The organism is Primorskyibacter aestuariivivens (genome assembly GCF_028023675.1).
Classification (GTDB): domain Bacteria; phylum Pseudomonadota; class Alphaproteobacteria; order Rhodobacterales; family Rhodobacteraceae; genus Marinovum; species Marinovum aestuariivivens.
Map to the genome: position 1 here is coordinate 1 of NZ_JAQIOZ010000010.1, position 56,450 is coordinate 56,450.

54 protein-coding genes (1 of these 54 running past the window's edge) are annotated in these 56,450 nt (G+C 58.7%); 16 read left to right on the forward strand and 38 right to left on the reverse strand.

The genetic code is table 11. The features are described from left to right. Positions 1-633: 633 nt before the first annotated feature. The 4 genes from eno to PGB28_RS11410 are packed head-to-tail and all read right to left on the reverse strand — an operon-like array spanning position 634 to position 5,721. Positions 634-1,911 carry a phosphopyruvate hydratase gene (eno, locus tag PGB28_RS11395; RefSeq protein WP_242110408.1) on the reverse strand — a complete coding sequence of 426 codons (1,278 nt, stop codon included), beginning with the start codon at positions 1,909-1,911 and terminating at the stop codon, positions 634-636. A 25-nt stretch (positions 1,912-1,936) separates the two neighbouring features. Next, positions 1,937-3,349, reverse strand: coding sequence for a pyruvate kinase (gene pyk / locus PGB28_RS11400; protein ID WP_271421647.1), 1,413 nt, complete (start codon positions 3,347-3,349; stop codon positions 1,937-1,939). 31 nt (positions 3,350-3,380) lie between these two features. Continuing rightward, complete coding sequence (locus tag PGB28_RS11405; protein WP_271421648.1) at positions 3,381-4,637, reverse strand: glycerate kinase type-2 family protein; 1,257 nt, start codon at positions 4,635-4,637, stop codon at positions 3,381-3,383. A 10-nt stretch (positions 4,638-4,647) separates the two neighbouring features. Continuing rightward, a complete protein-coding gene (locus PGB28_RS11410) occupies positions 4,648-5,721 on the reverse strand; it encodes a tartrate dehydrogenase (protein WP_242110469.1) in 1,074 nt (357 codons plus the stop codon). Between the two features lie 198 nt (positions 5,722-5,919). On the opposite strand from PGB28_RS11410, the gene PGB28_RS11415 reads away from it, so the two are divergent. The 3 genes from PGB28_RS11415 to PGB28_RS11425 all read left to right on the forward strand — a co-directional run bounded on the left by PGB28_RS11415 (position 5,920) and on the right by PGB28_RS11425 (position 10,218). Further along, positions 5,920-6,834: a LysR family transcriptional regulator gene (locus PGB28_RS11415; RefSeq protein WP_271421649.1), complete on the forward strand. Its 915-nt coding sequence runs from the start codon at positions 5,920-5,922 to the stop codon at positions 6,832-6,834. Positions 6,835-6,960: 126 nt separating this feature from the next. Continuing rightward, positions 6,961-7,932: a TAXI family TRAP transporter solute-binding subunit gene (locus tag PGB28_RS11420; protein ID WP_271421650.1), complete on the forward strand. Its 972-nt coding sequence runs from the start codon at positions 6,961-6,963 to the stop codon at positions 7,930-7,932. An 84-nt stretch (positions 7,933-8,016) separates the two neighbouring features. Beyond that, on the forward strand, positions 8,017-10,218 hold the full coding sequence (locus tag PGB28_RS11425) for a TRAP transporter permease (protein WP_271421651.1): 2,202 nt from the start codon (positions 8,017-8,019) through the stop codon (positions 10,216-10,218). Positions 10,219-10,682: 464 nt separating this feature from the next. On the opposite strand, the gene PGB28_RS11430 is transcribed toward PGB28_RS11425, so the two are convergent. The 25 genes from PGB28_RS11430 to PGB28_RS11550 form a co-directional block, all read right to left on the reverse strand. Continuing rightward, the gene (locus PGB28_RS11430; RefSeq protein ID WP_271421652.1) at positions 10,683-11,282 is read right to left on the reverse strand and encodes a rhomboid family intramembrane serine protease; all 600 of its coding nucleotides are present in this window, start codon (positions 11,280-11,282) and stop codon (positions 10,683-10,685) included. Positions 11,283-11,412: 130 nt separating this feature from the next. After that, entirely contained in the window at positions 11,413-11,820 is a 408-nt protein-coding gene (locus tag PGB28_RS11435; protein WP_271421653.1) for a hypothetical protein, read from the reverse strand. A gap of 285 nt (positions 11,821-12,105) precedes the next feature. Further along, positions 12,106-12,834 carry a DUF736 family protein gene (locus tag PGB28_RS11440; RefSeq protein ID WP_271421654.1) on the reverse strand — a complete coding sequence of 243 codons (729 nt, stop codon included), beginning with the start codon at positions 12,832-12,834 and terminating at the stop codon, positions 12,106-12,108. 124 nt (positions 12,835-12,958) lie between these two features. Beyond that, complete coding sequence (locus PGB28_RS11445; protein WP_271421655.1) at positions 12,959-13,261, reverse strand: hypothetical protein; 303 nt, start codon at positions 13,259-13,261, stop codon at positions 12,959-12,961. Between the two features lie 100 nt (positions 13,262-13,361). Continuing rightward, complete coding sequence (locus PGB28_RS11450; protein WP_090270149.1) at positions 13,362-13,823, reverse strand: DUF6915 family protein; 462 nt, start codon at positions 13,821-13,823, stop codon at positions 13,362-13,364. Between the two features lies 1 nt (position 13,824). After that, positions 13,825-14,211 carry a DUF6878 family protein gene (locus PGB28_RS11455; RefSeq protein WP_271421656.1) on the reverse strand — a complete coding sequence of 129 codons (387 nt, stop codon included), beginning with the start codon at positions 14,209-14,211 and terminating at the stop codon, positions 13,825-13,827. A 122-nt stretch (positions 14,212-14,333) separates the two neighbouring features. Next, positions 14,334-18,596: a strawberry notch-like NTP hydrolase domain-containing protein gene (locus tag PGB28_RS11460; protein ID WP_271421657.1), complete on the reverse strand. Its 4,263-nt coding sequence runs from the start codon at positions 18,594-18,596 to the stop codon at positions 14,334-14,336. 135 nt (positions 18,597-18,731) lie between these two features. After that, on the reverse strand, positions 18,732-19,133 hold the full coding sequence (locus PGB28_RS11465; RefSeq protein WP_271421658.1) for a type II toxin-antitoxin system death-on-curing family toxin: 402 nt from the start codon (positions 19,131-19,133) through the stop codon (positions 18,732-18,734). Next, complete coding sequence (locus tag PGB28_RS11470) at positions 19,130-19,354, reverse strand: AbrB/MazE/SpoVT family DNA-binding domain-containing protein (RefSeq protein ID WP_271421659.1); 225 nt, start codon at positions 19,352-19,354, stop codon at positions 19,130-19,132. The genes PGB28_RS11465 and PGB28_RS11470 overlap by 4 nt, the downstream gene beginning before the upstream one ends. A gap of 51 nt (positions 19,355-19,405) precedes the next feature. After that, positions 19,406-19,552, reverse strand: a complete 147-nt coding sequence (locus tag PGB28_RS11475; RefSeq protein WP_271421660.1) for an antitoxin PaaA2 family protein — start codon at positions 19,550-19,552, stop codon at positions 19,406-19,408. Between the two features lie 745 nt (positions 19,553-20,297). Further along, on the reverse strand, positions 20,298-22,073 hold the full coding sequence (gene phaC, locus PGB28_RS11480) for a class I poly(R)-hydroxyalkanoic acid synthase (RefSeq protein WP_271421661.1): 1,776 nt from the start codon (positions 22,071-22,073) through the stop codon (positions 20,298-20,300). Positions 22,074-22,184: 111 nt separating this feature from the next. Next, complete coding sequence (locus PGB28_RS11485) at positions 22,185-22,619, reverse strand: phasin family protein (protein WP_271421662.1); 435 nt, start codon at positions 22,617-22,619, stop codon at positions 22,185-22,187. Between the two features lie 61 nt (positions 22,620-22,680). Next, on the reverse strand, positions 22,681-23,865 hold the full coding sequence (locus PGB28_RS11490) for an acetyl-CoA C-acyltransferase family protein (RefSeq protein ID WP_271421663.1): 1,185 nt from the start codon (positions 23,863-23,865) through the stop codon (positions 22,681-22,683). A gap of 64 nt (positions 23,866-23,929) precedes the next feature. After that, positions 23,930-24,502, reverse strand: a complete 573-nt coding sequence (locus PGB28_RS11495) for a peroxidase-related enzyme (protein WP_271421664.1) — start codon at positions 24,500-24,502, stop codon at positions 23,930-23,932. Between the two features lie 51 nt (positions 24,503-24,553). Then, on the reverse strand, positions 24,554-25,003 hold the full coding sequence (locus tag PGB28_RS11500) for a MaoC family dehydratase (protein WP_271421665.1): 450 nt from the start codon (positions 25,001-25,003) through the stop codon (positions 24,554-24,556). Between the two features lie 31 nt (positions 25,004-25,034). After that, positions 25,035-26,660 (reverse strand): electron transfer flavoprotein-ubiquinone oxidoreductase, encoded by a 1,626-nt coding sequence (locus tag PGB28_RS11505; protein ID WP_271421666.1) that lies wholly within the window; start codon positions 26,658-26,660, stop codon positions 25,035-25,037. Between the two features lie 7 nt (positions 26,661-26,667). Then, positions 26,668-28,467 carry an acyl-CoA dehydrogenase gene (locus tag PGB28_RS11510; protein ID WP_271421667.1) on the reverse strand — a complete coding sequence of 600 codons (1,800 nt, stop codon included), beginning with the start codon at positions 28,465-28,467 and terminating at the stop codon, positions 26,668-26,670. A gap of 15 nt (positions 28,468-28,482) precedes the next feature. Further along, entirely contained in the window at positions 28,483-29,409 is a 927-nt protein-coding gene (locus PGB28_RS11515; RefSeq protein ID WP_271421668.1) for an electron transfer flavoprotein subunit alpha/FixB family protein, read from the reverse strand. Beyond that, a complete protein-coding gene (locus PGB28_RS11520) occupies positions 29,409-30,167 on the reverse strand; it encodes an electron transfer flavoprotein subunit beta/FixA family protein (protein WP_271421669.1) in 759 nt (252 codons plus the stop codon). Before PGB28_RS11520 ends, PGB28_RS11515 begins: the two co-directional genes overlap by 1 nt. Positions 30,168-30,218: 51 nt before the next feature. Then, positions 30,219-31,142 (reverse strand): branched-chain amino acid ABC transporter permease, encoded by a 924-nt coding sequence (locus PGB28_RS11525; RefSeq protein ID WP_271421670.1) that lies wholly within the window; start codon positions 31,140-31,142, stop codon positions 30,219-30,221. A gap of 10 nt (positions 31,143-31,152) precedes the next feature. Next, positions 31,153-32,043, reverse strand: a complete 891-nt coding sequence (locus tag PGB28_RS11530; RefSeq protein ID WP_271421671.1) for a branched-chain amino acid ABC transporter permease — start codon at positions 32,041-32,043, stop codon at positions 31,153-31,155. A 70-nt stretch (positions 32,044-32,113) separates the two neighbouring features. Continuing rightward, positions 32,114-33,274 carry an ABC transporter substrate-binding protein gene (locus PGB28_RS11535; RefSeq protein ID WP_271421672.1) on the reverse strand — a complete coding sequence of 387 codons (1,161 nt, stop codon included), beginning with the start codon at positions 33,272-33,274 and terminating at the stop codon, positions 32,114-32,116. A 69-nt stretch (positions 33,275-33,343) separates the two neighbouring features. Further along, on the reverse strand, positions 33,344-34,042 hold the full coding sequence (locus tag PGB28_RS11540; RefSeq protein WP_456300298.1) for an ABC transporter ATP-binding protein: 699 nt from the start codon (positions 34,040-34,042) through the stop codon (positions 33,344-33,346). Positions 34,043-34,092: 50 nt separating this feature from the next. Further along, positions 34,093-34,851, reverse strand: a complete 759-nt coding sequence (locus tag PGB28_RS11545; protein WP_271421674.1) for an ABC transporter ATP-binding protein — start codon at positions 34,849-34,851, stop codon at positions 34,093-34,095. A gap of 73 nt (positions 34,852-34,924) precedes the next feature. Further along, entirely contained in the window at positions 34,925-36,553 is a 1,629-nt protein-coding gene (locus PGB28_RS11550; RefSeq protein ID WP_271421675.1) for an acyl-CoA synthetase, read from the reverse strand. 171 nt (positions 36,554-36,724) lie between these two features. Here PGB28_RS11550 and PGB28_RS11555 point away from each other — a divergent pair, with 171 nt between their 5' ends. From PGB28_RS11555 to PGB28_RS11570, 4 genes are all read left to right on the forward strand, one after another. After that, positions 36,725-38,701, forward strand: a complete 1,977-nt coding sequence (locus PGB28_RS11555; RefSeq protein WP_271421676.1) for a PAS-domain containing protein — start codon at positions 36,725-36,727, stop codon at positions 38,699-38,701. Next, on the forward strand, positions 38,698-39,420 hold the full coding sequence (locus PGB28_RS11560) for a response regulator transcription factor (RefSeq protein ID WP_271421677.1): 723 nt from the start codon (positions 38,698-38,700) through the stop codon (positions 39,418-39,420). Before PGB28_RS11555 ends, PGB28_RS11560 begins: the two co-directional genes overlap by 4 nt. Before the next feature lie 148 nt (positions 39,421-39,568). Further along, a complete protein-coding gene (locus PGB28_RS11565; protein WP_271421678.1) occupies positions 39,569-40,555 on the forward strand; it encodes a 2-hydroxyacid dehydrogenase in 987 nt (328 codons plus the stop codon). 470 nt (positions 40,556-41,025) lie between these two features. After that, complete coding sequence (locus tag PGB28_RS11570) at positions 41,026-41,364, forward strand: hypothetical protein (RefSeq protein WP_271421679.1); 339 nt, start codon at positions 41,026-41,028, stop codon at positions 41,362-41,364. A gap of 113 nt (positions 41,365-41,477) precedes the next feature. Here the strand turns inward: PGB28_RS11570 and PGB28_RS11575 are convergent, their stop codons facing one another. Further along, complete coding sequence (locus PGB28_RS11575) at positions 41,478-42,023, reverse strand: YdeI/OmpD-associated family protein (protein ID WP_271421680.1); 546 nt, start codon at positions 42,021-42,023, stop codon at positions 41,478-41,480. Positions 42,024-42,233: 210 nt separating this feature from the next. Here PGB28_RS11575 and PGB28_RS11580 point away from each other — a divergent pair, with 210 nt between their 5' ends. The 8 genes from PGB28_RS11580 (at position 42,234) to PGB28_RS11610 (ending at position 48,542) form a co-directional block, all read left to right on the forward strand. Beyond that, positions 42,234-43,178, forward strand: a complete 945-nt coding sequence (locus tag PGB28_RS11580; RefSeq protein ID WP_271421681.1) for an aminotransferase class IV — start codon at positions 42,234-42,236, stop codon at positions 43,176-43,178. Between the two features lie 114 nt (positions 43,179-43,292). Next, entirely contained in the window at positions 43,293-43,712 is a 420-nt protein-coding gene (locus tag PGB28_RS21320; RefSeq protein WP_456300295.1) for a GFA family protein, read from the forward strand. Positions 43,713-44,003: 291 nt separating this feature from the next. Then, positions 44,004-44,357, forward strand: a complete 354-nt coding sequence (locus PGB28_RS11585; protein WP_271421682.1) for a hypothetical protein — start codon at positions 44,004-44,006, stop codon at positions 44,355-44,357. A gap of 87 nt (positions 44,358-44,444) precedes the next feature. Beyond that, positions 44,445-45,131, forward strand: a complete 687-nt coding sequence (locus tag PGB28_RS11590) for a HupE/UreJ family protein (RefSeq protein ID WP_271421794.1) — start codon at positions 44,445-44,447, stop codon at positions 45,129-45,131. Positions 45,132-45,142: 11 nt separating this feature from the next. Then, positions 45,143-45,757, forward strand: a complete 615-nt coding sequence (locus tag PGB28_RS11595; protein WP_271421683.1) for a transmembrane anchor protein — start codon at positions 45,143-45,145, stop codon at positions 45,755-45,757. 287 nt (positions 45,758-46,044) lie between these two features. Further along, positions 46,045-46,452 carry a GFA family protein gene (locus PGB28_RS11600; protein WP_271421684.1) on the forward strand — a complete coding sequence of 136 codons (408 nt, stop codon included), beginning with the start codon at positions 46,045-46,047 and terminating at the stop codon, positions 46,450-46,452. 344 nt (positions 46,453-46,796) lie between these two features. After that, positions 46,797-47,597: a MurR/RpiR family transcriptional regulator gene (locus PGB28_RS11605; RefSeq protein ID WP_271421685.1), complete on the forward strand. Its 801-nt coding sequence runs from the start codon at positions 46,797-46,799 to the stop codon at positions 47,595-47,597. Positions 47,598-47,717: 120 nt separating this feature from the next. Continuing rightward, positions 47,718-48,542, forward strand: a complete 825-nt coding sequence (locus PGB28_RS11610; protein WP_271421686.1) for a carbohydrate ABC transporter permease — start codon at positions 47,718-47,720, stop codon at positions 48,540-48,542. A gap of 247 nt (positions 48,543-48,789) precedes the next feature. On the opposite strand, the gene PGB28_RS11615 is transcribed toward PGB28_RS11610, so the two are convergent. The 7 genes from PGB28_RS11615 to PGB28_RS11645 form a co-directional block, all read right to left on the reverse strand. Continuing rightward, positions 48,790-49,308, reverse strand: coding sequence for a type II toxin-antitoxin system YhaV family toxin (locus PGB28_RS11615; protein WP_271421687.1), 519 nt, complete (start codon positions 49,306-49,308; stop codon positions 48,790-48,792). After that, positions 49,305-49,631 carry a type II toxin-antitoxin system PrlF family antitoxin gene (locus tag PGB28_RS11620; RefSeq protein ID WP_271421688.1) on the reverse strand — a complete coding sequence of 109 codons (327 nt, stop codon included), beginning with the start codon at positions 49,629-49,631 and terminating at the stop codon, positions 49,305-49,307. The genes PGB28_RS11615 and PGB28_RS11620 overlap by 4 nt, the downstream gene beginning before the upstream one ends. Positions 49,632-49,758: 127 nt before the next feature. Further along, entirely contained in the window at positions 49,759-50,412 is a 654-nt protein-coding gene (locus tag PGB28_RS11625; protein ID WP_271421689.1) for a DUF6927 domain-containing protein, read from the reverse strand. 103 nt (positions 50,413-50,515) lie between these two features. Next, positions 50,516-51,109, reverse strand: coding sequence for a regulator (locus PGB28_RS11630; protein WP_090525080.1), 594 nt, complete (start codon positions 51,107-51,109; stop codon positions 50,516-50,518). 76 nt (positions 51,110-51,185) lie between these two features. Continuing rightward, positions 51,186-53,168 carry a ParB/RepB/Spo0J family partition protein gene (locus PGB28_RS11635; protein WP_271421690.1) on the reverse strand — a complete coding sequence of 661 codons (1,983 nt, stop codon included), beginning with the start codon at positions 53,166-53,168 and terminating at the stop codon, positions 51,186-51,188. 155 nt (positions 53,169-53,323) lie between these two features. After that, positions 53,324-53,713: a DUF3768 domain-containing protein gene (locus PGB28_RS11640; RefSeq protein WP_271421691.1), complete on the reverse strand. Its 390-nt coding sequence runs from the start codon at positions 53,711-53,713 to the stop codon at positions 53,324-53,326. A 303-nt stretch (positions 53,714-54,016) separates the two neighbouring features. Continuing rightward, positions 54,017-54,892, reverse strand: coding sequence for a LysR substrate-binding domain-containing protein (locus PGB28_RS11645; protein WP_271421795.1), 876 nt, complete (start codon positions 54,890-54,892; stop codon positions 54,017-54,019). Positions 54,893-54,984: 92 nt separating this feature from the next. Here PGB28_RS11645 and PGB28_RS11650 point away from each other — a divergent pair, with 92 nt between their 5' ends. Next, entirely contained in the window at positions 54,985-55,392 is a 408-nt protein-coding gene (locus PGB28_RS11650; protein WP_271421692.1) for a tautomerase family protein, read from the forward strand. A gap of 220 nt (positions 55,393-55,612) precedes the next feature. Here PGB28_RS11650 and PGB28_RS11655 read toward each other — a convergent pair whose 3' ends face one another. Further along, positions 55,613-56,450, reverse strand: the 3' portion of a protein-coding gene (locus tag PGB28_RS11655) for an ArdC family protein (protein WP_271421693.1). Its footprint extends 101 nt past the window's final position; 838 of the gene's 939 nt are visible here — the last part of the coding sequence; its start codon lies beyond the right edge, outside the window — the gene reads right to left on this strand; the stop codon is at positions 55,613-55,615.

Here is a 56,450-nt window from a genome sequence, read left to right on the forward strand (position 1 = left end):
CACCGGCTCCGCCCTCGCCGAAAAGTTTTGCGATCCTTGACGCGGGCTGATTTGGGGGCCATCCGGAGGATATGCTTCCGCACTCATGTGTGTGTGTTTTGACGGTAGGTTTGCCCGACCCGAGCAGGCAAACGGCCCGACCGGACGCGGGAGACGGATGAAGCGGCGGGATCGTTTTGCCCCGCAAAACAGACCAGAGCGCAATCCGGCGGAGCGGCCGGGGAGGGACGTGCTCGCGAGGCGGGCAAACCGGGGGCCTAGGTGCGACGCCGCGGTGAGGCCGCATGGCCGAATGCGCGACGGACCGAAGGGCCGTTCTCCCTTGCGACACGCAAAGCCGAGCTGGGGAGCCCGCAAGGCTTAGCCCAAGGTCAATGTGCAGGTGACTCCGCTGCCGACTATAAGGATTACTTGTCTAAGCATTCGACGTGATGGGCGGGAAGCAGACTTTCGCTGCTATCGAATTTTGAGAAGTACCTATTTGAGATATGAAGAGTTCGTCCCAAACACCGGGACAAGCATCGACAACCTTGGCTTTCTATTTGGAGCCTGTACGTCCTTTGAGTCAGGTTACCCCGACGACGGACACTCACGACACAGGTTTGTCAAATATACAATCGCCTTAAGTTGGCCTTAGCTCACCAGGATGCTCTTACCTCCGTACTCGGCCACCGCGCCCAGCATCTCTTCGATACGGATCAACTGGTTGTACTTCGCCAACCGGTCCGAGCGTGCAAGAGAGCCGGTCTTGATCTGACCACAGTTGGTCGCAACAGCGAGATCAGCTATGATAGAGTCTTCGGTCTCACCCGACCGATGCGACATGACATTGGTCATGCGGGCGCGGTGCGCCATACCGACGGCCTCGAGCGTCTCGGTCAGAGTGCCGATCTGATTCACCTTGACCAGCATCGAGTTTGCGCATCCCCGCTCGATGCCCATCGCAAGACGCGCCGGGTTGGTCACAAACAGGTCATCCCCTACGAGCTGAATCTTGTCACCCAGCCGGTCGGTCAACAACTTCCAGCCGTCCCAATCATCTTCCGAACAGCCATCCTCGATCGAGACGATAGGATAGTCGTCGCAGAGCCGCGCGAGGTAGTCGACATTCTCCTCGGATGTCAGCAACAAGCCTTCGCCATTCATGTTGTATTTGTCGTCGCGGTAGTACTCAGTCGCAGCACAATCCATGGCCAGGTAGAAGTCCTCGCCAGGCTTGTAGCCTGCATTCTCAATCGATTTGAGGATAAAATCCAGCGCATCGCGGGTCGAGCCGATCTCTGGAGCGAAGCCGCCTTCGTCGCCGAGGCCGGTCGACATGCCGGCCATCGAAAGCTCTTTTTTCAGCGTGTGGAACACTTCCGAGCCCATGCGCACGGCTTCGCGTATGTTCGCCGCCGCAACCGGCACAATCATGAATTCCTGGATGTCGATCGGATTGTCGGCATGCTCTCCCCCATTGATGATGTTCATCATGGGCACAGGCAAGACGCGTGCCGAAGTTCCGCCGACATAGCGAAAGAGCGGTTGACCGGTGGACTTGGCCGCTGCTTTGGCAACGGCCAGCGACACTCCGAGTATGGCGTTTGCGCCAAGGCGACCTTTGTTTTCGGTGCCGTCGAGTTCGCACATGGCCATGTCAATGGCCACCTGTTCGGTAGCGTCAAAGCCGACGATGGTCTCGGCGATCTCTGTGTTGACCGCCGCCACTGCCTCTAGAACTCCCTTGCCCATGTAGCGCGCCATATCACAATCGCGGCGCTCAACCGCTTCGTGCAAGCCGGTGGAGGCCCCTGATGGCACGGCAGCACGGCCAAGCGTGCCGTCGTCGAGGGTGACATCGACTTCGACAGTAGGGTTTCCCCGGCTGTCAAGGATTTCGCGTGCGTGGATGTCGATGATGGAGCTCATGGTGTTTCAGCCTTGTTCATTTTGATCAGCGGAAGGTCGCGACACGGATGTTGTTGGTGCTTCCCACTTGCCCGAAAGGGACACCTGACAAGACCACCATCTTGTCCCCGACATTCGGTGCCAGAAGGCGCTGGCATTCCGACCTGGCTGTTTCGACCATGCTGTCATAGTCCTCCGCTGTCGCCTCCAGAACCGAGCGGGCGCCCCAGACCAAAGCCATTCGGCGCGATACGGATTGGTCGCGAGTCATCACGATCAAAGGCAGTTTTGGACGTCGTGCCGCAATGCGCAGGCCTGTCAACCCTGACATGGAATAGGCCATGATGCACTTTGCGTGCAGTGCGCATGCGAGCGTTGCACCAGTATCGGCAATGGCATCGGCATCCGTCTGTGATGGCTCGCGCGAGGCTGTCATCGCCTTGGTGTAAAACGCATGACTTTCGGTTGATCGGATGATCCGGTCCATCACCTCGACGGCCTCAGACGGATAGGCTCCGGTCGCGCTCTCCGCCGACAACATCACGGCATCGGCACCATCATAGATTGCGGTGGCGACGTCTGACGCTTCGGCGCGGGTGGGCGCGGGGGAGGCTGTCATGGATTCCAGCATTTGCGTGGCCACGATCACCGGGCGGCAGGCGCGGCGGCACAGCGCGATGATTTCCTTTTGCCGCGCGGGCACGTCTTCGGGCGGGATTTCCACGCCGAGGTCGCCACGGGCAATCATGATGGCATCGGACCGGTTGATGATCGCGTCGATGCCGTCGAGCGCGGATGGCTTCTCGATCTTCGAGATCAGACCAGCCCGGCCGTCGATGATCCGGGCGATTTCATCGAGATCGGAGGATTTCTGCACGAAAGACAGCGCCACCCAGTCGACGCCGTGGGCAAGGCCGAACTCAAGATCTGCTCGGTCCTTTTCGGTTAGCACCGGCAAGTCGAGCACGCAGTCGGGCAGGTTGACCCCTTTGCGGTCGCTGACCTTGCCGCCTTCGATGACTTCGGCCTCAAGTTTGCCCGCCTGCTTGTCGGTAATTCTAAGTCGCACGCGCCCATCGTCGATGAACACCCGATGGCCCAGCTCAATAGCCGCGAATATCTCAGGGTGAGGCAAAGGCAGACATGTATCGTCTTTGGCCGTTTCAACGGGTAGAAAGCATACCTTCTCATGTCGGTCGAGAATACGAGCGCCACCGGCAATTCGCCCAAGTCTGATCTTCGGTCCCTGCAAATCCTGGAGGATCCCAATCGGCACGCCGACCTCGCTTTCCAAAGCACGGATTGCTGCGATGGTGGTCGCATGAATGTCATGTTCGCCATGGCTGAAATTCAGCCGGAAGGTATCAACCCCCTTGTTGAACAGGCTGCGTAACATGAACGGCGAGGCGCTGGCTGGCCCAACGGTTGCAACGATCTTGGCGCGTCTTTCGCGGATCATGGGATGTCCTTCGGTTAGGCCTGAGCAGGCGTCAAAGCACCACGACGGCGCGGAAATCATTCACATTGGTTAGGGTCGGCCCGGTGCGAATCAGGTCACCAGTGGCCTCGAACAGCGAATAGCTGTCGTGGTTCCTCAGATTGACAGTGCCATCCAGGCCTTTTGTTTGCGCGCGCTCCAGAAAGTCTGGGCCGATCACAGCACCAGCGGCATCTTCGGTGCCGTCGATTCCGTCGGTGTCCACCGCCAGGGCGTGAATGCCGGGATGGCCGTTCAGGGCAATCGCGAGGCTCAGCAGGAACTCGGTGTTCCGTCCGCCGCGCCCCGAGGAAGTATCGCCAATGGACACGGTTGTCTCACCCCCTGACAGCAAGACCACCGGGGCACGCGCTGGCGCAGCGTGACGGGCAACAGATTTCGCGATGCCCGCCATGGCAATGCCCAACTCGCGCGCCTCGCCTTCCAAGGCGTCCCCCAGCAGAACCGGCGTCACTCCAGCCTCTCGCGCCACCGTCGCTGCGGCCTCCAGCGACATCTGCGGTGTCGCGATCATCCTGAAATCGACCTCGAAATCAGTGGTTTTCTCGGCTTTAGCTAAAAGGATTTCACGCGCAGTCAACGGCAGGTCCGGGCCAAGCCGGTCGACCAGCTGCGAGAGGTCGTCGCCCGAAGAGGGGTCAGGCACAGTCGGTCCAGACGCAACAGCCGCAGGATCGTCGCCAGGGACATCGGAGATCGCAAGAGTCACCAATCTCGCTGGACTTGCAGCCTGAGCCAACCCGCCACCCTTGATCTTCGACAGCCTGCGCCGAACGCGGTTCATATCGTCGATGGTCAGGCCGGATTTCAGCAGCAGCTTGTTGACCGTGATCTTCTCTTCCAAGGTCAGCGGCGGTGTCGGCATCGGCATCAGCGCCGATCCGCCGCCCGAGATTAGCGCAATCACCAGATCGCCCTTTCTGGCGGCTTTTGCCGTTTGCAGAATGTCGCGTGCCGCTTCCAAGCCTGCCGCATCGGGTACGGGATGGGAGGCTTCTCGCACCGAAATGCGATCGGTGGGGACCGCGTGGCCAAAGCGGGTTACGACGATGCCCGAAAGCTCGACATCGGGCCAGGCTTTCTCCAGGGCACGCGCCATAGCCGCGGCTGACTTGCCCGCGCCGATGACGATGCAGCGACTCGTGGGCTTTTCAGGCAGGTGCCGTGCCAGAACCATCGCCGGGTCAGCTGCCGCGATGGCAGCCGTCATCATGCGGCGCAGCAGCGCCTTTACATCGTCCTCGGTCATTTGGCTGTCCTCAGATATTCTCGCCGCGGATCGCGTCGCAGACCGCATCAGTGACGTCCTGAGTGGTCGCTGTGCCGCCCACATCCGGGGTCATGATGCCTTCGGCGCACACCTTTTCCACGGCGCGCATCAGACGTTCCGCCGCAGCGGTCTCGCCCAGATGCTCCAGCATCTGGCTTGCGGTCCAGAAGGTGGCAACTGGATTGGCGATCCCCTTGCCGGTTATGTCGAAGGCCGAACCGTGGATTGGTTCGAACATTGACGGATAGCGGCGCTCGGGGTCAATGTTGCCGGTGGGCGCAACGCCGAGAGACCCCGCCAACGCGCCGGCAAGATCAGACAGAATATCTGCGTGCAGGTTGGTGGCCACAATCGTGTCGAGCGATTTCGGGTTCTTAACCATGCGAACGGTCATGGCGTCGACCAGCATTTTGTCCCAAGTCACATCCGGGAAATCCTTGGATACTTCCAGCGCAATTTCGTCCCACATCACCATGCCGTGGCGCTGTGCGTTGGACTTGGTCACGACAGTCAGGAATTTGCGAGAGCGCGACTGTGCCAGTTTGAAGGCATAGCGCATGATCCGCTCTACGCCGACGCGGGTGAAGATCGACACTTCAGTCGCCACTTCCTCCGGCATTCCCCGATGGGCGCGACCGCCTACGCCGGAATATTCGCCTTCTGAGTTTTCGCGCACGATCACCCAGTCAAGATCGCCCGGGCCAACTCCGGCCAGCGGCGAGGAAATTCCCGGCAGGATCTTAGTTGGGCGCACGTTGGCGTATTGGTCAAAGCCCTGGCAGATCGGCAGGCGCAGACCCCAGAGCGTCACGTGATCGGGCACGTCCGGCGCGCCAACCGCACCGAAAAAGATTGCGTCGAAATTTTTCAGCTGTTCGGTACCGTCCTCCGGCATCAATGCCCCGGTCTTCTTGTAGCGCTCTGAACTCCAATCGAACTCGGTAACATCGAACGCAAAACCGCCGTCACGGCGTGCCAACGCTTCCAGCGCCTGGTGCCCGGCGGCGATGACTTCGGGGCCGATACCATCGGCGGGAATGGAGGCGATCTTGTAGGTTTTCATTTCCTGGGTCCGTTCGTTGAGTTCCTGCGACTGCACTGATGCGCCATTTGCAGGGGCTGTTTGCTGGATCGTCATCTTATCTCCTCCTGTGTGACGTCAGTCCGACACTTGACATGACGCTACAGCTCTGGACTTGCCGCCCTCAATCTGCGTATGATTATATACAGATGTGAAATAGTGGCTATTGGAGCCGCGAGATTGGATACCGACCAGATCAGATGCTTCCTTGCGGTCGCGGAAACCTTGCATTTCGGGCGGGCCGCGCAATCGCTCGATATGTTGCCTGCCTCTCTGGGACGGCAAATTCGCTTACTTGAGGACAAGCTTGAAACGCGACTGTTCCTCCGGACCACGCGCAGCGTATCCCTTACCGAAGCGGGCACCAGCATTCTCGAAGAGGCTCGCGCTCTGGTCGCGCAGGCTGAGCAATTTGAAGAAAAGGTGCGCAACGTGCGCAAGTCAGAGACGCCGGTCCTGAAAGTTGGCGCCATCGATAGCGCGGCCGCAGGATTGATCCCGCAACTCTTGAAGCTGGTGCGTGAGGAGCAACCTGATCTCGAAATCCAGCTCTTCGAACAGAAGACCATCCACCTCTTGCCGAAACTGCTGAGCGGCTCGCTCGATATCGCTTTCTGTCGACCTCCGGATGTGCGCGATCAACGGCTCAACTTCCGGACGCTGTTTTTCGAAACCGCCGTAGTCGCCTTGCCAGAGAACCATCGGTTGGCTGATCAAAGCAGTATTGCGATCTCTGATCTGGCAGACGAACCTCTGATCGTGCCGGATCGCCGGTCCCGTCCACATTCGCACGATCTGACAATCAAGCTCTTTGTCGATGTCGGACTGACCGCGCGCATTGCCCAGGTGGCCGAAGAAAAGCAAACCATCGTCAACCTGGTCGCGGCGGGGACAGGCCTTGCCATCGTCCCGCGCTGGACGTCGCGGCTTCAGGTTCCCGGCGTCTCTTTCGTTCCCCTGTCCATTCCCGATGGAACGACGCGGTCAAAACTGATCCTCGCGGCGGCATGGACGCGCGGTACAAGAGATTCGGCACGCGACGCATTTCTTGCCGTGCTTGAAAGCCGTCTGCCAGAGTTGGAAGCTACGGCCTGATTATTTCATAATTGAATATAAAATTTGGCGCATAGCCCAAGGCCGCCCATCCCCGCATGATCTGTTTATTGTTGCGGCCCCCAAAATACGGGGCGCATCGGAGGACTCATCGGAGGAGGAAGTTCCATGAAATTCAAGACCATTTCCGCAGTCGCGGCACTGTGCGCCACGATCGCAATGCCCGTCGCCGCACAGGATCGCGACGGCTGGCCGAACAGCATCACCATCGGCACCGGCAGCCAGGGCGGCACCTATTTCACCTATGGCAGCGGCTTTGGCGCCATGCTCAGTGAAGTTCTGGGCCTGAACGCGGGTGTGGAAATCACCGGTGGCCCGGTTCAGAACGTGACGCTGGTGGAAACCGGCGAGCATCAGCTTGGCTTTGTCACCCTGGGCCCGGCAGACGAAGCGCGCCGCGGCGAAAGCCCGTTGATGCCCGGCGTCCCGCACGAGAATGTGCGCGCCCTGTTCCCGATGTACCAGACACCGCTTCAGGCCGCAGTGCTGGCCAGTTCTGACATCCAGAACTTCCAGGACCTCGTTGGTAAACGGATCGGGGTCGGCCCGGCGGGCGGCACCTCGGCGACCTACTGGACGCGCTATTTCAACGCCACCGACGACACCGCCAACATCTCAAACGCTGGTGGATCGGACACCGCAGGCCAGCTCAAGGATGGGCTGATCGACGCCTTTGTCTATGCCGCAGGTCTGCCCACGGGTGCCTATGCACAACTCGCCGTGGAAAACGACGTCCGCTTCCTGTCGATGGGCGACGAGACGTTGGCGACGATCAAGGAACTCGCGCCGGCGATGCAGGATTTCACGATCCCGGCCAACACCTACGAAGATCAGCCCGAGGACCTGCGCACGGTGTCGCTCTGGAACTTTGCCATCGCGCATCAGGACATGCCGGAAAGCCTGGCCTACGAGATCACCGCGATTGCGATGGAAAACCACGACCGCATGGTTCAGAACCACGCCGCCGCCAAGGAAACGCTGGCGGAAAACGTTCTGAAGAATGCCGTCATTCCGTTCCACCCCGGTGCCGTGCGCTGGTTCGAAGAGAACGGCTACGCGATCCCGGCGGACCTCAAGTAAACGTCCTCGCGTTTGCATGACACGGGCGGTCGAGTACGCTCCTGCCCGTGTCCCTTTTCAATCCCATTTCCCGGATGGCACATCATGTCCAATGCTCAACACCAAGAAGGCCCGTCCAGCGCGGATCCGGATCTTTCGCTGATCGAACAGGAAACCGCAAAGGCAAGCGTCGATGAAGATCCGCTTGCCGGTAACCAGCGGGAATTCACCGGCACGCGTAACCTGGTGGTTGCCGCCATGTGCGTCGCCTACTCTGTCTTTCATCTCATGGTCATGAACGTCTATCCGCTCGAGACCTGGGCCTACCGCCTGAGCCATGTCGGCGGGGGGCTCTTTCTCGGCTTTCTGCTGTTCGGCGCAAGCGCGTTGTCCGAAAACACCCGGGACGAAAACCGCAACCCGGCATCGCTGGCTCTGCTGGGATTTGCCGCTGCGGGAATTGGCTATGCGCTTGTCGCTGTTGCCGCGATCTGGATCAATGGCACTCTCACGGGCGTGGCGCTGCCCCCTGCCTGGGCCATGTCCACCTTCGGAATTCCGCTGGCCGCGGGTTCGGCGCTGGCCATCCTGCATGGCTGGCTTTTCCCGCAACGGGACCGTCACGCATTTTCCGCCGGAGACATCCTGCTAGCCGTCGCCGCGCTGGTCGCGACCGCCTACCTGATCTTTTTCGCGCGCCAGTTGCAGCTGCGCGCTGGCATGCCCATGGCGCTGCCCGGAGATATGTGGGCGGCGATCACCGGCGTGATCCTTATCATCGAACTGACCCGCCGCCTTGCAGGTATGGCGCTGGTGATCATCGCGTCGATCTTTGTTGCCTATTCCTTCCTCGGCCCGTGGCTGCCGGGAATCTTCGAACACCGCGGATATGACGCTAAGCGCTTCTTCTCCTACATCTTCACCGACAACGGCATCCTTGGCGCACCCATCGCGATTTCGTCGACCTACATCATCCTCTTCGTGATCTTCGCCGCCTTCCTGCAAACCACGCGGGTCGGCGAATACTTCGTCAACCTCGCCTTTGCCGCTGCCGGTCACAAGCGCGGTGGCCCGGCAAAGGTGGCGATCTTCGCTTCAGGCCTCATGGGCATGATCAACGGCACTTCGGCCGGCAACGTGGTGGCCACCGGATCGCTGACGATCCCGATGATGAAAAAGGTGGGCTACAAGCCGCAGACCGCCGCATCGGTCGAAGCCGCAGCATCGACTGGTGGGCAGATCATGCCCCCGATAATGGGCGCAGGTGCCTTCATCATGGCCGAAATCACCGGCATTCCCTACATGGAAATCGTCTCTGCCGCGATCATTCCGGCGGCGCTTTATTTCATCTCCGTTTACTTCATGATCGATCTGGCGGCCCAGAAAGCGAACCTCAAAGGTCTCCCGCGCGATCAACTGCCCAAGCTTGGCGCGTTGATCCGCCAGATCTATCTTCTGACCCCCATCATCGTGCTGATATATGCCCTCTTCGCTGGATACTCGGTGATCCGTTGCGGAACCCTGGCGATGATTACGGCCGCCGTGGTTTCCTGGCTCACGCCGCACCGGATGGGGCCGAAGCAGCTGTTTAACGCGCTCGACAATGGCGCGCGCATGGTTCTGCAACTGGTGGCGGTCTGCGCGACCGCGGGCATCATCGTGGGTGTCATCGCCCTGACTGGTATCGGCTCCCGCTTCTCGACAGTTCTGCTGGCGCTTGCGGACCAGAGCCAGATCTTGGCGCTGTTCTTCGCCATGGTCGTTTCCATCGTGCTAGGGATGGGAATGCCCACAACCGCAGCTTATGCTGTCGCAGCAAGTGTCATCGCACCGGGCGTCGTCAATCTTGGCGTAGAGCCGTTGATTGCTCACCTGTTCATTTTCTACTTCGCTGTGATGTCGGCGATCACCCCGCCTGTCGCCCTGGCGGCTTACGCCGGATCTGCGTTGGCAGGGTCCGACCCGGTAAAAACCAGCGTCGAGAGTTTCAAGATCGGCTTAGCGGCCTTTGTGGTCCCTTATATGTTCTTCTACTCCCCTGCGATGCTGCTTGAAGGCACTTGGTTCGAGATCGGCCACATCGCTATCACTGCGATTGTAGGCGTCTATCTTCTCTCCTGTGCCGTTCAGGGGTGGTTCATCGGACACGCAGGTGCTGTCGTTCGGGTTGCCCTTCTGGCAGCGGGTTTGTCAATGATCGCAGGTGGCTGGCTGACGGACGCCTTTGGCCTTGGCCTTGTTGTGCTTATTGCGGTCCTGCAGAAGCGCATTCTGACAGCGAAAGACCTCGCGCACGGCGCAGATTAGTAAAACCGAGGCGGTCGAAATGTTGACCGCCTCGACCACACAAGTTCCAGAGAAGTTAATGGGTCCAGATGATCGCGAACGTCTCTCCAGTCACCAGTAACTTACGTCACAGCTTTTTTGGGTGATGGTGGTATTGGTTAGGTTTATATATGGCGATTTCCGCATTGTTGGGTCACTGCCAAGACGCTTGAACCTAGATTCAGCTTTCCTGAAGTTTTGCTGACCTCCTTGCAGTCGCAAGACTTCAGAATTTTCGTGCAGCGCTCGATAAGACCATGTCCGCTTAGGATCGTAAACGCTCATTTCTTGCGAGGGAGTGAACTGGTGCTATGTCCGCTGACCTGGTCATTGCCCTGTTGAAAATTCTGCGCAGTTCACGAACGGCTGGTTTGGAGAAGCTGCGTTGCAGCGCTCGTCGATTATGTGAACGGCAAGTCTGGGCCGGCAACGACAGGTGGCCCGCTTCAGTCCAGATCGACGCCGCCGAGGCGCGGCGCATGGACATGCGTTTGCACAAGCAATGCAGCGGCCGCGCCGGCCAAAGCGCCGAACAGATGAGCCTCCCACGAGACGCCAGGTTGACCCGGAAGAACGCCCCAGAGAATGGAACCGTAGAGCAAACCGACCACCAGTGTCGCGCCCAGCGTGATCAGTGAGCGATCCACGAGGCCGCGCGCGACGAGGAAGCCAAACCAGCCGAAGACGAGCCCTGACGCGCCGATATGGATGGCCGAGCTTCCGAACAGCCAGACAAAACCGCCGCCGAGGCCGATCACCACGGCGTTCACCGGCAGCAAGGCTCGCGTGGTCGTTGCCACCAACAGCCCACCCATCACCAATAGCGGCGGCGTATTTGCCATAAGGTGCGCGAAACTTCCATGCAGGAGGGGCATGGCGATGACACCATCCAATCCGCTTACGTGCCGGGGGATCAGGCCGAAGGCCGGGTTCAAGCCGTAACCGATAGTCCAATTGAGGAGGTGAACCGCCCAGAGCAGTGCGACAAAGGAGACAAGCGCCGCGGTGCGCCGAAAGAAGGCGCGCATGTGATCCCGGTTCATCATGTTGGCGACAGTAGACGTCCCCACAGCGCCTTCAACGGCTTTCGCGCGCTGCACAGGGTGCCACCTTTGGGAAAGGGGGTTTGAGGCGGCCAACCTCGGTACGGCTCAAGCCAAGAGAATGGCTCGGATCTTACACGGTGTTCCCCGGACGAAAGGGCTGCGGTTCACGCTCGGGGCGCTTCAAGGCTTCGGCGTATTTACGGGCATTGTCATCGATCGTGCCGTGCCAAAGCTTCGAGACGAAGGCGCGAGCGTCTTGGACAGTCATGTCCTTCAGCGAAGAGGACAGCGCCATGAAAAGCTCATCCTCGCTGATCGCAGCGGCACGGTGCATGGCTTCCGCGTAAAATGACGGGTCGTTGAGAACCTGCTCGTTCAGCGGCATCCGCGCGAGGTTCTCTTCCGGGATCGCCATGAAGATCGTGTCCTGCAGGTCGGTCAGATAAGCCCTGTGCGATGTGGACACCGGTTTTCCCGCCGCCTTGGCCTCCAGATATGCCTGCCTTGTCCTGTCGAGCTTCGCCCTTGCATGGGTCATGATGACTTCACGCTTTCGGGCGGGTAGCGCGAATCCGGTGCAGCGCTCGATATGGGCGAGGAGATCTGCAACCTCTGCCTCAACATTAAAGCTCTCGAACCATGGAACCGTCCCTGATCTAGCCGCCACGCGCCCGCCCTCGATGTTACGATAATATATTTATGCATCACATTTACACCTGATCGCAAGCGGGTGGCGTCCTTCACGCCAACGGACACGGAAAGAGGGGAACCGTGATCCCACGGTTCCCCTTTGGGTTCAGATCGTCTCCCCCTCGCGCGCCGATTAGGCGACCAAGGAGAGCCCCGCGCCTGCATCCTGCGGCTGCTCACCGCTGTCGATGAACGGGATGATCGAGAAGGTCTGGCCGCCGCGCTGTTCTTCGTTCTGCACGGCGTTCACGCGCAGGTCGCCATCGGGCGTGTTGATCAGCAGCGACAGGTAGTCATTGCCCGTGCGACTGCTTTTGGCCATCCAGGCCGAGCCGATGCGGATCGGTGTGCCCCGGGGCGAGCTGACCTCGATGCGGTAATCGGGGTGGGTCTCCTCGGATTTGTAGCTGTTCTCGATCAGTATGAACTCCAGATCGAACATCATGTTGGCGATGTAGCCGGTGAAGGCGTTGTCAGCGTCCATGGCGGTGAGCTCGCCCGAGATCGAGCCGGATTTCATCAGGCCGTTCGAGACCAGCGGGATGATCTCGAACGCGCCGCTTTGGGCCGCGCGCGCCTCTTTCGTCTGCACCGCGTTGACCCGGCACGGGCCGAGGCCGACATCGATCTGCATCGAGATGTAGGGGTTGCCGCTGGTATTGCCGGTCTCGTTCCAGGCCGTGCCGATACGCACCTTGCGGCCTGATTTGTTGACTGCCGTCACGTCGTAATCCGGGCTGCGTTCAGACATCTTGGCCCGTGCCTCCAACTGGATGGCGATGTCAAAGCGCGTCGAGTGGATCATGCCGGTGTACTGAACGGCTGCGGTCTCGACATTGCGGGTGAGGGTTCCTGCGAACATGGGATGGTTCCTTTTGGATTGGCCGGTGCCTGACGTTCTTGCCAACGCATCGGGGATTGCTTTCTCGACCCCTCTTGGGATCACAAATCAGAAAGCTCGCTTTCCTTTCAGCCCCGCCCACGGGTCAGAGCTGCCGTCCGAGTGGGAATGCCCCCGCGCCTCCGGGTGCTACGCCCCTCCCCTGCCCGTCTGGTCTTGATTGGTTGCCCGGATTTTCTGCGGCGTCCTTCGATTGCGCGACGAAGAACACCGTTTCTTTTCCGTTCAACCGGTGCCCGCTCCGGTCGGTCAGGCCGATGCAGCTACCGTTCGGCTGATAGGTGATGAGGTACTGACCGAGCCGGTCCTTGTGGACAACGTAGCCGGTATTGGCCCAATGCACGGTCTGGCCGGCATCGACGGCCGCCTTGATGTCTTCGAGTGTCATGCGATCCTCCTCAAGAAGAATGGTGGGGAAACGACGCAAGAAGCCCGATCGTCCAACCGGGCTTCCATGCAGTATTCGTTTGGCAAACGGCCAAGAGCTGTCAGGCGCTTTGCGTGGCTTGCGTCGCGCGCGACGCCATCCAATCCTTCAGGCCAAGAACCGTTCTTCCGGCGGCGACCTCGGAGGCCCAGGCAACCCTTGGGTCGCCGCAGGGCTCATTGCCGACATGCCGGTCGATGTGGCCATTTGCCATCCATGGCTCAGGCTGGATCCGTCGAAGCCAGTCCGCCATGCTCGGAATGCGGCCCTGACAGTCTTCGCGGACATGCTGCTCGCCGATCCAGCGCACGGGGATCTCTCGACCTGCGCTATTGGTCAGGGTCAGGCCGAAGACACGTTCGGCCTCGAACAGGCCTTGAGCGTGGTGGCGCATGGCTCGGTGCGTGAAGAGCGCGAGATGCTCTTTCGAGGCGTCAAACCAATCGTGCACAGCCTGATAGTCAGACGGCACCCCGCCGAATTTCCGGGCAGAGCTTTCAGCATGATGAAGCGGATGGGCCATCTCACAGCCCCTCGTCATAGCTGTGCGAGCATTCGACATAGCGGTCGGCATGATCGAGGGTGATGCTGTCTAGTGCTATGTCCCAGGTCAGCGTGCCGTAGCCGCCCTCGTTGTTTTCAAACCCCGGGTGATGATGATAGGCGAGCGACCAGGCGAAATCGCCAACCTCTGTGGCAAGCGCCTCCGGCAGTTGGACCTCTGCAGGCTGCACCGTCACATCCTCGACATTGCCGGAGTCGCCATAGCCTTCGTATTCGGCAGTGACCCCGCTGATGCCAAGCGCACGTAGTTGCGCGAGCAGCTCCGCTCGGGTCGCCTTCAAGGTGGTTTCGCGCTCCGCGCGCAACTGAGCCGCCATCGCGGCATAGTCGATCTGGGGATTGGTCATGGGTCTGTCCTCTCGTCTGAATTTGGGGGGGGCCGGGCGTGGCATTGGTCAGCGCGCGCCCGGTAAGCGCAGACCGGCAAACCCCGATCCGCGACGCCCGACCGGAAGCCCGCTTTGACTTTTCAGGCGGCTTGTTCTGCTGCTATGGCGGCTCGCTGCCCCACGATCCGGGCCAGAATGCTTCCCGCGTCGATCCCGTCCCCGTGCGGCAGGAACACCCGCAGCTGGAAGGCGATGATCTCGGTGAAACACCCCATGGCCTTGAGACGTTCAATCATGCCCCGATCCGCACCGCCCAGCTCGAGACGCATCTCGCCTGCGACCCGGCGACGGGTCAGGGTGAGACCCCGGCCCAGATCGACAGGTGCGGTGGTGCCGAGGGCGGCGGTCAACATCTCCTGTGGCGTTTGCGGATTGGAGACGAGGAAGCGGGCGCGCAGCGCGGCCGCACCTTCCTCGCTCAGCGTGCGCCCGATCATGGCGGCCGCCCCGTCCGGCGTGACCCGGTAGATGCGCTCATTGGTGGTCGGAATATCCTTCCAGATCGGCAGCAGAAGCCCGGTCAGCAGGTAGAGCTTGGTCGTGGTGGTTTTTGGAAGGGACGCAGCCTCGGCATCCCAAAGCCGCGCAAACTCGAGCCTGTCGATCTCTTCCCAAGCCGAGGACTCAAACCGTGCCTCTTCGAGATAGCTCGACCCGTTTGGCCGCGCCGCCTTGCGCATCAGCGTGACGATGTCCTCGTCATACATCTGCATGGGCCGCGCCGAGATGAGTGCCGCGCGGCCGGAGGCGCGATTGACCATCGGCAGCTTGTCGAAATTGCGCGAGAGGGCATCATCTGCCGAAAGCACATGGACCGGGTCGGTGACTTCAAGTCCAATGATCCGCGTCACGGCGCCGGATTTCGGGCAGGTCCAGAGATCTTCCGTGGAGACCTGTTCTATCTTGTCGCCGCGTAGGGTTTCCACGCCGAGATCGAGCGTGCCCGCCGCGCGCGCCCGTTCCGTCTGATCGGCAATCCGGCGCATGAACTCGGCAAAGAGTGCGTTCTGCATGTGGATGGGAAGGGCAAGCACCCGGTTGAGAAACCGCTGGATCGGGGGAAGCTCCTCAAGGAGCACCCCGTCCTTGTCGATCAGCCGCAGGGCTGTCCAGTCGGTGAAGCTCTCGTAGATCATCGCCTCAGCGCGCCCGGCGGCAAGATCGGCGAAATACCCACGTAGTGCGGCCCGCGCGATCGGGCTTTCGAGATTGTCCTCTTCCCGGAACATGCCCTGCGAGCCGGTTTCGCGCTGGCCCTTGGTCAAGGCCCCCAGCTGATCGAGGCGCTTGGCTATAGTCGAGGTGAAACGTTTCTCGCCATGCACATCCGAGGTGCAGACCCGGAAGAAGGGCGCGCTGACCTGAGCCGAGCGATGCGTGCGCCCGAGCCCCTGGATGGCCGCATCCGCGCGCCAGCCGGGCTCCAGAAGATAGTGCCGCCGTCGCTTCTGGTTCTTCGCCGTTTGCGCCGCGTGATAGGACCGGCCCGTCCCGCCCGCATCGGAAAAGATAAGGATATCCTTCTCGCCGTCCATGAAGGCTTGGGTTTCGGAGGAATTGCTGCTGGCGGCGCGCTTCTCGATGAAGAGATGACCATCCTCGGCCTTCAAAGGGCGGATGGACCGACCCGTGACCTCTGCGACGGCCTCGTCGCCAAATGCCCAGAGGATCTGGTCGAGCGCCGAGGGGATCGGCGCCAGTGTCATCAACTCCATCATGGCCGCATCGCGCAGGGCCAGCGCCTCGCGCGAAACGACCAGCGCGCCGGTCTCATCCCGCAAGGGTTCCGCCACCATGTTGCCGTCGATCTCGACCAGCTTTTGCGCATGGATCGGGAAGGCCTGTTCGAGATAGCCCAACACGTAGTCGCGGGGCGTCAGCGCGCCCTCGACCAGCTCGTCCTCCGGGTCCATCGTCTCAAGCCGACGTTTCAGCAGGCTTTCGCCTGTAGAGACCACCTGAATGACGCAAGCCTTGCCCGCCGCCAGATCGTCCGCGATGGCGCGGATGATGGTCGGGGCCTTCATGCCCATCAGCAGATGATTGAAGAAGCGCTGTTTCGTGCTCTCGAAGCGGGACTTGGCCGAGGCGCGAGCAGCCGAGGCATTGGTCTCGCCCGAGGCATCGTTGACACCGGTCGCCGTCAGCGCCGCCTCGAGATTATGGTGGATGGTGCGAAACGCACCCGCATAGGCGTCGTAGATCTCGATCTGGGCAGGGGTGAGCGCGTGTTCGAGAACGTCATACTCCACGCCATCAAAACTGAGTGCGCGGGCCGTATAGAGCCCGAGCGTCTTGAGATCGCGGGCGACCACCTCCATGGCAGCCACGCCGCCGGCTTCCATCGCCGAGACGAAACTCTCGCGGCTCGGGAAGGGGTATTCGGGGCCCTGCCCCCAGAGCCCCAGCCGCGCGGCATAGGCCAGGTTGTGCACGCTCGTGGCGCCCGTGGCCGAGATGTAGAAGACGCGAGCGCGGGGTGCTGCTAGTTGCAGCCGCAGGCCAGCAAGGCCCTGCTGGGAGGGTTTGACCCCCCTGCCCTGCTCGGACCCTGCCGCGTTCTGCATGGCATGGGCCTCATCGAAGGCAAGAACGCCGTCAAAGTCTTCACCCATCCAGGCGAGGATCTGGCTCAGTCGCGTGGTGCCGCATTTGCCCGCGGACCGCAGCGTGGCGTAGGTGACAAAGAGGATACCGTCGCCCATCGGGATCGGCTGGTCCGGTTTCCATTTGGAGAGCGGCTGGATGTCGGCAGGCGAGCCGCCGAGATCGGTCCAGTCGCGGATGGCATCCTCAATGAGCGTGGCGGATTTGGAGACCCAGATCGCCTTCCTGCGCCCGGAAAGCCAGTTCACGAGAATGAGCCCCGCGCATTCGCGGCCCTTGCCGCAACCGGTGCCGTCGCCGAGGAAATAGCCAAGGCGATAGGCACGTGCATCCGGGTCATTATCGGCGCGCGTCAGCTTGGTCTGGTCGTCATCGATGGTAAACCGACCGGGCAGATCACGCCCATGGGCATCATGCGCCATGATGATGGTTTCCAGCTGCGCCTCGGAGAGATCTCCCTCCTCGACCAACCGTGCGGGCAGGCGCAGGTCATCACGGCCCGTATTTGAGGGCATCGGCGGGGCAACCGAGGCCATGGCGATGCTTTCAACGAGCGGCGTGGGATGTTCCTGCGCACCCGCGATCTCGATCCGCTGTGGGCGGTAGCGCGCATAGATATCCGAGATGGGCGTGTTGTCGCGCGGAGTCTCAAGGCTCTTGAAAGTGAGCGGGCGGACGGCATTGGCCCGGGGTTTGGAGGCGGCATCAGGCGCAGCGCGGCGGTTGCGCGGGGCAGATGATGGAACGGTCGGCTGAGCATGAGGGATCGCCGCAGCCTGTTGTACGTGGCGCATCTCGGGCCGGGTTGCGGCCACGGCGTCTACATATGCCAAGGCTTCATCCAGATCCCGCACAGGAACGCGGATCATTTCGCCGTCCTCCTGCACCTTGTCGAAGACCATCAGCTGGGTTTCGACAGAGGTGCCGAGCTTGCGGTAGACCTGCCCCGGCATCGTCAACGCCAAGCGCGGCGTCAGGAGACCGCAGGCGCGTGACCAATGCGCGGCATCGCGTTCGGGCGTGAATCCCGGCGGCATGATCGCCACCAGCCGCCCACCGGGCGCGAGACGCTTGGCAGCCGCGACGAGATGTTTGGCGGCGATGTGTTTGTCTCGGGAGCGATCGACCGATGAGGCGAAGGGCGGGTTCATCACCACGACGTCGGGTAGAACCGGCGACTGCAGCAGATCGTCGATATGCTCGCCGTCATGGCCCGTCACCTCGCCGCCGAAAACCGCGCGCAGGAGGCGCTGGCGAAAGGGGTCGATCTCGTTGAGCAAAAGCGTGGCACCGGCCCGGGCGGCAAAAGCGGCCAGTGCACCGGTGCCAGCCGAGGGCTCCAGCGCAGTCTCGCCCTTGCGAATGGCTGCCGCCCGCACGACCATTGCCGCGAAAGGCAACGGCGTGGAAAACTGCTGCAGCCGGATCTGCTGCTCGGACCGGCGCGTTTCCGTCAGCAGCCGTGAGGCAAGCAGCTTTGCAGCGGCGATGTCACCTGCTGCACCGTCCCCACGCAGCAGCACCTGGATGGCCGCGGCTTGCATCAGGTCATAGGCCATGCGCCAGTCCCAGGCACCGCCGGCATCGCTGCCATGAAACGTCTTGCGCATGATGCGCGCAAGCGCCGAGCTGCGCAGGGGTTGGTGGTCGATCTCCGCGCCGATAAGCGCTAGCGCAGAGGCGAGATCGGCTTCGGAGATTGCGAGAGCCGGGTTTGCCAGTTTGGGCTTGGACATGGGGTTTTCCTTTGGATCAGGGTCTGAGTTCCAAAGGACAAAAAGCCCGCTTTCGCTTTTCGGGGTGGGGCACGGAAAACACGGATAAGGACAGGTCAGCGAGAGCGGTCTAGATCCTGCAGACCACCATAGTGGTCAGACCAGATCGGCCTGGGAGGCAAGGTCCCGTAGCCAATCGGCAAATGCATCTTCACTCACCTGGCCGGATGCAAGCTCTTCCATCATCCGGACGCCCATACCTGGGTCCGGCCTGAGAGGCACGCCGTTCAATCGCAAGAATGTAAAGGCTGCCACGAAAGCGGTGCGTTTGTTGCCATCGACAAAGGCATGCGCCTTGGCAATGCCATAGGCATAGGCGGTAGCGATCGCGAACACGTCCGCGTCCGCGTCCTCGTAGGCCGCGCGGTTCATCGCCCGGGTGCATCCCATTTCCAGAAGGGCCGAATCACGAGTCCCCGGCGCACCGCCGTGGCGCGCGATCTGGCGATCATGGACAACGTACAAAGCGGCCAGTGGGACCCAGACCCAATCGCTCATGCAAGCGCTTGGAGCAGATCGCGATTCTCATCCATGACGATCTCGGCCGCTGCAAGTGCGGCCTGCAGTTCAGGGTTTTCCGTCATCAGCTTGAGCCCGCCATCATCCGTGCGCACCGCGTAAAGGGTATCCCCTTCTTTCGCATCAAGCAGCGCAAGCAACTCGGTGCTGAGTGTCATCACGGCGGAGTTGCCGACTTTGCGGATTTTAGCTTCGATCATGGCCGGCCTCACAAGGTTATACAGATGTATATACGAAACCTCTACGCGAGGTCAAGATTTCTCCCGGCGCTTTTCATCAATTAACGTCTGCACCTGATGCATCACCTTGGAGTGAGGAGTCGTGTCGCGCGGATCTTTGAGCGCCTCCTCCACCTTGGACCGAAACCAGGCATCGTGGGGTTTCGCTTCAACGGTCACGGAAGCGGTCCTCGGGCTCCCTGTCCAGAAGCCCGCCTAGGTAACTCGGCATATCGGCAACGCTCAAAATGACCTGTGGCCGGTGGTCGGGGTATTGGAGTTCGGACCAGTCGACTTCGTCGTAGGCATGTTTGCGATCTGAAGGCTGTTTCAACTCGTGCTCCACTCAAGTTCGATGATCAAACATTACAGCAAAGTGTACCGAACGATACAAGCTTGCCACATCAAGACTGAGGGACATGAGCGACGAAAAAAACTGCGTACAGGCGCCATTGCCGACATTGGCGCTGCACGCGGCGAATGACTGTTGAGAGCCCAACCCGTGAATTTAATTTTTTTGCTGCGCGCGCTCGCAAAAGGAGAGTCTTCGCTATTGCGCGGGTTTCGGCGCTGCCATGCAGCGGTCTGACCGGTCATTCATGCGAGCTGCAGCAAGGATAGGCCGTCGATCGCACAGGTCGCGGTACAAGGAATAAACCGCCGTTTGCTCCGGCCAGTCCAATGACTGTATTACTATTCTTCCCTAGATCCGGTACCTTTTGCGTTCAGCTATGGCCTGTTGTTTCTTAAATTTCCGCGGATCGTCCACTTTGCTTCAGGAACATGGTGACAATGCGAGCCCACTATTGTTCTGCACAAAACACACTCTGCTCCAATGCTGAAAATGCTCACCGGATGCAGTTCAATTGGCAGCTTCTTGTGGCAGTTCTCTGATCAAGAGATATTGTGGCTTGATACCAGTGGATCAAACAGCCTTAACGTATGATCCAGGTGCGGCCTCGATACCCCTGTATTTGCCTTTGGTCGCGGGTTTGCGGGCGGCAATTTTCTTTGTTTCGCGGGCCGCCAGCCATTCGGCCCAATGTGGCCACCATGAACCTTCATGTTGCTCAGCCTGCGCAACAAAATCGTCTGGAGAGGCGGGATACGTCGCGCTCGTTAAGTAGCCATATTTGGCCCGCTCGACCGGGGGATTGATCACGCCAGCAATGTGACCGGAGCCGCCCAAGACGAACTCAACATCGCCACCCAGAAAATCGGTTGCGGGATAGACCGACTGCCAAGGCGCGATATGATCCAGTTGGGTCGCCAGAATGAAGCAGGGCGTTGTGATCTTGGTGATGTCAATCTTGACGCCCTTCAGTTCAAGCGCGCTGGGTTTGCGCAATCCGTTCCGAAGGTAAACCTTCTCAAGATACCAAAGCAGCATGGCAGATGGCAGGCGAGTGGAATCCGAATTCCACGACAGCAGATCAAAGGCGCGCGGTTTTTGTCCGCGAAGATAGTTCGATTCCACAAAGGACCAGATCAGATCCTTTTCGCGCAGCATCGAGAACATGTCCTGCAAGTGATGCGCGTCAAGATAGCCTTTGTCCGCCATGTGGTGGCGCATGCTTTCCAGCCGGTCATCATCGACAAAGACGCCAATCTCGCCGACGTTATCGAAATCAACCATCGTTGCAAGCGTGGTGGCCGAGGCAATGCGGTCATCCCCAAGGGCTGCCAGATAGGCCAGCATTGCTGTGACCAGAATACCTCCGATGCAGAAGCCGAGGATGTTGGCTTTATCCTCACCGGTGATGTCGCGGATGGCATCAAGGGCCGCCAGCGGACCTTCGGTCATGTAATCGGCAAAATCCTTGTCGGCGTGGTCGCGTGTGGGGTTGACCCACGAGATCACAAAGACGGAATGCCCTTGATCCAGCACATAGCGGATCAGGCTGTTTTCCGGCTTCATATCGAGGATGTAATACTTGTTGATCCAAGAGGGCACAAAGAGGATTGGCGTTGCGTGCTGCTCTTTGGTGGTCGGAGCGTATTGGATCAGCTGCATCAGGTCGTTCTGGAACACCACCTGCCCCTTGGTAGTTGCAAGGTCCACGCCAACCTCAAAGGCGGTATCGTCATTGGTGGCAATGTCGAGCCGCCCATCGCCGCGCTCCAGATCGGTCAGCAGGTTTTCAAGCCCCGCCAGCAGGCTCTCGCCCCGGCTCTCCATCAACTCCTTGCGGGCGACGGGATTGGTCATCAGGTAGTTGCTGGGCGACAGCGCGCTGATCATCTGGCGGGTGTAGAAACTGACCCGCATGTGGTCTTTGGAGCCGTCTGGCAAGCGGTCCAGTAACCCGTTGGCGGCGCGATCAAAGGCCAGAAACACATCACGGTAGCTGCGCGCAATCGGATCATCGGACCAGCTTTGGTCCTTAAAACGCTTGTCCTTGACCGGCACATCGGAAGATAGGCCGAACATGGACTGCCATGCGGCCATCATCTCGGTTCCAACGGTCTGCTGAATGTCCATCAATTTGCCTGGATCAGTCATCATGTCGGTCCAGAAGGTACCATAGGCCTTTGCCAGCGTTCCGGCGTCCATCAGGGCATATTCGGAACCGGACGCCTGTTTGACCGCGTGACCCTGCATTTGGGCGCTCGCGATCATGGCGCGATTGGTCAAACGGGCAAGCCGTTCTGTCTGTTCGGCAATGTCAGCTGATTGCGCAGATGCCTTTGTGTCATTCATGTCTGATCATTCCCATTCAAGTTTCCGTTGCATTGGCCAATTTGGTCAGTCGGCCGCAAAATTGCACCAGACCTCTGATCGCTGTGGTAGCCACTGTGGGTTGCCCTTGGCTTACGGCTTCAAGTTCTTCATCGCTTCTGCGACCTGAGCCTCAATTGTGTCATAGGCCTGTTTGTTGGCGTCACATGCGGCGTCCGACAACTCGGTCATTAATTCGAGAGCTCTGTCAACGGCCTGCTGATAGGCGGTTACATCCTGTTGTGAGCCAGCTTTTGCCTGCTCTGCGGCTTTAGCCGTCAGGTCTTGGAAAATCTTCATCTGTTTTTCCATAAGATCACGGTAAGATTGCGCAGCGGCTTCGTTTGCCCTCGCCAACGCTTCAAACTGGCTTTTCGATTTCTCGAGTGTGTCCTGCGCGTCTGGAATGCCCGGGATCGCGGCGAACTTTTCTATCATGGCTTTCGGATCGAATGCCTTGGTTAGATTGGCAGGATCGAACATTTTGAGAAAGTGGTGATATGGGTTCGAGCTGTCTGTCTTGGTCATTTTCATTCTCCTATTTCTTGTATCTACTTGGTTTTTCGAAAATCTCTTCAACCACAAAAAGTTAGGTCATAGCCTCAATTGCCAAAGCGATGCCTTGCCCGCCACCAATGCACATGGTTACCAAAGCGCGCTTTCCACCCGTGCGTTCCAATTCGTTCAAAGCTTTGATCGTGATGATGGCACCGGTCGCGCCAATTGGGTGGCCCAGAGCGATAGCACCGCCATTTGGGTTCACTTTGGCGGTGTCAAAAGCCAGTTCCTTGTTCACAGCACAGGCCTGCGCGGCAAACGCTTCGTTGGACTCGATCACATCAAAATCTCCGGTGCTCATGCCAAGCTTCTTAAGCAATGTGGTCACGGCAGGAACCGGACCAATGCCCATCACTTCGGGGCGAACACCGGCATGGGCGTATCCCAGTAGCCGTGCGCGCGGCTTCAGGCCTGCCTTTTCGGCGGCATCGGCCGACGCCAGAACCATTGCTGCCGCTCCGTCATTGAGGCCGGACGCGTTACCGGCGGTAACCGAGCCTTCCTTCCGGAAAGCCGGGCGCAACTTGCCGAGGCTTTCAGCCGAGGTCGAGGATTTGGGGTGTTCATCGGTATCAAATGGCACCATGTCACGACGCACTCTTACCTCGATTGGCAGAATCTGACTTTTGAACCTGCCCTCATTGATGGCCACTGATGCGCGACGCTGGCTTTCAGCGGCAAAAGTATCCTGAACGTCACGCGAAATTTGATACTCGTCGGCCACGTTTTCAGCCGTCACACCCATGTGCCCGCCGCCAAATGGGTCGCTTAGTGCCGCAACCATCATGTCAGTCATGCTCATGTCACCCATTTTCTGGCCAAATCGTGGCGATTGGCTGGAATATGGCGAGCGCGACATGCATTCGGCACCACCCGCAAGGGCGAAATCGACATCGCCCAGCATGATGTGCTGGGCAGAGGAAACGATGGCCTGCGCGCCCGATCCGCACAAGCGGTTCACGGTAAGGGCTGGAGCCTCGTTGGGAACTCCTGCTTCGACCGCCGCAACCCGCGCGAGATACATGTCGCGACCTTCTGTATTGATGACATGGCCGAAAATCGCGTGACCAATCTGCTTGGGATCAACCCCGCTACGAGCGATCGCCTCTTTGGCAACCGCAGCGGCCAGTGTGGTGGGGGCATGCCCGGCCAACGCGCCTCCAAAGGTCCCAATGGCGGTCCGTACTCCGTCGAGAATTACAACGTCCTGTGTCATCTTTTGGTTCCTTTTTCTGGTTTTCTTAGGGGGCCGGCTTGATTTCATTCCAACCCAAGGCCGCTCAAGAACGACCCATCAAATAGAACTCGGTGTTTGGGCGCATCGACGTGAAATTGGCCATCCGGTTGGAAAGCCCAAAGAAAGACGTCACAGCTGCGATGTCCCAAATGTCCTCGTCAGAGAAGCCATGTTCGCGCAAAGTTTCAAAATCGGCATCCTCGGTCGCCTCGGCGCTGTTTGATACCTTCAAAGCAAAGTCGAGCATCGCCTTTTGGCGCGGAGTGATGTCTGCTTTGCGATAGTTGGCCGCAACCTGATCCGCGATTGTCGGACTCTTGGCGCGGATTCGAAGAATAGCGCCATGGGCCACGACGCAATATTGGCAGCTGTTATCGCTGGACGTGACCACGATGATCATTTCGCGGTCGGCCTGCGTCAGCCCGCTTTCGCTTTCCATGACGGCGTCGTGATAGGCCATGAAGGCGCGGAATTCGTCGGGGCGATGGGCGAGTGTCAAAAACACATTCGGGATGAAACCAGCTTTTTCCTGCACTCCGAGCATCCGATCTTTGAGGTCCTCGGGAAGATCGTTGATGTCCGGGATCGGATAGCGGCTGATTGCGGGGACAGTCATCTGAATTCCTTGGCCTTTGTCACCAGCTTCTGATGACTGGATGTTTGACGGTCACGCTGCCTCGGCGGCGCGTTTGGCAGCAGACGTGGTTTTGACGGTGGCTTCGCCTTCAACAACGACGGCCCCGCCTACCCGGCACGTGGTCGCCAGAACAACACGGCTGCGCCCTGCAATCAGTTCCTTGACCACAACTTCGGCGTGGACGGTATCGCCTGGGCGTACCGGGCCAGTAAAACTCATCGCCTGAGAGATATAGATGGTGCCCGGCCCAGGCAGCTTGTTTGCGATGGCCGCGGAAATGGTGCTCGCGGTCAGGAAGCCATGCGCGATCCGCCCCTTGAAGGGCGTTGTCTGGGCAAATTCCTCATTGATGTGAATGGCATTGTTGTCCCCCGAAGCACCGGCAAACAGGACAATGTCGGCTTCGGTGATTGTCTTTGAGAACGTGGCTGACATGCCAATTTCCAGGTCCTCGAAATCGTATCCGTTCAATTCATTCATGGCGTGACGCTCCTTCTGAGAACTTCTTGGCTTACATATTCGGATAGTTCGGACCGTCCCCACCCTGGGGCGTGGTCCAGACGATGTTTTGACTGGGGTCCTTGATGTCGCAGGTTTTGCAGTGGACACAGTTTTGGAAGTTGATGACGAATTTTTCGTCGACAACTTCGTAGACGCCCGCCGGACAATAGCGTTGGGCGGGTTCCGCATAGTCAGGCAGGTTCACGGCTATTGGTACGTCTGGATTGATGAGTTTGAGGTGCGCAGGTTGGCTTTCCTCATGATTTGTCATCGAGAACGAGACGTTTGTCAGGCGGTCAAAGCTGAGCGTGCCATCGGGTTTCGGGTAATCGATGGGCTTGAAATCGGCCGCTTTTCCGGTTGCAGCGGCGTCAGATTTGCCGTGTTTCAGGTTCAGGGGCGAGGTCCCGAAAAGGGTGTTGCACCACATGTCAGCGCCCCCCACGACTAGTGACGTGACGAGACCCCATTTGGACCATAACGGTTTGACATTGCGCACGGGTTTGAGGTCCTGACCGATTGGGCCGGAGCGCACTTCGGTGTCATAATCCGCAAGCGTATCACCCGAGCGGCCAGCAGTGATGGCCTGGTGTGCGGCCTCGGCGGCGGCCTTGCCCGACAGCATGGCGTTGTGATTGCCCTTGATGCGCGGCACGTTGACCATTCCTGCCGAACACCCCAACAGCGCGCCACCCGGAAAGGCGGTTTTGGGCAAGGATTGCCATCCCCCCTCGGTGATCGCGCGCGCGCCATAGGCGACGCGCTTGCCGCCCTTCAACAGGTCGGCGACCATCGGGTGATGCTTGAACCGCTGGAACTCCATGTATGGGTAAAGGTGCGGATTCTTGTAGTTCAGGTGAACGACAAGCCCGACATAGACTTGATTGTTATCAAGATGATAGATGAACGATCCGCCGCCAGCGTTTTTGCCAAGCGGCCAGCCCATTGTATGCGTGACGGTGCCTTCACAATGTTTGGCTGGGTCAATCTCCCAGATTTCTTTCATACCAAGGCCGTATTTTTGAACCCCTGACTCGGCGGCAAGGTCGAATATTTCGATGGCCCTTTTTGACAGCGAACCGCGCACACCTTCGGACAGGAAAACGTATTTGCCGTGAAGCTCCATACCCGGCTCATAGGCTTCAGACGGGGTGCCATCGGCGTTCAGACCAAATTCGCCAGCGACGACACCTTTGACCTCACCCTCGTCACCGAAGACGAATTCGGAACAGGCCATGCTAGGGAAAATCTCGACACCTAGAGCTTCGGCCTGTTCGGCCATCCAGCGACAGACATTGCCCATCGAAACGATGTAGGCTCCGTGATTGCTCATTATCGGGGGCATGACGAAATTGGGGATGCGCACTTTTCCGGCCTCGCCCAGCATGTAGAAGTTGTCTTTCCTGACCGGCACCGTGATCGGTGCGCCCATCTCGCGCCAATTGGGCAGCAATGCGTCAAGCCCGCAAGGATCAAGCACCGCGCCCGAAAGGATATGCGCACCAACCTCAGACCCTTTTTCCAACACAACGACGCTGAGGTCTGCATCGAGCTGTTTCAGGCGGATGGCGGCGGACAGACCCGCAGGCCCTGCCCCCACAATCACCACATCATATTCCATGCTTTCTCGGGTCATGTTGGCCTCACGCCTCCTGCAGCAGGTCGTCAGCCGACAGTCCAAGGACCGCGCCGGCTCCATTCAGCACCGCGCTAAGGCGGGCCTGTGCATCCGGGAAAACCTGGCGTGCAAAGAACTCGGCCAAACGGATCTTGCTTTGCGCACTTGCCGGATTTTCACCACCGGCAATCTGTTTGGCGGCTGCCAGCGCGGCGTCACCCATCGCCCATGCGCCAAAGGCCGTGTTAAACAACTCCAGCACATTGGCCGCCGAGGCCAAAGGCGCGCTCCGGTCTTTTTGGACGCTTGCCAATATCCATGCCGTTGCCCGTTCCACGGCGTCCGCGCCTTGGGCCACGGTGCGGGACAACATCGCCCAATCGGCGGCATCACCGCTTGCGGCTTTGAGCGCCTTTGCACTGGCGCGCATGTCGGTCACGATCTCGGCCACGGCTGCGCCTTTGTCGCGCAGGATTTTGCGGCCGATCAGGTCAAGCGCCTGAATGCCGGTTGTGCCTTCGTAAATTGTGGTGATCCGGGCGTCACGCAAATGCTGTGCAACACCAGTTTCTTCGACGTAGCCCATGCCGCCGTGAACCTGCATGCCCAGCGACGCAACTTGGATCGACATTTCCGTTGAGCCGCCTTTGACCACCGGGATCAGCAGATCGACACGTCGCTGATGGAAGGCGCGGGTTTCCGGGTCTGTCGAGCGGTGGGCGAAATCCAGTGAGGCAGCAGCGCGGTAGGCAAGGATGCGCGCGGCCTCTGTCCGGCTTTTCATTATGCCGAGCATCCGGCGGATGTCAGGATGCAGGATGATCGGCGCACTGCCTTCTACGCCGGGTGCGCCGCCTTGCTTGCGATCGGCGGCATAACGTGCGGCGTCCTGCAACGCGTGTTCGGCAACGCCGATGCCCTGCAGGCCCACATTGAGGCGCGCGCTGTTCATCATGGCAAACATGTACTCAAGACCACGGTTGGGCTCGCCAATCAGATAGCCAATCGCTCCAGCATTATCACCAAAGGACAGCGAACAGGTCGGGCTCGCGTGAATGCCCAGCTTGTGTTCGATGGACACACAGCGCACATCGTTTGCTTCGCCTGGTGCGCCAGCAGCGTCGAGAAGGATCTTTGGCACCAAGAACAACGAGATGCCTTTGACACCGGCAGGCGCATCCGGCAACCGCGCCAACACCAAGTGGATGATGTTGGCGGTCAAGTCATGTTCACCATGGGTGATGTAAATCTTTTGACCTTTGATGCGATAGTGATCGCCGTCGGGCGTAGCCTTGGACCGGATCGCTGCCAGATCGGATCCAGCTTGCGGCTCCGTCAAGTTCATGGTGCCGGTCCATTCGCCAGTGACCAGCTTGGGCAGGTAGGTGTTTTGCAACTCTTCCGAGGCGTATCCTTCAAGCGCCTCAATCGCGCCTTGGGTCAGCATCGGACACAGTTGGAATGCCATGTTCGCGCCCTGGAACATTTCCTGAATGCAGGCATTCACCACATAAGGAAGGCCCATTCCACCATGCTTCGGGCTGGCGGAGGGGCTGTTCCAGCCCATTTCGACCAGCGTTTCATAGGCTCCAGCCCAACCTTCGGGCATTGTGACCTTGCCTTCATCAAATCCCAGACCAGCCAGGTCTCCGACCCGGTTCAGTGGCGAAAGCTCCTGACCGGCGTATTTTGCGGCTTCGTCGAGAATGGCGTCGATCATATCAGGCGTTGCGTCTTCAAGCTCCGGCAGTTGGGAGATTTCGTCGAGGTTGCACAGGTTGTGCAGCACGAAACGCATGTCTTGAACGGGGGCGGCATAGGTCATATCAGGAGCTCCTGCTTACAGTTTTTCAGTGAGTTCAGGCACGGCGTCGAATAGGTCAGCGACCAGTCCGTAGTCGGCAACTTGAAAAATTGGGGCTTCTTCATCCTTGTTGATGGCAACGATGATCTTGCTGTCCTTCATGCCTGCGAGGTGTTGAATGGCACCTGAAATGCCCACGGCAATATAGAGATCAGGTGCAACAACTTTGCCGGTCTGGCCGACCTGCCAGTCATTCGGAGCAAACCCGGAATCGACTGCGGCGCGCGAGGCCCCCACAGCCGCGCCAAGCTTGTCCGCCAGCGCTTCGATGATATTGAAATCGTCCTCGGAGCCAACGCCACGTCCGCCAGACACCACTATACCTGCAGATGTAAGCTCCGGACGGTCGCTTTCGGCAAGCTTGTCTTCGACCCATTCCGAAAGACCAGGATTGGCGGGAGTTCCTATGGTCTCGATGGAGGCGGCTGCCTGTTCGCTTGCGGCATCGAATGTCGATGTGCGGAACGAGACAACCTTGGTGGCATCAGATGATTTCACTGTTTGAATGGCGTTGCCTGCATAGATTGGGCGCTCGAAAGTCTCGCCGTCCACGACATCGGACACATCGGAAATCACCATCACATCCAACAAGGCAGCAACGCGGGGCAAAACGTTTTTTGCGTCTGTCGTCGCAGGTGCAACGATGTGGCTGTAGTCACTTGCCAGTGACACGATCAGTGCCGCCGTGCTTTCCGCCAGGCGGTGCCCAAGGGATGCATCCTCGGCGCATAGCACTTTGGTGACGCCCGCGATTTTCGCAGCTTCATCCGCCGCACCGCTGGCCGAACCACCAGCACAGAGTACCGTGACAGGACCTAACGAAGCCGAAGCCGTCACGGCCTTGGCGGTTGCGTCCCGCGCCAAGACGCCATCATTCACTTCTGCCAAAAGAAGAACAGCCATCACACAGCCCCCGCATCTTTGAGTTTCGCCACCAGTTCATCGACCGAGCCGACAATCATTCCCGCCGCGCGTACTGCAGGCTCTTCGGTTTTCAGGACTTCAAGCCGTGGGGAGACGTCTACGCCGTAATCAGCAGCGGTCTTTTCATCCAGAGGCTTGCGCTTTGCCTTCATGATGTTGGGCAGCGACGCATAGCGCGGCTCATTCAGGCGCAAATCCACCGTGATCACAGTTGGCATCTTGGCGCTGATGGTTTGAAGCCCGCCGTCCACTTCACGGGTGACCTTTGCACTATCGCCCTCGATCTCAACTTCCGAGGCGAATGTGGCCTGTGACCAGCCGAGCAATGCCGATAGCATCTGGCCCGTGGCGTTCATGTCGTTGTCGATGGCCTGTTTGCCACAAAGCACCAGGCCGGGGGTTTCTTCGGCAACAACGGCCGCTAGGATTTTGGCCACGGCAAGTGGTTCGAGATCGGTATGCACATCATCTGCCGCGATCACGAGAATGGCCCTGTCTGCCCCCATCGCCAATGCGGTGCGCAGGGTTTCCTGTGCTTGTTTGACACCAATGGAAACGGCCACGATCTCGTCAACCTGACCGGCCTCTTTCAGGCGGATCGCCTCTTCGACGGCAATCTCATCGAACGGGTTCATCGACATTTTGACATTGGCCAAATCGACGCCGCTGCCGTCTGCTTTGACGCGGACCTTTACGTTGTAATCAATCACGCGTTTGACTGGTACGAGGACCTTCATTTTTCTTCTCCGCTGTCTGGGGCCGCGCGCCGTGAGGCGCGCCGCAAGTCATCAGAAGGATTTTTTCAACATGGCGTGCAGTTCTCCGATGATCCCGCGCCGGAAGGCCAACACGCAGACCACAAAGATCGTGCCCAACACCACCGGCACCCAAGCGCCGAGCGGGCCAGAGGCCAGATAGTTTTGCAGCGTGACAATCACCCCGGCGCCCACTGCAGGACCGGCGATGGTGCCAAGACCGCCTAGCAGTGTCATCAGGACAACCTCGCCCGACGTGTGCCAATGCACATCCGTCAGCGACGCAAGTTGAAATACAACTGTCTTGGTGGACCCGGCCAATCCGGCCAAGGCGGCGGACAGAACGAAGGCCAGATGCTTGTAGCGATCAACATCATACCCAAGCGATGTGGCGCGATCTTCGTTGTCGCGGATCGCGCCAAGGATCTGACCAAAGGGCGAGTACACGGCACGCGCGATGATCAGGAAGCCGATCACGAACACTGCCAGAACGAAGTAGTACATGGTCAGGTTGTCCTGCAGATCGAAGATGCCCAGCGCATAGCCGCGCGGCACACCCTGCAGACCGTTTTCGCCGCCTGTGAAATCGGCACTGATGAAGATGAAATACACCATCTGGGCCAGCGCCAGGGTGATCATCGCGAAATAGATGCCCTGACGGCGGATCGCCAGCATACCGATCAGGTAGCCAAGAGCGGCGGCAGATCCGGCGCCTACCAGCAGGCCAAGTTCCGTGGGCAGACCCCAGACCTTGATCACATGTCCGGTGATATAGGCAGCCCCGCCAAAAAACGCGGCATGACCAAAGCTGAGCAGCCCGCCATATCCCAGGATCAGGTTGAACGCACAGGCAAACAAGGCAAAGCACAGCAGCTTCATCAGGAAGACCGGGTAGATCATGAACGGTGCAACCAGCAACAAGGCCAGAGCGATACCGTATCCAACTTTCGTATTCATCTCATGTACCTCACGCAGATTTGCCAAACAGGCCCGCAGGACGCAGAACCAGCACGATGGCCATTACAAGGAAGATCACGGTGGCAGAGGCTTCGGGCCAGAACACCTTGGTCAGCCCTTCGACAACGCCCATGGCAAGCCCGGTGACAACCGCACCGACGATCGACCCCATGCCGCCGATCACGACAACCGCGAACACCACGATGATCAGGTTCGACCCCATAAGCGGGCTGACCTGGGTAATGGGTGCGGCCAGCACGCCGGCAAAGGCCGCCAGTGCAACGCCATAGCCATAGGCAAGCGTGGTCAGGACCGGAACGTTCACGCCGAATGCCTGCAACAGTTGCGGATTTTCGGTGCCGGCGCGCAGATAGGAGCCGATCTTGGTGCGTTCGAACAGGACCCATGTGGCGATGCACACGATCAGCGACGCGACAACGACCCAGGCGCGGTAGTAGGGCAGGAACATGAACCCGAGGTTGATACCGCCGGTCAGTTGTGGCGGTGTCGGGTACGGGATGCCGGAAGCTCCGAACAGCTTGACAAAGATACCCTCGATCACAAGCGCCAGACCGAATGTCAGCAACAGGCCATAAAGGTGGTCGACACCGGTCAGTCGGCGCAACAGGTACCGTTCGATCACTATTCCCAGGGCACCAACGATCAGTGGCGCCAGGATGAGCGCGCCCCAATAGCCAACACCGAGGTACTTCGCGAGGAAGTAAGTCGAGAACGCGCCAAGCATGTAAAGCGCGCCATGGGCGAAATTGACGATATTCAGAAGTCCGAAAATCACCGCGAGACCGAGCGACAGCACGGCGTAAAATGCGCCGTTGATCAGGCCCAGCAGCAGTTGTCCGAACAACACTTGTGGCGGTATTCCAAGAAGGTCGGTGAGCATCTCGCGGCGTCCTGTCTCTTAGTATTGTGAGGGGTCCGCCCGGGCGACAAGGCCCGGGCGGAGTATGGTCTTACTTGGTCGGGCAGTTGCTTTCCGACAGCGGGCCAAAGGCCTCTTCACCGGGGATGGTGCGGACGATGTCGTAGTAGTCCCACGGGCCGGTGCTTTCGGCGGGGGCTTTCACGCGGGCAAGGTACATGTCGTGCACCATGCGGCCGTCGCTGCGCACTTCGCCGCCCTTGGCAAAGAAGTCATCGACAGGCATTTCGCGCATTTTCGCCAGAACCGCGTCGGTGTCATCGGTGCCGGCCGCTTCAACCGCTTTCAGGTAGTGCATGACGGACGAGTAGACACCGGCCTGAACCATTGTCGGCATGGTGCCGGTCTTTTCGTTGAAACGCTGCGACCAGGCGCGGGTTTCATCGTTCAGATCCCAGTAGAAACCGGTTGTCAGCTGAATGCCCTGGGCGGTGTCCAGACCAAGCGCGTGGATGTCGGTGATGAAGGTCAGCAGCGCGGCAATCGACTGACCGGCGGCAACAAGACCAAACTCGTTCGCTGCCTTGATCGCGTTCACGGTGTCGGCGCCGGCATTGGCCAGACCAACAACCTTGGCACCCGATGCCTGGGCCTGCAAAACAAACGACGAGAAGTCCGACGACGGGAACGGGTGCTTGATCGAACCCAGAACCTGACCACCTTCGGCTTCGACAACGGCCGCGACGTCACGCTCGAGGCTTTCGCCGAATGCATAGTCGGCCGTCAGGAAGTACCAGGTGTCGCCGCCTTCTTTCACAACGGCAGATCCTGTGCCAACGGCCAGGGCGCGGGTGTTGTAGGTCCAGTGAATGCCGGTCGGGATGCAGGCATCGCTGGTCAGCGGGGAAGATGCGGCACCGGACACGAGCGCGAGCTTGTTCTGCTGTTTCGCAATCTCGAAGACCGCCAGTGCAACCGAGGTGGTGACCAGTTCGGCGAACACGTCGACCTGCTCGCTGTCGCCCCATTGGCGGGCCTTGTTGGCTGCGATGTCAGCCTTGTTCTGGTGATCGGCCGAGATCAGCTCGATCGGCGCGCCGGCAGCTGTGCCGCCAAAATCCGCAATTGCCATTTCGGCAGCAACAACCGAGCCGTTGCCGGCCAGATCGGAATAGGTGCTGGACATGTCCGTCAGCACGCCGATTTTGACCTTGCCATCGCTGACTTCGGCTGCCGCAGCCGACGCGATCATCGCGGTTGCTGAAACGCCGAGGGCGAGTTTCTTAAGAATATTCATGGTCTTCCTCCTTGGGGTGATAGTTCAAACGCTCAGATATTGATCAAAGACATCGCTCTTCGTTTCGAGCTCGTCCGCTTCGACGGTCTCGACGATATGTCCGTGATCCATGATGAAATGCCGGTCCGCGAGCGGCGCGGCGAAGCGGAAATTCTGCTCAACCAGAATGACGGTGTAGCCGCGCTTTTTCAGCTCGATCAGGATTTCGGCAAGCTTGTCGACGATCACCGGGGCCAGACCTTCGGTGATCTCGTCCAGCAGCAACACGGTCGCACCGGTCCGCAGGATCCGCGCCATGGCCAGCATCTGCTGTTCGCCACCCGACAGCCGCGTGCCCATGCTCTTGCGGCGCTCCGCAAGGTTGGGGAACATGTCATACAGCTCTTCGACCGACATACCGCCCGGCGCGATGGTTGGCGGCAGCATCAGGTTTTCCTCGACATTCAGGCTGGAGAAGATGCCGCGTTCCTCGGGACAATAGCCGACACCAAGCCGTGCAATGGCATGCGGCTGCGATTTGATGACTTCCTCGCCCTTGAGCACGATGGACCCGGTGCGATGGCCAATCAGACCAACGATCGAACGCAGTGTCGTGGTGCGCCCGGACCCGTTGCGGCCCAGAAGCGTGACCAGTTCCCCCTGGTTCACGGTCAGGTCGATGCCGTGCAGCGCATGACCTTCGCCATAGAAGGCATGCAGATCGGTGATGCGAAGTTCTTCGATATGTTCCGATACGTGCTGGCCGCCGATTTCGGTGTTCTGGACGGAGGTGTTCATGCCGCTTTCCCCATATAGGCTTCCTTGACGCGTGGGTCGGAGGACACTTCGTCGTAGTTTCCTTCGGTCAGAATGGCGCCGCGTTGCAGAACCGTGATGCGGTCACACAATGTGGACACGACACCGAGGTTGTGCTCGACCATCAGGATTGTGCGGTCCTTGGACACTTTGCGGATCAGCTGGGTGATGCGTTCCACATCTTCGCGACCCATGCCCTGGGTCGGCTCGTCGAGCAGCATCAGTTCCGGTTCGAGCGCCAGCGTCGTGGCAATCTCGAGCGCGCGTTTGCGGCCATAGGGCATATCGCCCACCACCGAGTCGGTGAACCGTTCAAGGCCAACCATGTGCAGCAATTCATCGGCGCGTTCGTTCAGCACGTTCAAGGACGACAACGGCTTCCAGAAATGGAAGGACGTGCCCAGTTTGCGTTGCAGGGCCACGCGCACGTTCTCGCGGGCTGTCATGTGCGGAAACACGGCGGAAATCTGAAACGAGCGGATCACGCCCATGCGCGAGATTTCGGCAGGTTTCGAGGCCGTGATGTCGGTGCCATTGACCTTGATCGTGCCGCGCGTCGGGACCAGGAACTTGGTCAGCAGGTTGAAAACGGTGGTTTTTCCCGCGCCGTTCGGACCGATCAGCGCGTGAATATCATGGCGTTTGACCTTCAGGTTAACGTCATCAACCGCAGTGAAACCTTTGAATTCCTTGGTCAGGCTTTCGGTCTCAAGAATATATTTGGCCGTGTCATTCATCGTTTCTCTTTCTGAAAAAAATGGGTGGAGCAGAGGAAGGAGATTGCTCCACCCAGTTCAGGGAGGTTCTGTTTCAGAGCGCCCGTGCGCGATCCCGGAGGAGGAACTTCTGGATCTTGCCGGTCGACGTCTTTGGAAGATCCCCGAACACCACGGTCTTGGGCGCCTTGAATGTCGCCATGTTCTGACGGCAAAAGGCGATGACGCTGGCTTCATCCAGGGTTTCCCCGGGCTTGACGGCGACAAAGGCACACGGCGTTTCGCCCCACTTTTCATCCGGGCGCGCCACAACGGCCGCTTCCAGAATGGCGGGGTGCTTGTAGAGCACGTCCTCGACCTCGACCGACGAGATGTTCTCGCCGCCGGAGATGATGATGTCCTTGGACCGGTCCTTGAGTTCGACGAACCCGTCGGGGTGCATCACACCAAGGTCGCCCGAGGCAAACCAGCCGCCCTTGAACGACTTGTCGGTCGCGCTCGGGTTCTTGAGGTAGCCGCGCATGACGTTGTTGCCGCGCATGAAGATCTCGCCCAGCGTTTCGCCGTCATGGGGAACCGGTTCCAGGCTTTCGGGATCGGCAACCATCAACCCGTCCAGGGCCAGGTTCTTGACCCCCTGACGCGACTTGAGCTTGGCCCTGGCTTCGCCGTCCAGCCCGTTCCACTGGTCTTTCCAGGCGCAGACAACCGACGGGCCATAGGTTTCGGTCAACCCGTACACATGGGTCACGTCGATGCCCATCGCTTCCATTTTCTCGATCACCGCTGCGGGCGGCGAGGCCCCGGCGGTCATGACCTTGACCTCATGCGAGAAATCTTTCAGCTCATCCGGGGCATTGGCCAACATGTTCAACACAATCGGCGCGCCGCAGAAATGGGTCGCTTTCTCGTCGCGGATCAACTGATAGATCGGCTCGGCGCGCACGGCACGCAGACACAGGCACACGCCCGCATTTGCCGCGATGGTCCAGGGGAAACACCAGCCGTTGCAATGGAACATCGGCAGCGTCCAGAGATACCGCGAATGCTGGGCCATGCCCCAGGTGACGATATTGGAGGTCGCGTTCAGCATGGCGCCGCGGTGGTGATACACGACACCCTTGGGATCGCCGGTGGTGCCTGACGTGTAGTTCAGGCTGATCGCGTCCCATTCGTTTTCAGGCAGCGACCATTCGAATGCGGCGTCGCCCTCGGCAAGCAGTTCATCATAGGTGAGTTCACCGACACGCGCACCGCCGTCAAAGCTGGCATCTTCGATATCCACCACAAGGATGTCATCGCGGCCCGACATTTTGACGGCGCGGCTGACCACTTCGGAAAACTCGACATCGACCAACAGAACCTTGGTTTCGGCGTGGTTCAGGATGAAGGCAATCGCTTCGGCATCGAGCCGGGTGTTGACCGTGTTCAGCACGGCACCGGACATCGGCACACCGAAATGGGCCTCGAACATCTCGGGGAGGTTGGCCGCGATCACCGTGACGGTGTCACCTTTGCCAACACCGCGTGACGTGAGCGCGCCGGCAAGCTGACGGCAACGTTGATAGGTGGTCTGCCAATCGCGGCGGATATCGCCATAAATAACTGCTGGATAATCCGGGTAAATCGATGCCGTACGCTCGATAAAGCTTAGTGGAGACAAAGCGACAAAATTTGCCGGCGTCATGTCCAACCCATGTTCGTAAATGGTGGTGTGCTGCATGGTGGTTTCTCCCGAACTGTCGTGTTGGGGAGTGTTTGCCAGACAGATGTTGTCGAAGTTTCAGTCAAATGTACCCAATTGTACGGCCATCTGGTTTGAGCGCGTAGAAGCCGCTAGATTCGTGTAAATTGAAGCTTGCCGAAGTCTCTTTCCCAATTGGGGCACTTGACCATGAACAATGAAAACAAACGGGTAGCCGCCGACAGCCTGGTCCGGGAGAGCCTGGATCATATGGGGCAAGGCGTGACGATATTTGACGGCGACCTGAAGCTGGTCAGTTGGAACCACCGGTTTCTGGACCTGCTGAGTTTTCCGGCGGAACTGGCTTTCGAGGGCGCGGATTTCGAGAGCTTCATTAGGCATAATGCCCTCAGCGGAGAATATGGACCAGGCGATGTCGATGCCCAGGTTGCCGAACGCGTTGAACAGGCACGCGCCTTCGAACCCCATGATTTCGAACGTGAATCCAAGAACGGCAAGACGCTGCGTGTTGTCGGCTCACCTTTGCCGTCCGGTGGATTTGTAACGGTTTATACGGACATCACCGCAGAGAAGAACCGCAAGAAGGATCTGGAACTCAAGGTCGAGGAACGCACCACCCAGCTGCGCCTGAGCGAATCGCGGCTCCAGTTGATCGCGGATGAAGTCCCCGCAGGCATCGCGCACATAGATCGTGACATGAACATCCTGTTCGTGAACAAGCGGTTTGCACGTGCCTATGGCCGTGAGCCGTCGCAGATGATTGGCAAGCCCTGCAAGAAGATATTGCACCACCAGACCCTTGAAAGATCCTCCCGGTTCTTCGAACAGGCGCGCCGCGGCAAAATGGTGGATTTCGAGATGGAGATCACACTTCCGAACGGTCTCCGCCGGGAAATCCGGACCTATCTGCGTCCGGAACACCCGTCTGACGGAGAGGTGATCGGTTTCTATCTGCTGTCTTTGGACGTCACCCGGCTCAAGATCGCCAATTCCGCGTTGCTTCAATCGCAGAAAATGGACGCCCTCGGCCGGATGTCCAGTGGAATATCCCACGATTTCAACAATGTCCTGGCGATCATCCTCGGCAACCTCGTTCCATTGACGGAACGTCTGGACGACAAGGAAATCCTGGAGGAATACCTCGATCCGGCGATCGCCGCCGCGCGTCGTGGCAGCGATCTGACACGCAGGCTGCTGTCACTTGCCAAAAGCGAACCGGTTCATCCGAGTGCCGTGGATGTCGGGGCGCTGATCTCGGGGATGATCGAACTCCTTCAATCGACATTTCCACGAGATATCGACATCGTTTTCTCTGACAAGACCAGTTCCCGTACCGCTATGGTGGATCCGGCACAGCTGGAAATGGCCCTGCTCAATCTGTTCATGAACGCGCGTGATGCGATCGGCAGTCAGGGGTGCCTGACAATCGAGATCAAGCCTGAGGAACTGGGCCCGAGCGAAGCGCAACTGAACAAGCTGCCGGTCGGGTCGTATATCAAGATCCGCGTTACGGATGATGGTGGCGGTATAACGAAAGAGGCGCAGGAACGCATCTTTGAACCCTTCTATACCTCCAAGGGAAGCAGCGGCGGCACCGGGCTCGGGTTGTCGATGGTCTTCGGGTTTGTCAGGGAATCGAACGGGACCATTTCGGTGGCCAGCGAACCGGGGGTCGGCACAACGTTTTCGATCCTGCTTCCCGTCGCTGAAAGCGAGGCCACCGGCGCGCGAGACCTGTCCGCCCCGGACTCGGAAGAACCCGCGGACGGCCCCGAGAATCCGCTGGTGTTGTTGGTGGAAGATGACGAAGGTGTCCGCACAGTTGTGCGCCGCCATCTGATCGCACTCGGATACCCGCTGATCGAAGCCGAAGATGCGGCGGTGGCCCTCGAACTCTTTCGGTCGATTCCAGAAATTGAACTGATGCTCAGCGATATTTCGATGCCGGGCGAAATGGATGGCATCGCCCTCGCCGAATGCCTGAGCCGCGAAGAACCTGGCCTCGGCATCGTTCTCATGAGCGGTCAACGCGCGTCGCTATCGGACCTTGGCAAGGCCAATACCTATCCCTTCCTGGCAAAACCGTTCGAAAAAAGCGATCTGGCCAACGTTCTATCCTCCGTTCAAAAAAATCGTGAACTGAAAAACGGACCCGAAATGCAATGAGCCAGGTCATCTACATCCTGGAAGACGAACGGGAGATGGCGCGGATCATGCGACGTGCCCTCGAAGGGCTGGGCTTCAAAACGCAGGACTTCCGTCTCTGCAGCGACTTCGAGAAGGCGTTGGAGAAAAATCGACCCGATCTGTGCCTCATCGATCTGAGCCTACCGGACGGTGACGGATTGTCGGTTGTGTCCGACAGCCTCAAACAGCGCGGCATTCCCGCGATCATCGTGACCGGCAGGGGGGACGCAACCGACAAGATTGTCGGGCTGGAGCTTGGGGCGGATGACTATATCGTCAAACCGTTTGAACCACGCGAGATGGTGGCCCGCGTCCGCGCGGTGCTAAGGCGCGGACAGGCGAAATCAGGTGTAATGCAACAGGCCCCCAGCCCGAAGATCGCTCAATTCGACGGCTGGAGCGCTGACTTTTCCTCCTGCACGCTCACCGATCCGGAGGGCGAAACCGAGAACCTCAGTTCGGCCGAGGCCGCTTTGCTGGAAACGTTTCTCTCCTCGTCAGGCCGCGTGCTGAGCCGGTCCAAGCTTCTTGATATCGGCAGCCCCGATGACCTTGACCCCTATGACAGAAGCATCGATGCGCGCATTTCGCGCCTCAGGCGCAAACTTGGAGACGATCCAAAGTCACCCAAGATGATCCGGACGGTTTACGGGTCCGGATACGTTTTTGTTGCGAAAGTGCAGTGGGGGGATGAGTAAAGCATGTCGCAGATCAACCAGAAGTTCGAAGCACACGCATTGCATTCCACCTCTACCCGTCGAAGGCCTGCACGGCAAGCCAAGTTAACGCCTCCCTGCACATTGCTAGCAGAGCTACGCCAATTTCAAAAGATCAAGGAACACACGAATGTCACGCCCACGACTAAAGGTCATTGTTACGCGCCGCCTGCCCAAGCCAGTTGAAAAGAGATTGGCTGAGTTTTTTGATGTCACATTGCGCGACTCTGATGAGCCGATGACGCGTACCGAATTGGTTGAGGCCGTGCAGACCTGTGACGTTCTGGTGCCCACGCTGAATGATCGGATCAATTCCGGTCTGATCGGGCAAGCAGCCGAACGGTTGAAATTGATCGCGAACTATGGTGCCGGGATCGATCATATTGATGTCCACACTGCGCGGCAAAACGGTATTCTTGTCTCCAACACCCCCGACGTGCTGACGGACGATACGGCAGACATGACAATGGCTCTGATATTGGCAGTAACGCGCCGCCTACCAGATGGATTGGCCAAAATGCAGTCAGGAGATTGGCAAGGCTGGTCCCCGACCGACTTGTTAGGACGGCGTATCACGGGCCGACGGCTCGGAATCATTGGCATGGGCCGGATTGGGCAAGCCGTCGCGACCCGCGCGCGCGCCTTTAGCATGCAGATACATTATCATGACCGTCAACGACTTCGTCCGGTGGTCGAGGAGGGCATTGGTGCGAATTATTGGGAAGACCTCGATGATATGATCGCTGGTATGGACGTGATCAGCATCAACTGCCCATACACAACCGAATCCTACCACTTGATGAACGCTAGGCGGCTAAGATTGATGAAACCAGATGCGGTGATTGTAAACACATCGCGCGGAGAACTCATTGATGAAGGCGCGCTTACACGAATGATCAGCAGGGGCGCGATCGCCGGGGCGGGATTGGATGTTTTTGAACACAGAAGTGCTGCAAACCCCGACCTCAAACCGCGCGGCAGTGTCGTCCTGATGCCGCATATGGGATCGGCTACTGTTGAAGGACGGCTTGAAATGGGTGAGCGGGTAGTTCTGAACATAAAGACCTTCCACGATGGCCACCGCCCACCTGATCAGGTGATCCCATCAATGGTCTAGGATAAGCGGATTGCCCCCCCAAATACTATTTCGTCTGGGGCCCGACGCTTCTTAGACATAGGCGTGAAAGTACCATTTATGCAGGTCGATTCCTCATAGCCATCCGAACAAATCTCTCGGACCAAGTGCTGCACATCAGGAGTGCTGCAGAAAGCGGTCGGCTCCAACGCTACTCAAGTGCAAAGAACCCCATTTGTCCCGGATCAGCACCTGTGGGCCTTATTGGGTGGTCTGCATGACGCTGGTGGGTTTGCGTGGTGAAGAGAGCATCGCGGTCCGAAGCGACGGCGCTAAAGGAGGGGGTTGCGGACCCCGCCCCGGAAACCCGATTGCTCAAAAGAAACATGTCCGTGGATGAGGACAACGACATATGAGATGCTCCCATTGGAGATCCGCGACCATGCCAGATGGGACGTGTGTGAGTTCGTTAAGATGTCCTGAGAACCATAACGCAAGCACACCAAAACGACATGCTGTCGCCTGTTGGCTTCGCAATCAAACGGCAGAAACTGTTAAAGTCACGTGTCTTGAAAACTAGGGGAACCTCTCTTCTCGCTCTAGCAGAGTCACTTGAAGCGCTGCAGATTGGACTTTGCTGGCAATCAATCAACGACCGACTTGCCAGTGGTTCATCTATCAACGCTGACCTCAGAGAAAAGGCTACTGGAACTTCACCGTTTTGCGCGGCAAAGAATGACCAGAAACGGAAAATGCGCTGCGCTGCAGAAACCATCGCTTTGGGATGGCAAGGAGATGCTGCGATAGCGAAGATCGAAAATCCAATGTCAGCAAAGTCCGCAGAGCGCTAGTTCGACCACCGCCCGATTTTGCTCTCGCAGCGAATGACCGCAAAGCGGGCTGCGACCGCAGCATCCGGAATGCGGGTCGAGAGTCTGCTCTGGGCCGTGTGCGAAAGCATAAGCTACATCTGAGGTAGTTTGCGATTGTCTCGCGTTGCCTCAACAACTTTCGCGATACGCGTAGCCCGTGTCGGAGGCGTTTTCGCGATCTTGATCCAGCGCAGTACGTTACGCCTATATGAAGGTGCGAAAGCGTCCCAATGGTCTTCATCCAAATCCTTAGCAAGGTCTTTTGGAACAATCAGCGCGTCAACATCGTCAAAAAATGACCAAAGCCCAGATGCCCTACCAATAGCAACCATTTCCTCGCCAGCCGGATGCATACGACCTTCTCGACGCAAACGCTCTACTCTGTCTTTGTAAGTCTTTGACCAGGCCTGTTGCTTGCGACGCGAAATCAATTGGGCTGTTCGATTGTCATCCACAACAAATCGCCTACCGTCGATCCAGCCGTGCGCAATGAGTGCATCTAGCACGTCTTCCCGGCCGACGTATTTCTGAGGATGTGCAGCCTTCCACGTGACCAGTCGAATGCTATCGTCCAGCGCGTGGTTTTCAGCCAACCAGGCCCAAAGTTGAGCCGATGTTGTAACTTCCAAATCTTCCATAGGTCACAAATAGGGGCGGCTCATCGAGAGTCTAGCGTGACCTAATAGAGGTGTCTCTAACGCCTAGAAGCCGTCTCCAGCAAAGGTCTGCTATGCGGGCTGCAACCGCAGCATCTTGAAAAGTCGGTCAAAGGCCGCATAGGGCCGCTCGGAACTTTCTGTTCGCCAGAGCCATTGGTTTGACCCCGCAAAACGAGTACTCATTCTGGTATGCGTAGTCTTCCTACACTTTCTGATCGTCATACCGACATTGCACGGTTTCCGCCTGGCGTGGCATACTTGGATGGGCAGTATTTGCCGATCAGCGAAGCAAAGATCTCCGTGCTTGACTATGGGTTCCTTCACTCGGACGCGACCTATGATGTGGTCCACGTCTGGGAGGGAGCCTTTTTCCGGTTGGATGACCATCTTGATCGGTTCTTCACTGGTCTGGACAAGCTGCATATGTCGATCCCTTATAACAAGAAGCAGGTCACAGATATCTTGCGCAACTGCGTCGCGCTTTCCGGCCTCAAGAACGCCTATGTCGAGTTCATTTGTACGCGCGGGACGTCGCCGACCTTCAGCCGTGATCCCCGTGATGCCGTCAACCGCTTTATCGCATTCGCCATACCGTTTGGTTCCGTGGCCAATCCACAGCAGATGAAACGCGGGTTGCACGCGTCCATCACACCGCTTCAACGCATTCCGCCCGAGTCTGTCGATCCGACAGTCAAGAACTATCATTGGTTGGATTTGGTGAAGGGGCTCTATGCGGCTTTTGAAGTTGGCGCCGACACAGCCATGCTTGTTGATGCGGAGGGCAACGTGTCAGAAGGTCCAGGGTTCAACATCTTCGCGGTGACGGATGGGAATATCCTGACTCCGAAGTATGGCGTCTTAAGGGGCATTACCCGCCAAACGATATTCGACATCTGTCACACGTTGGGGATCGCGTGTTTGGCAGGGGACCTGTCGCCTGCGAAGCTAAAGCAGGCTGACGAAGTGTTTGTGACGTCGACGGCCGGAGGCGTCATGCCAGTCACGAAGATTGATGCAGAGCCGATTGGGCGGGGATCACCTGGGCCGCTAACAGGGCAGATCACTGAGAGGTATTGGGGGATGCATCGTGACGATAAGTATCGGCTTTTAGTCGAGTATCCCGCGACGACGTAGTACCTTGGTACCGGCAGGCATTTGAGAACGAAACGTCTGGAGACACTGTCTGCCCATGCTAAGGCGACATTAGTCTACAGGATAGATCGCGCCCAAACTTTGAGAGGAAGAGTCGTGACTGAAGATATCGAATTGAGGGGTCAGTGCATGTGCGGCTCGGTACAAGTGCGCGCTGTCTCCAACCGAAATCGTGTAGCAGTATGTCATTGCGACATGTGCCGCCGCTGGTCGTCAGGGCCGTTTATGAGTGTCAATTGCGGCGAGGTGGCATTCAACGATGAGGGCTCTGTTAGGCGGATTCGCTCGTCGGACTGGGCGGAACGGGGGTTTTGTCGGGAATGCGGTTCCAACCTATTCTATCGCATAGTCGGCCAAACAAATTATCAGATGGCCGCGGGGATCTTTAACAACCAAGATCAGTTCCGGATGGCGCTGCAAGTCTTTGTCGACGAGAAGCCTTCTTACTATTCGTTCTCAGAGCTAACGAAGTGCATGACCGCGGCGGAAGTCCTAGCGATTCAAGCGCCCAAGTAGGACTAACGAGAACCAAGCAGTCACGTGTCGGGCACCAGTAGCAGGACGGTCCCTGTTGGACTTCGGTCGTGGCCAACAGACTGTGAATTTGAACGGAGCGATACCTTGCTACCGCAGCGAATGGCAGCAATGCGGGCTGCGACCGCAGCATCGAGATCAGCGGTTGGATGTCGGCAATGGGCCGCGAATTCGGCGAGAGGCTGCGCAATGCTCTGCACTCACTTGTTCGACAGCGCATCTGCCGATAATTTCGGCCAAAAGCGGTGTTCGACCGCCAAGAGCAGTAAACCTATGACCGGCACAACCGACCTCATGAAACGCCTCTTTGCCATGCTGACTTGCGTGGCACTGGTCGTCTGGTCCGTGATGCCGTCCTTTACCCATGCGCCGACCGTCTTCGAGACGATCCAAGATCATCTGGAAATGGTCGAAGCCCACGGCCATTCGCATGGGTTCGAAGAAGACCTCTACTGGGCGATGCACGGGCACAGCCACGATGTGACAGACCACGATCACAATCAGGCGTTTCTAACGCCTGGCCGAAGCTCAGAGCCGTCTACGGAGTTAAGCGAACCTTGGATGAGAATAGCATCAACAAGCGGCGCGACCCGACACTTCCGAATAGACCGACCTCCGCGCGTCTGATCGGCGCGGCACAAGCCGCGAAGAAACGATCAGTCACAACATAAGCGGAGTAACTCCATGAAGACCCTCACTGAGGGCGTCGGGCGCATGTCATTGCGTTTAGCGATCCTCGTTCTATCGGTGCTTGCCCTCACAACAAGCGCCGCCCTTGCCCATGACGTCACCCCCGGTGACGCGGGTTACATCCAAGAGATTTGGGGAGTGCATATTATCCCCTTCATCTACCTTGGCGCAAAGCACATGATCACGGGATACGACCATATCCTGTTCCTCTTGGGCGTCGTGTTCTTCCTCTATCACATGAAGGATGTGGCGGTTTACGTCAGCCTGTTCGCTATCGGGCACTCGGTCACGATGCTTCTGGGCGTGTGGTTCGGCTGGGGGATCAACGCCTATATCATCGACGCCATCATCGGACTGTCGGTGGTCTACAAGGCGGTTGATAACCTCGGCCTGTTCCAGAAATGGTTTGGCTTCCAGCCCAACACCAAATGGGCCACGCTGATCTTTGGCCTGTTCCACGGTACCGGCCTGGCGACCAAGATCCTCGAATATGAGATCGCAGAAGATGGGCTGTTGGCCAATCTTCTCGCCTTCAATGTCGGGGTCGAAGTAGGCCAGCTACTGGCGCTCTTCGTCATCCTGATCGTCATGGGATACTGGCGGCGCAGCCCGAACTTCATGCAACAGGCCACCTATGCCAACTGGATCATGGTCGGTCTTGGTGCCATGCTGACCTACGTTCAGGTCGCAGGGTACTTGGCCAGCACATAAGGAATGAGAACATGCACAATGCACCAAAACCCAAGCTTGAAGACCTGCCCACCAAGGCGCAGCTTCGCCGCTCCTCTGTCATTGCGGGCATCGGAGCCGTCTTCATCGGCGTAGCTGTCTACATGCCCGCCGAACTTGGTCAGGACCCAACTGGCATCGGCACCATCCTCGGCCTGACAGAGATGGGCGAAATCAAGCAGCAACTCGCAGCGGAAGCCGCAGCAGATGCCGAACTGCACGGATCGGACGAGTCCTCGTCGCTGATGGATGACATCTTCAGCCTATTCGTCTCGACGGCCCACGCGCAGGAGGCATGGCAGGACGAGATCATATTTACGCTCGAACCCGGGGAGTTCACCGAGATCAAAGCAACGATGGAGGAAGGAACGACGCTCTTCTACGCTTGGAAGTCTACTGGCGGACGGGTGAACTTCGACCTTCATGCCCACGCCGGGGGGCAAGACGTCACCTACGAGAAGGGCCGCGGCCAGACTGAAGGCGAAGGCAGTTTTGAAACCCCATTTGCAGGCAACCACGGCTGGTTTTGGCGCAACCGCGACGACGAGGCGGTGACCGTCACATTGCAACTGCGCGGTGACTACAGCGCCATCGTCCGGGACGAGTAAACCGAGCAAGTGGGCCCACACTGTCGCAGGGCGGGCCCATGAGATCGGACAGGCATGCAGGTGCAGCGAATGGCAGCTCTGACGGGCCGCACTGCAGAAACTCAAAAGTCGGTTCAATGTCCGGATTGGGCCGTCCTTGCCGAGCCAATTTGATCTACCATGTGTAGATGCTGCGAACGATCTAAGGGCAGCAAGGAGCCCAAACCTGCCAACCTCATTGCATGCTCATTGGTATTGTCACATGCTGGACGCCTTGATTGCCACGAGATGTGTTGAAAGGCCTCAGAATGAAAGTTGATGGCGCTTGTCTTTGCGGGAACATCAAGTATGAGGCCGAAATAGACCCAGACAGAGTCGCCATTTGTCATTGTTCAGACTGCCAGACGAATTCGGGCTCTGCTTATGGGGTTGTGGCCAGCATCACGAACGGACAATTTCGATTACTCACCGGAGCTCTTCAAGAGTTTGAGAAAACTGCTGAAAGCGGGCGTGTCAGACACCTAAGCTTCTGTCCGAATTGCGGGACAAGAATTCACGCCTGCACCAAGGACGATCCCTCAGCATTTTTCGGATTGCGTGTCGGCACCATTCGGCAGCGTGCGCAATTAAAGCCAAGACTTCAGGTCTGGTGCAGTTCAGCGCTGCCTTGGGTGTCGGATCTGTCAAGCATCCCAAGACGCGACGATCAGGGCTAGAGATTGTCCGGTTCAGGGAAAGATTAACCAAACTGCAATGGTCACTTTGTCCCGCATTGTTAGCTTACCATCCGCTCGATTTTGCGACAGCAGCGAATGTCGGCAATGCGGGCTGCGACCGCAGCATTGGGAACCACCGCTGGATGTCGGCTCTGGGCCGTCCATGGCAGGGGCGGCCAGGTCAGCCAAGCGATATGCTGCGGTAGATCTAACGGCAGGAGAGAGCCCAAACTTCCATAGTTCCGCAGCGCAGCCAACGTCTGCTCTGGCGCGCGACAGACCCGCATTTGTCATAATCGCTGCTAGCCCTTACAAATGTGGGCGCAGCATAACAGGCATGACTAATGAACGTCCCGCGCATAAACGGTTCGATCTTGAACGAACTTCACCATCGTTTTGAAGCTCTCCCAAGGGCTCTAGGGCGCGTCGCTCAGTATGTACTGACCAACCCCGAGAAGGTCACAACGCAGTCAATCGCCGCCTTGTCGGAACAGTCTGGCAGCGGACAAGCCAGTGTTATCAGGCTTGTCCAATCCCTCGGTTTTGATGGGTTCAGTGAATTTAAGACCGCTCTCAGCATCGAGCTTTCGCACACCCCGCTGCAAGTCGAGTGCGACGCCGCCGAACCTCAACAAATTGCCAACGTGTTGGCTTCTGCGACCAGCGCGGATGCTGCTGAGACAGCAAGGCTAATCGGCATTGGACCTCTTGAAGAGGTCGCGAAGCGTGTCATCCAATCAAGGCGCGCATGGGTCTTCGGGTCAGGGATAGCCGGTCTGTGCGGTGAGCTTCTGGAGTATCGTCTTCTAAGGTTAGGAATAGCTACCACTGCGATCCGCGATCCGATCCTGTTGCGTGAGTTGGCCGACCAACTGGACGCACAGGACGTGGCCGTCGCTGTCAGTGACTCGGGCAGTACGCCACATGCCGTCGCCTTTCTTCGCGACGCCAGAGAGAAGGGACTGTTCTCTGTTGGGATCAGCACGCGCGCCAAGAGCGCACTTGCCGATCAAGCAGACGCATTACTGCAAACCGGCACGACGGGAGGCGCTGACAAGGCTGGCAATGTCCTCGGTGTCGTTGCCCGAAATACGCTCGTGATCGAAACGCTGGCGCAGCGCATCGAGAAGTTGGCTCAGCAGTAGGCCACATCCAACTCCAGCCCCAATTTGTGAATGGTGCAAAACTCCACTATTGTAGAGATTATGGAGTGATTCAGCGACAGCGGTCCCGGTGTCCTCCTGTATCGTGGAGAGTCAACGATTATGGCAAGAGCGGTCCCCAAGACCCACAAGCTGCTGTTCACGATCATCGGCTGGACTGTTGGTGGGATCATCTTCTTTCCGGTCCTTTGGATCATCCTGACAAGCTTCAAATCACACTCAGACGTGTTGGCCTCTCCACCGGTTTTTCTGAACTTTGAATGGACGATGGATGCTTATCGAACCCTTTGGGACGGGATTGACATCCGACGATATCTACTAAACTCCATTATGATTTCTCTCGGATCGACCATTGCCGCCCTGCTTGTCGCGATACCAGCCGCATGGTCGATGGCTTTCACCCCATCAAATTGGACCAAAGCAATTCTTCTTGGAATGCTCGCGACGAAGATGATCCCAGCGGTCGCACTCTTGATGCCCGTATTCCTCATCACGATCAATCTGGGATTGCTCGACACGAGGTTCGGGCTGGGGTGCATCCTGATGCTCATCAACCTTCCGATTGTCATCTGGATGCTCTTTTCGTTCTTCCGAGACATCCCGTTGGAGATACTGGAGGCCGCAAGAATGGACGGGGCAAGCCCTCTGAAAGAAATCGCTCTCATTTTGATGCCGCTGTCATGGCCAGCAATCATGTCCACGTTTGCGTTGGCCGTCATACTCTCCTGGAATGAGTCATTTTGGGTTTTGAACTTCACAGCCTCGGAAGCAGGAACGATGTCGGCCTTTCTCGCCAGCTATTCAAACAGCCCATACTGGGCACAGATCAGCGCCGCGTCGGTGGTCGCAATACTCCCGATCATGGTTCTGGGATGGCTCTGTCAGATGCAAATAGTTCGCGGGCTGACGTTTGGTGCGATCAGGTAAAGCGGACGTTGCTACTTTTTGGGGGGACGGCAGCAAAGTCCCGCATCTTACCAGTTCGTACACGACGCAGCGAACGGCAGGTGTACGGATATGGTGGGACTTCTGAGAATTTCTTCGTACCAGCCATATGACACACCAATGTCGCCTATTTCACTTGGCCCAAGGGTGACGGCAGATTGAAACGCATAATGCCCACTCACTGGCAGCCTTAGCGTGGGATTCCGCCCCTTCGGGCATTCGACCCCACTTACCGATCGGGCGCTGCTTCAAGGGACGTCTCGAACCGCTTGCCCGCCGCTGCAGCTTCTTTCAAGAGCGCGTCGAAATTGTCAGGTGGATTGCCATATTCCAACATCCCTTTGAACGTCGCATAGGCATCCGTCTTACTGCCGTAGGCGCGCAGGGTCTTTTCGTCGTTCACCCAAGCCACCACGATGACCTTCGCATCGCTGTTGAACCGATAGAACAGCCGATACTGCTGGAAGAATTTCGCCCGGAACCAGTGCTTGCGGTGATCGCCGAGTGTGCCGCCTTGCCGGAAGGCGGCGGCACCCGGATCCGTCGGTATGGCCTCGGTGACCAGCTTGAAGATGGCGGCCAGCCGTTTCGTGGAATTTTTCTTGCGCCAGATCTTGGGATCGCGTGCCTTACGCGCTTCGACCTCCAGGATCAGCCCTTCGAGCTGGTCCAGAAAGAGAGGATGCGCATAAATCGACCATCCGTTTACGACAAGGGGCGCTTGGGCGGGCACGCTATCGCCGCTCATTCATCCTCAAGCGAAAGCGGCGCATCGAGATCGACGTCAACGTCTCCGACCAGTGCTGCAAGACGGTCATGCAAAGCCCCATCGAACGCCCGAATGCGGTCCGGATGCGCCTTGATATCGGCTTCGACAAAATCGAGAAAGGCTCCGAGCACGGGATCTTCCTCGTCGCTGCGCACGGGCTCGATATAGACCCTGCCACTCGGCTCGGTGCAGTAGCGAATCCGGTCGCCCTTGCCCAGCTTGAGCTGCTTGCGCACACCCGCCGGCACGGTCGTCTGATACCGATCCGTGAGTTTCGAGACATCTTGTGCGAGCGCTGTCATGGCCGTCTCCTGAAAGAAAGGGGGGTCTTTGCTGCCCGCGATAGGTAATGCATTTGCATTGCCTTGTCAAGACAAGCCGCAGGATCTGCTGTCGCCGGGCAGGTCGATCAACCGTCCGGCGCAGCACCTAATTTCGCCCCGCGAGATACTCCGCCAGCACCGGACTGGCCGCGCCCTTTGCGGAGCTCAGCAGCTCCGAGCCCGCAAGCGAGGCCTTCGACAGGCGTACGAGCCCACCGGTTTCCTCGATGCGGTAGCAGCGGCGTTTTTGCCGCCCCCGCCTGTAGTGCGTCGCAGTGACGATCTGGCAGGTGCTGCCATCGGTGAGCGTCACAGGGGTGGCGAGCTTGATCTTGTCGCCTTCCTCGTAGTCTGGAATCGATGCCCAATCCCGGCAGCGCTGACGCCAGTCCTGGGCGTAGCTGTCCGGGTTTTTCAGGTCGGAGAGGAGCTCGATCAGCCCAAGCGGAGCACGAGACTCGTTCGGGCCAGCACTTTCCTCCATGTCCTTGTAGCCCCAGCAGCCGTCATCGTATCGGGTGAGGAAGACAGCCCCGAAAGTGATGGAGCCATCCGCATCGGTGACATAGGTCGTGTCTTCGACAGGGGTGCCGTCGCGATTGGTAACCCTAGCCGCTGCATACCAGGTGGAACCGACCTTGCAGGCCTTGACCAGTTCCGTCTTGCGCCTTTCGCTCTCGAAGGTGCAGAGCCGGGCAATCTCCGCTTTCTCATCCGCGTAGGTCTGGACGCGGCCGTCGGTGTAGAAAAGCCAACCCATTTCAGAGTCCTTTCTCTCGTTTGGGAAAATTGTTGTCGCCAATGTCCCGAGAGGGCCGCAGGCCCGGCAGGGTATTGGCGATGCGTGTTTGATAAAGGGCGCGTTACGCCACCCTTCGGTCATCGAGTTCCATCAGCGCATCGAGCGGCACGCGGTAGGGCTGCATGGCGTCGAAATCCTCGCAATTGCCGCAGTTCTGCACGATCGCGAAGGTGTCGCAGGCATCCTTGAGGATGACCCGGAAGGTGCCGCCGAGGCCCGAGGGCACCTCGTAGGTCCCGCCGATGAGATAGTCCGAGGCCCGGCGCACAAAGACGCGGATGCTGTGGCCATCGGTGGCGAGCCGGATCGCACCCCGCCCCCGGTCGATGAGCACCTGCACGTCATCCAGGATGTCAGTGTAGAACTGGCCGGTCAGATCGCGAAACGCCATGCGGCGCTGCGCCATCCAGTCGGTGTCCCGAAACGGGTTCATGCCGTCGGCGAAGGCGAAGGAGGGATCGGCCTGCTCGGTGGTAACGATACGGGTGGTCGTGCCATCGATGCCGTTCGAGCGCAGATGCACACCATTGCCGACGATGAGGATCAGGGCGGGCCTGTCCACGGGCCCGTTCCAGTTGGGCAGGAAGGTTTTGCAGGCGCGTGCATGGGCGATCTGCGCCGCAACAGCGGACGCAGAGAACTTGAGAATAGCCATGGGGATGTCTTTCCGTTGGGTGTGGGAGGGTCGACCCGCGCGGGCGGCGTGGTCCACGCGCGGGTCGCGTGAGGACTCAGGCCGCTTGCGCGACCTCGCTGTCAGGCTCGGGGGTTTCCGCAGCGGGCTCCGCCTCATCACAGGCGACACTGTTGGTCTGCATCATGGGCGGGCACCAGGCGGCCACGGCAGCGCGCTGCGCGTCCGTGAGCGTGGCGAAGGGCTCGGCGAAGAGCTTGTCACAAAAGGCGACGATCTCCTTCTTGCTCGACGAGGCCAGCGTCACCGCCTCCTGGGCGAGACCCAGATCCTCGCCGAGGATCTTCAGGAGCCACGCCTTTTTAAAGCGATTGAAGAGCGCCGCGTTCGGCGTCCAGTGGGCGCGGATGTCGGGCATGATCTCGATCTCGAACGCATGCATCAGGCTGTCGCGTTGCCGGTCCCGCGCGAAGCAGGACTGCGTGGTGCTGGCCGTGGCATAGGCGACGAGCTTCGCCTTCTCGCCGGCCTCCAGCGCGCGAAACGCCGCGAACTGATCGGCGGGCGCGCGGGTGTCATCGAGCCACGAGAGATCAAGCGCATCATGCGCTGCCGCCACCTGCTCGAGCGAGGTTGCGTCGATCTCGTCCATCTTGGCATGGCTGCGGTATTCCTTGCGGGCATCGATCTTGATCGCCTGCGTGACACTCATTCCGCTGGCCAGAACGTCGCCCACCAGCTTGAAGAGCGTGAGATCGAGCGTGGCTTCCGGATGCAGCGCCATCGCGGCCCCCAGTGCCATGGCCCGCTCGGTCTTGAGATCCTCGGCCAGCGAGGCCGGATAAGTGATTTCGCTGGAGTCCGAGGCCCCCTCCCCTGTCGGATTACTCGAGGCGCCGCGCACGCCTTCCTCTTTCGCGGTGTCCTCCGGGCGCACGAGGCCAATATGGAGCGTCACCTTCCCATTCGACCACGAGGCGACAACCCCGGCGCGCGCCAGGTCCTCGGTGCTATAGGCCTCCTGCAGGTCGCGGCATTCCTCTTCCAGTGCGTCCACGCGGTCGTAGAGAGCGTTGTAGGCACCGTCATCGAGCCCCTCATCTTCCATCTCGAGTTGCAGTTGCTCAAGCTCGGCGGTGATCTCGTCGATGCGCTTCTGGGCGGCCTCATCGGGCTCGATCGGACCGGGATAGACGCGGCCGTAGTCGGCCATGGTCGCGTAATCATAGCGGACCAACGCATCGGCCCAGGCAAAGCCCAGCCTCATACGGGCGTCCTCGGCGGCTGCACCGAGCTTCTCAAGCAGGATGGTCTCGACCAGCGCCGCATCCTCGAGCACGGAATGCTCTTCCAGAAGGTCAGCCGCGACGGCGCCACCGCGTGCCTCGTAGTCTTCGCGCACGAAAGCCCCGATGTCGTCGCTAACCTGCACCCCGCGGGATTTGAGCGCCTGACGGACGGTATAGGCCTGCAGATAGCCGCCGTCCTTCGTGAGCGCCTCGAAAACCTCGCGCTGCGCCTCCTGGCTCGGGTGCTCGGCGAAGGCCTTCATCGTGTCGAGCGTAATCACCTTGCCCCGAGCCGCAGCGCGGATGTCGGGGTGGATCAGGCCATAACGCAACCGGCCTTTTACGGCCGCCACCGTGGTGCCGAAGGTCTTGGCGATGGTCTCGGGCGTCTGGCCGTCGACCTCCATCATCCGGGCGAAAGCCTCGAACTCGTCAATCGCGTTCATGGAGGCCTGGGTGATGTTCTCGGCCAGCGACAGGGCCGTGGTGACGTCGCAGTCTTCCGGCACAAGGCGGCAGTCGATCTTGGTTTTCGCCGTGAACCCCTTGCTGGCCTTGTCAGCGATCAGCTCCTTCAGGGCTGCATGGCGCCGGCCACCGGCGAGGACAGCGTATTTGCCGTCAAGCTTCTGGACGAGGAGCGGCTGCAGGAGGCCCAGCACAGCGATGCTGGCCTTCAGATGCGCGATGTTCTCAGGATCATAGGTTTCTGGAGAGTTGCTGCGCACATTGGCGGGATGCGGGACCAGATCGCCGATGGCGACGGTTAGAGGGGCAAAGCTTGTGGTCATGGGATATCCTTCCAGGTGGGTGAGGTGTGGCCCGCGCGCGCGCGTAACCAATCCCCGGCTTCAGGGATCACCACGACAAAAGGCCCGCTTTGCCTTTTTGAGGGGCAGCGGGCCTTCATCGTCTCAGATGTCAGGGGGAGGAGTCCCCTGCCCTTCTACCAGTCGCGCGCCAGCATGATGGTCAGCACGCGCATGGTGGTCGTGGGGTTGTCCGGGGTCTCGGCCCCGTAGCGGAAGTCCGAATCCGCCTCATAGAGATCGATTTTCCAGAACACGGTCTCGCTCCGGATCTCGACTGCCCCGAAATCGTGCCAGCCTTCCGGGTCATTCTCAGGCTCGAACGTAGCAAACTCACCGGTGGCCTTCACCGCCTCGGCCATGAAGCCGTCGCTGGCCTCCATAAGCGAGCGGGTGACATGCATGCGGCCCTGGATGGGCTGCGCGGGCGGCACTCCAAGGCACGCGAGCTTGCGAAACGCGTCATTCTGCGCCGCGATCACACTCGGATCCGGACGGTCTGGCTGGGGTTGAACGGTCATGGACATGGGGATCTCCTTTGAGAAGTTGAAACACCCTTCTCAAAGCCCGCTTTTTCTTTTCCGCCTGGCGGAGGAGAAACCCAGAAAAAAACTACCCGGCCCGAATACACCCAAAAATCAGGTGAGCGGGATATGCGGCTATTGGGGCTTTCGGAAGCAACGACCGCTCCCATCCCGAAGCGGACTCGCAGCCTTTGGTTCGAATTGGCGACAGCCGACCTTCGCCGCGTGGATCGCGAACTCGTAAGGTGCAGACTTTGCAGACGTTGTTCTTTGATGAATTTATGTCTGCTTTTGTAACAAGTTTGGCTAACTAGTCATTAAATCATGGCTGAGCCAATCAATGAATGCATCTGATCGACGCTTCCGTCGCCCGTGTGCTTGTGCAACGTAAACGTAGCCGCTTTGTTGAAATCCAAATGGAGCGATTAGACGTCCACTGCCAATATCACTTTCGACCAGATGTTCTGGCGTTACGCAAACACCCAATCCGTTTGCTGCAGCTTCAATAGCAAGTGAAAGATGCTCAAACTCATTTTGGTTCGTCAGTTGAATGGGGCGCGAACCAAGCTGTGCTTGCCATTCTTGCCAGGCTTGCGGGCGAGTCTTTGTTGTTAACAATGGCAGGCTACTTAAATCGTCGGGGCCCGAACAATGGCATAGCAGCCCGGGTTTCAATACTGGCCCAAGAGATTCTGCAAACAACACTGTATCCTGCGGTCTAAGCGATGCCGTCGGAGGCAGGACAGAAATTGAAACATCTATTCGATTGCGTAAACGGTCGGGGCTGCGCGGACTGGTCGAGAGCCGCAAATCAATATTCGGGTGTTCTGAACGAAAGCGGTGCAGGCGCGGTATAAGCCAACGAACGGCCATCGTACTAAGGCAGGCAACATCTAAAATCGTATCGCGCGTTTCATCTAACGCCAGAAGGGTTGCGTCTATTTCATCCAAAGCTGACGTCAGTGTGGCTGCCAGTTGCCGGCTTTCATCCGTCAAAACACGATTGGTTCGAGGACCACTAAATAGATTAAAACTCACAACTGATTGCAGTTCGGAAATCTGACGGCTAACGGCACCGGGCGTCACTCCAAGTTCAATCGAAGCGTTTGACATGTTATTATGGCGCGCGACGGCCTCAAACGTCTTAAGTGCATTTAGTGATATCTTAGATCGGGACTTCATTTGAGAAATACTCACAAGATGACGGCTAATAACTCGTTATCCCATATCTCGTTGAAGGGCTACTTAGAAGCCACATCAAAGGAGAGAACGCCATGCCAATCGTACGCACTGCTGTTAAGTCAGGCACAACATCTGAGATCAAAGAAAAGATCGTTATGGGTATCCATTCGGCTTTGGTCGAGGGTATCGGCATGCCGCAAGATGAGCTTTTCAATTTGGTCCAAGACTACGATCCAGCCGATTTTTTCTACAGCCGCAGTTTCAACGGCGTCGCGCGATCCGATAATGTCATAGTGGTCGAGATTACTATGCGACGCGGGCGTAGCGACGCTATGAAAACGGCACTCTATGCAGCGATTACAAGAAATCTAGAACAAGATGCCCAAGTGAGTCCCAAGGATGTCCTGATATTTATGCACGAAAATGACTACTCAGACTGGTCTGTTGGAAACGGAAAATTTGCAATGAAGATCGTCCAACAACCCGGTGACGATGCCTAAAGTTGACTGCAACTCAAAGCAGACATTCATGCACGACGCGGCATCGGTCATTTTGGGCTCCTACCGGCATTCGCCGCAAGCTGCGCGAAGGACCGCTGTCGGGAAAACGCTGAGACTTTGCAAACTCCGCTTTCTGCGCATTGCCGCCATTCGTGGTCATCACCACATTCGTCACGCCGGTCTCACACCTGCCATTTTCCGCTTCGCAGCAACAAGTCTGTTAGGCGGCCTCGGCGCTGCCCCCTGCCCTGCCCGTCTCCGATCTGGCGATCAGGTAGTCGCAAGCGCGTTGCGCGTCGGCCGCATGCTTGAAGATCGCGGTTTTGTCCGAACGCAGAACGCGCAGCCAGTTGTAGAGATACGCCGCGTTCATCTCGAGCGTATGCGCTGTGAACCCAAGCTCCTGCCCGAGGAAGCAGGAGGTCAGCTCGGCCACGATTTCTTCGCGGGCATAGGAGGTGTTGCCAAACCGCGAGAGACCATAATCGCGGTTGAGCCGATGCGGCGCCTTTGTGGCATGCGCCAGCTCGTGCGCCCAGACCCCGTAGAAATTCCGTGGGTCCTGGAACCTCTCGATAGAAGGCATGAAAACTTTATCGACGGGCGGCAGATAGTAGGCCTCGCCGCCCGCGAATACCGTGGTGATGTCGATCGCATCGAAGAATGTCTGCATATGCGGGATGGGCGCAGCTGGCGTGTGGTCAGGGACCGGCTCCGGGTCGGGATGGAAGCTCTCGGGCAAGCCCTCGATCTGGCAGGCATTGAACACACGGTAGGATTTCTGGAAGCGGAAGATGCGGGCTTCCTCGGAGTGATCATCCCCGTCGCTGCGGTCGTCCTCGCCGCCCGCGTCTTTCCGGCTTTGGCCGTAATAGACGACGACAGAGGATTTCTCGCCTTTGCGGACCTTTGCGTCCAACGCATTGGCCTGCGGCAACGTCATCCAGAAGGGCGAGCTGTGGCCCGCCATCACGGTCCGCATCGTCAGCAGGAAGTTGTTCACTCCCTGGTAGGGTTCCCCGCCCACGCGCAGGGGACGAGAGCTGCCACCTGCGGTC

Excerpts from the sequence above, each read along its gene's own strand:
- eno (WP_242110408.1), bottom strand. The coding sequence starts at position 1,911 with ATGAGCTCCATCATCGACATCCACGCACGCGAAATCCTTGACAGCCGG.
- pyk (WP_271421647.1), bottom strand. The coding sequence starts at position 3,349 with ATGATCCGCGAAAGACGCGCCAAGATCGTTGCAACCGTTGGGCCAGCC.
- PGB28_RS11405 (WP_271421648.1), bottom strand. The coding sequence starts at position 4,637 with ATGACCGAGGACGATGTAAAGGCGCTGCTGCGCCGCATGATGACGGCT.
- PGB28_RS11410 (WP_242110469.1), bottom strand. The coding sequence starts at position 5,721 with ATGAAAACCTACAAGATCGCCTCCATTCCCGCCGATGGTATCGGCCCC.
- PGB28_RS11420 (WP_271421650.1), top strand. The coding sequence starts at position 6,961 with ATGAAATTCAAGACCATTTCCGCAGTCGCGGCACTGTGCGCCACGATC.
- PGB28_RS11425 (WP_271421651.1), top strand. The coding sequence starts at position 8,017 with ATGTCCAATGCTCAACACCAAGAAGGCCCGTCCAGCGCGGATCCGGAT.
- PGB28_RS11430 (WP_271421652.1), bottom strand. The coding sequence starts at position 11,282 with ATGATGAACCGGGATCACATGCGCGCCTTCTTTCGGCGCACCGCGGCG.
- PGB28_RS11435 (WP_271421653.1), bottom strand. The coding sequence starts at position 11,820 with ATGACCCATGCAAGGGCGAAGCTCGACAGGACAAGGCAGGCATATCTG.
- PGB28_RS11440 (WP_271421654.1), bottom strand. The coding sequence starts at position 12,834 with ATGTTCGCAGGAACCCTCACCCGCAATGTCGAGACCGCAGCCGTTCAG.
- PGB28_RS11445 (WP_271421655.1), bottom strand. The coding sequence starts at position 13,261 with ATGACACTCGAAGACATCAAGGCGGCCGTCGATGCCGGCCAGACCGTG.
- PGB28_RS11450 (WP_090270149.1), bottom strand. The coding sequence starts at position 13,823 with ATGGCCCATCCGCTTCATCATGCTGAAAGCTCTGCCCGGAAATTCGGC.
- PGB28_RS11455 (WP_271421656.1), bottom strand. The coding sequence starts at position 14,211 with ATGACCAATCCCCAGATCGACTATGCCGCGATGGCGGCTCAGTTGCGC.
- PGB28_RS11460 (WP_271421657.1), bottom strand. The coding sequence starts at position 18,596 with ATGTCCAAGCCCAAACTGGCAAACCCGGCTCTCGCAATCTCCGAAGCC.
- PGB28_RS11465 (WP_271421658.1), bottom strand. The coding sequence starts at position 19,133 with ATGAGCGATTGGGTCTGGGTCCCACTGGCCGCTTTGTACGTTGTCCAT.
- PGB28_RS11470 (WP_271421659.1), bottom strand. The coding sequence starts at position 19,354 with ATGATCGAAGCTAAAATCCGCAAAGTCGGCAACTCCGCCGTGATGACA.
- phaC (WP_271421661.1), bottom strand. The coding sequence starts at position 22,073 with ATGAATGACACAAAGGCATCTGCGCAATCAGCTGACATTGCCGAACAG.
- PGB28_RS11485 (WP_271421662.1), bottom strand. The coding sequence starts at position 22,619 with ATGACCAAGACAGACAGCTCGAACCCATATCACCACTTTCTCAAAATG.
- PGB28_RS11490 (WP_271421663.1), bottom strand. The coding sequence starts at position 23,865 with ATGACACAGGACGTTGTAATTCTCGACGGAGTACGGACCGCCATTGGG.
- PGB28_RS11495 (WP_271421664.1), bottom strand. The coding sequence starts at position 24,502 with ATGACTGTCCCCGCAATCAGCCGCTATCCGATCCCGGACATCAACGAT.
- PGB28_RS11500 (WP_271421665.1), bottom strand. The coding sequence starts at position 25,003 with ATGAATGAATTGAACGGATACGATTTCGAGGACCTGGAAATTGGCATG.
- PGB28_RS11505 (WP_271421666.1), bottom strand. The coding sequence starts at position 26,660 with ATGACCCGAGAAAGCATGGAATATGATGTGGTGATTGTGGGGGCAGGG.
- PGB28_RS11510 (WP_271421667.1), bottom strand. The coding sequence starts at position 28,467 with ATGACCTATGCCGCCCCCGTTCAAGACATGCGTTTCGTGCTGCACAAC.
- PGB28_RS11515 (WP_271421668.1), bottom strand. The coding sequence starts at position 29,409 with ATGGCTGTTCTTCTTTTGGCAGAAGTGAATGATGGCGTCTTGGCGCGG.
- PGB28_RS11520 (WP_271421669.1), bottom strand. The coding sequence starts at position 30,167 with ATGAAGGTCCTCGTACCAGTCAAACGCGTGATTGATTACAACGTAAAG.
- PGB28_RS11525 (WP_271421670.1), bottom strand. The coding sequence starts at position 31,142 with ATGAATACGAAAGTTGGATACGGTATCGCTCTGGCCTTGTTGCTGGTT.
- PGB28_RS11530 (WP_271421671.1), bottom strand. The coding sequence starts at position 32,043 with ATGCTCACCGACCTTCTTGGAATACCGCCACAAGTGTTGTTCGGACAA.
- PGB28_RS11535 (WP_271421672.1), bottom strand. The coding sequence starts at position 33,274 with ATGATCGCGTCGGCTGCGGCAGCCGAAGTCAGCGATGGCAAGGTCAAA.
- PGB28_RS11545 (WP_271421674.1), bottom strand. The coding sequence starts at position 34,851 with ATGAATGACACGGCCAAATATATTCTTGAGACCGAAAGCCTGACCAAG.
- PGB28_RS11550 (WP_271421675.1), bottom strand. The coding sequence starts at position 36,553 with ATGCAGCACACCACCATTTACGAACATGGGTTGGACATGACGCCGGCA.
- PGB28_RS11555 (WP_271421676.1), top strand. The coding sequence starts at position 36,725 with ATGAACAATGAAAACAAACGGGTAGCCGCCGACAGCCTGGTCCGGGAG.
- PGB28_RS11560 (WP_271421677.1), top strand. The coding sequence starts at position 38,698 with ATGAGCCAGGTCATCTACATCCTGGAAGACGAACGGGAGATGGCGCGG.
- PGB28_RS11565 (WP_271421678.1), top strand. The coding sequence starts at position 39,569 with ATGTCACGCCCACGACTAAAGGTCATTGTTACGCGCCGCCTGCCCAAG.
- PGB28_RS11570 (WP_271421679.1), top strand. The coding sequence starts at position 41,026 with ATGCTGTCGCCTGTTGGCTTCGCAATCAAACGGCAGAAACTGTTAAAG.
- PGB28_RS11575 (WP_271421680.1), bottom strand. The coding sequence starts at position 42,023 with ATGGAAGATTTGGAAGTTACAACATCGGCTCAACTTTGGGCCTGGTTG.
- PGB28_RS11580 (WP_271421681.1), top strand. The coding sequence starts at position 42,234 with ATGCGTAGTCTTCCTACACTTTCTGATCGTCATACCGACATTGCACGG.
- PGB28_RS11585 (WP_271421682.1), top strand. The coding sequence starts at position 44,004 with ATGACCGGCACAACCGACCTCATGAAACGCCTCTTTGCCATGCTGACT.
- PGB28_RS11590 (WP_271421794.1), top strand. The coding sequence starts at position 44,445 with ATGTCATTGCGTTTAGCGATCCTCGTTCTATCGGTGCTTGCCCTCACA.
- PGB28_RS11595 (WP_271421683.1), top strand. The coding sequence starts at position 45,143 with ATGCACAATGCACCAAAACCCAAGCTTGAAGACCTGCCCACCAAGGCG.
- PGB28_RS11600 (WP_271421684.1), top strand. The coding sequence starts at position 46,045 with ATGAAAGTTGATGGCGCTTGTCTTTGCGGGAACATCAAGTATGAGGCC.
- PGB28_RS11605 (WP_271421685.1), top strand. The coding sequence starts at position 46,797 with ATGAACGTCCCGCGCATAAACGGTTCGATCTTGAACGAACTTCACCAT.
- PGB28_RS11610 (WP_271421686.1), top strand. The coding sequence starts at position 47,718 with ATGGCAAGAGCGGTCCCCAAGACCCACAAGCTGCTGTTCACGATCATC.
- PGB28_RS11615 (WP_271421687.1), bottom strand. The coding sequence starts at position 49,308 with ATGAGCGGCGATAGCGTGCCCGCCCAAGCGCCCCTTGTCGTAAACGGA.
- PGB28_RS11620 (WP_271421688.1), bottom strand. The coding sequence starts at position 49,631 with ATGACAGCGCTCGCACAAGATGTCTCGAAACTCACGGATCGGTATCAG.
- PGB28_RS11625 (WP_271421689.1), bottom strand. The coding sequence starts at position 50,412 with ATGGGTTGGCTTTTCTACACCGACGGCCGCGTCCAGACCTACGCGGAT.
- PGB28_RS11630 (WP_090525080.1), bottom strand. The coding sequence starts at position 51,109 with ATGGCTATTCTCAAGTTCTCTGCGTCCGCTGTTGCGGCGCAGATCGCC.
- PGB28_RS11635 (WP_271421690.1), bottom strand. The coding sequence starts at position 53,168 with ATGACCACAAGCTTTGCCCCTCTAACCGTCGCCATCGGCGATCTGGTC.
- PGB28_RS11640 (WP_271421691.1), bottom strand. The coding sequence starts at position 53,713 with ATGTCCATGACCGTTCAACCCCAGCCAGACCGTCCGGATCCGAGTGTG.
- PGB28_RS11645 (WP_271421795.1), bottom strand. The coding sequence starts at position 54,892 with ATGAAGTCCCGATCTAAGATATCACTAAATGCACTTAAGACGTTTGAG.
- PGB28_RS11650 (WP_271421692.1), top strand. The coding sequence starts at position 54,985 with ATGCCAATCGTACGCACTGCTGTTAAGTCAGGCACAACATCTGAGATC.